This window comes from Mesorhizobium sp. CAU 1732 (assembly GCF_039888675.1).
GTDB lineage: Bacteria > Pseudomonadota > Alphaproteobacteria > Rhizobiales > Rhizobiaceae > Aerobium.
Genome location: NZ_JBDQQR010000001.1, coordinates 279685 through 335086, shown reverse-complemented (window position 1 = coordinate 335086; position 55402 = coordinate 279685). Strand labels below are relative to the sequence as shown.

58 protein-coding genes (2 of these 58 running past the window's edge) are annotated in these 55402 nt (G+C 63.0%); 34 read left to right on the top strand and 24 right to left on the bottom strand.

Features of this window, described 5'->3' with window-relative positions; all coding sequences use genetic code 11:
- A protein-coding gene (locus AAFN55_RS01770; protein WP_347797173.1) for a DNA alkylation repair protein crosses the window boundary here: on the bottom strand, positions 1-402 show its beginning. It extends 717 nt beyond the left edge of the window; the window shows 402 of its 1119 coding nt (coding positions 1-402); it begins with the start codon at positions 400-402; the stop codon falls past the left edge of the window.
- A 213-nt stretch (positions 403-615) separates the two neighbouring features.
- On the opposite strand from AAFN55_RS01770, the gene AAFN55_RS01765 reads away from it, so the two are divergent.
- Positions 616-1017, top strand: a complete 402-nt coding sequence (locus AAFN55_RS01765) for a DoxX family protein (protein WP_347797172.1) — start codon at positions 616-618, stop codon at positions 1015-1017.
- Between the two features lie 12 nt (positions 1018-1029).
- Here the strand turns inward: AAFN55_RS01765 and AAFN55_RS01760 are convergent, their stop codons facing one another.
- The 3 genes from AAFN55_RS01760 to AAFN55_RS01750 all read right to left on the bottom strand — a co-directional run bounded on the left by AAFN55_RS01760 (position 1030) and on the right by AAFN55_RS01750 (position 3074).
- Positions 1030-1986: a glutaminase gene (locus AAFN55_RS01760; RefSeq protein ID WP_347797171.1), complete on the bottom strand. Its 957-nt coding sequence runs from the start codon at positions 1984-1986 to the stop codon at positions 1030-1032.
- 66 nt (positions 1987-2052) lie between these two features.
- On the bottom strand, positions 2053-2853 hold the full coding sequence (locus AAFN55_RS01755; protein WP_347797170.1) for a class II glutamine amidotransferase: 801 nt from the start codon (positions 2851-2853) through the stop codon (positions 2053-2055).
- Positions 2854-2858: 5 nt separating this feature from the next.
- Positions 2859-3074: a DUF6356 family protein gene (locus AAFN55_RS01750; RefSeq protein WP_347797169.1), complete on the bottom strand. Its 216-nt coding sequence runs from the start codon at positions 3072-3074 to the stop codon at positions 2859-2861.
- 106 nt (positions 3075-3180) lie between these two features.
- Here AAFN55_RS01750 and AAFN55_RS01745 point away from each other — a divergent pair, with 106 nt between their 5' ends.
- The 11 genes from AAFN55_RS01745 (at position 3181) to AAFN55_RS01695 (ending at position 11646) form a co-directional block, all read left to right on the top strand.
- Positions 3181-3651 (top strand): Lrp/AsnC family transcriptional regulator, encoded by a 471-nt coding sequence (locus AAFN55_RS01745; RefSeq protein ID WP_347797168.1) that lies wholly within the window; start codon positions 3181-3183, stop codon positions 3649-3651.
- Between the two features lie 46 nt (positions 3652-3697).
- A complete protein-coding gene (locus AAFN55_RS01740) occupies positions 3698-3919 on the top strand; it encodes a DUF433 domain-containing protein (protein WP_347797167.1) in 222 nt (73 codons plus the stop codon).
- Positions 3916-4254 (top strand): DUF5615 family PIN-like protein, encoded by a 339-nt coding sequence (locus AAFN55_RS01735; RefSeq protein ID WP_347797166.1) that lies wholly within the window; start codon positions 3916-3918, stop codon positions 4252-4254. Before AAFN55_RS01740 ends, AAFN55_RS01735 begins: the two co-directional genes overlap by 4 nt.
- Before the next feature lie 81 nt (positions 4255-4335).
- Positions 4336-4809, top strand: a complete 474-nt coding sequence (gene dut, locus AAFN55_RS01730) for a dUTP diphosphatase (RefSeq protein ID WP_347797165.1) — start codon at positions 4336-4338, stop codon at positions 4807-4809.
- 2 nt (positions 4810-4811) lie between these two features.
- Entirely contained in the window at positions 4812-5459 is a 648-nt protein-coding gene (locus AAFN55_RS01725) for an HAD family phosphatase (protein ID WP_347797164.1), read from the top strand.
- Between the two features lie 99 nt (positions 5460-5558).
- Positions 5559-6119 carry a type 1 glutamine amidotransferase domain-containing protein gene (locus AAFN55_RS01720; protein ID WP_347797163.1) on the top strand — a complete coding sequence of 187 codons (561 nt, stop codon included), beginning with the start codon at positions 5559-5561 and terminating at the stop codon, positions 6117-6119.
- A gap of 145 nt (positions 6120-6264) precedes the next feature.
- On the top strand, positions 6265-7263 hold the full coding sequence (locus AAFN55_RS01715) for a proline racemase family protein (protein WP_347797162.1): 999 nt from the start codon (positions 6265-6267) through the stop codon (positions 7261-7263).
- Between the two features lie 85 nt (positions 7264-7348).
- Positions 7349-7966, top strand: coding sequence for a LysE family translocator (locus tag AAFN55_RS01710; protein WP_347797161.1), 618 nt, complete (start codon positions 7349-7351; stop codon positions 7964-7966).
- Positions 7967-8134: 168 nt separating this feature from the next.
- Complete coding sequence (locus tag AAFN55_RS01705) at positions 8135-9094, top strand: TAXI family TRAP transporter solute-binding subunit (RefSeq protein WP_347797160.1); 960 nt, start codon at positions 8135-8137, stop codon at positions 9092-9094.
- Positions 9095-9172: 78 nt separating this feature from the next.
- Positions 9173-11287 carry a TRAP transporter permease gene (locus tag AAFN55_RS01700; protein ID WP_347797159.1) on the top strand — a complete coding sequence of 705 codons (2115 nt, stop codon included), beginning with the start codon at positions 9173-9175 and terminating at the stop codon, positions 11285-11287.
- Entirely contained in the window at positions 11284-11646 is a 363-nt protein-coding gene (locus tag AAFN55_RS01695; RefSeq protein ID WP_347797158.1) for a DUF1850 domain-containing protein, read from the top strand. The genes AAFN55_RS01700 and AAFN55_RS01695 overlap by 4 nt, the downstream gene beginning before the upstream one ends.
- Here the strand turns inward: AAFN55_RS01695 and AAFN55_RS01690 are convergent, their stop codons facing one another.
- Positions 11647-11799, bottom strand: a complete 153-nt coding sequence (locus AAFN55_RS01690) for a hypothetical protein (protein ID WP_347797157.1) — start codon at positions 11797-11799, stop codon at positions 11647-11649.
- A gap of 373 nt (positions 11800-12172) precedes the next feature.
- Between AAFN55_RS01690 and AAFN55_RS01685 the strand changes: the two genes are divergently transcribed.
- The 4 genes from AAFN55_RS01685 to AAFN55_RS01670 all read left to right on the top strand — a co-directional run bounded on the left by AAFN55_RS01685 (position 12173) and on the right by AAFN55_RS01670 (position 15319).
- Positions 12173-12679: a ferritin-like domain-containing protein gene (locus AAFN55_RS01685; protein ID WP_347797156.1), complete on the top strand. Its 507-nt coding sequence runs from the start codon at positions 12173-12175 to the stop codon at positions 12677-12679.
- Positions 12680-12850: 171 nt separating this feature from the next.
- Complete coding sequence (locus tag AAFN55_RS01680) at positions 12851-13411, top strand: thioredoxin family protein (protein WP_347797155.1); 561 nt, start codon at positions 12851-12853, stop codon at positions 13409-13411.
- 157 nt (positions 13412-13568) lie between these two features.
- Positions 13569-14804: an MFS transporter gene (locus AAFN55_RS01675; RefSeq protein WP_347797154.1), complete on the top strand. Its 1236-nt coding sequence runs from the start codon at positions 13569-13571 to the stop codon at positions 14802-14804.
- A gap of 77 nt (positions 14805-14881) precedes the next feature.
- Positions 14882-15319 (top strand): universal stress protein, encoded by a 438-nt coding sequence (locus AAFN55_RS01670; RefSeq protein ID WP_347797153.1) that lies wholly within the window; start codon positions 14882-14884, stop codon positions 15317-15319.
- A gap of 98 nt (positions 15320-15417) precedes the next feature.
- Here the strand turns inward: AAFN55_RS01670 and AAFN55_RS01665 are convergent, their stop codons facing one another.
- The 3 genes from AAFN55_RS01665 to AAFN55_RS01655 form a co-directional block, all read right to left on the bottom strand.
- On the bottom strand, positions 15418-16671 hold the full coding sequence (locus tag AAFN55_RS01665) for a DUF5996 family protein (RefSeq protein ID WP_347797152.1): 1254 nt from the start codon (positions 16669-16671) through the stop codon (positions 15418-15420).
- 98 nt (positions 16672-16769) lie between these two features.
- A complete protein-coding gene (locus tag AAFN55_RS01660; protein ID WP_347797151.1) occupies positions 16770-17705 on the bottom strand; it encodes a pirin family protein in 936 nt (311 codons plus the stop codon).
- 157 nt (positions 17706-17862) lie between these two features.
- Entirely contained in the window at positions 17863-18756 is an 894-nt protein-coding gene (locus tag AAFN55_RS01655) for a LysR family transcriptional regulator (protein WP_347797150.1), read from the bottom strand.
- A 182-nt stretch (positions 18757-18938) separates the two neighbouring features.
- Between AAFN55_RS01655 and AAFN55_RS01650 the strand changes: the two genes are divergently transcribed.
- The 3 genes from AAFN55_RS01650 (at position 18939) to AAFN55_RS01640 (ending at position 23145) form a co-directional block, all read left to right on the top strand.
- Positions 18939-19979 (top strand): LLM class flavin-dependent oxidoreductase, encoded by a 1041-nt coding sequence (locus AAFN55_RS01650; RefSeq protein ID WP_347797149.1) that lies wholly within the window; start codon positions 18939-18941, stop codon positions 19977-19979.
- Between the two features lie 109 nt (positions 19980-20088).
- Entirely contained in the window at positions 20089-21744 is a 1656-nt protein-coding gene (locus AAFN55_RS01645; RefSeq protein WP_347797148.1) for an acetolactate synthase large subunit, read from the top strand.
- 18 nt (positions 21745-21762) lie between these two features.
- On the top strand, positions 21763-23145 hold the full coding sequence (locus AAFN55_RS01640; RefSeq protein ID WP_347797147.1) for an aldehyde dehydrogenase family protein: 1383 nt from the start codon (positions 21763-21765) through the stop codon (positions 23143-23145).
- 31 nt (positions 23146-23176) lie between these two features.
- On the opposite strand, the gene AAFN55_RS01635 is transcribed toward AAFN55_RS01640, so the two are convergent.
- The gene (locus AAFN55_RS01635; RefSeq protein WP_347797146.1) at positions 23177-23869 is read right to left on the bottom strand and encodes a thioredoxin family protein; all 693 of its coding nucleotides are present in this window, start codon (positions 23867-23869) and stop codon (positions 23177-23179) included.
- Between the two features lie 12 nt (positions 23870-23881).
- Positions 23882-24157, bottom strand: coding sequence for a hypothetical protein (locus AAFN55_RS01630; protein ID WP_347797145.1), 276 nt, complete (start codon positions 24155-24157; stop codon positions 23882-23884).
- 98 nt (positions 24158-24255) lie between these two features.
- On the opposite strand from AAFN55_RS01630, the gene AAFN55_RS01625 reads away from it, so the two are divergent.
- From AAFN55_RS01625 to AAFN55_RS01615, 3 genes are all read left to right on the top strand, one after another.
- The gene (locus tag AAFN55_RS01625) at positions 24256-25476 is read left to right on the top strand and encodes a helix-turn-helix domain-containing protein (protein ID WP_347797144.1); all 1221 of its coding nucleotides are present in this window, start codon (positions 24256-24258) and stop codon (positions 25474-25476) included.
- A 9-nt stretch (positions 25477-25485) separates the two neighbouring features.
- Complete coding sequence (locus AAFN55_RS01620) at positions 25486-26130, top strand: glutamine cyclotransferase (protein WP_347797143.1); 645 nt, start codon at positions 25486-25488, stop codon at positions 26128-26130.
- A gap of 169 nt (positions 26131-26299) precedes the next feature.
- The gene (locus AAFN55_RS01615; RefSeq protein ID WP_347797142.1) at positions 26300-28108 is read left to right on the top strand and encodes an acyclic terpene utilization AtuA family protein; all 1809 of its coding nucleotides are present in this window, start codon (positions 26300-26302) and stop codon (positions 28106-28108) included.
- Here AAFN55_RS01615 and AAFN55_RS01610 read toward each other — a convergent pair.
- Complete coding sequence (locus AAFN55_RS01610) at positions 28098-28724, bottom strand: glutathione S-transferase family protein (protein ID WP_347797141.1); 627 nt, start codon at positions 28722-28724, stop codon at positions 28098-28100. The two genes, AAFN55_RS01615 and AAFN55_RS01610, sit on opposite strands and share 11 nt — an antisense overlap.
- A 43-nt stretch (positions 28725-28767) precedes the next feature.
- Complete coding sequence (locus tag AAFN55_RS01605) at positions 28768-30045, bottom strand: acyl-CoA dehydrogenase family protein (protein WP_347797140.1); 1278 nt, start codon at positions 30043-30045, stop codon at positions 28768-28770.
- A gap of 208 nt (positions 30046-30253) precedes the next feature.
- Here AAFN55_RS01605 and AAFN55_RS01600 point away from each other — a divergent pair, with 208 nt between their 5' ends.
- Genes AAFN55_RS01600 through AAFN55_RS01570 form a run of 7 tightly spaced genes read left to right on the top strand, consistent with a single transcriptional unit; the run spans position 30254 to position 36536 of the window.
- The gene (locus AAFN55_RS01600) at positions 30254-31321 is read left to right on the top strand and encodes a phosphotransferase family protein (RefSeq protein WP_347797139.1); all 1068 of its coding nucleotides are present in this window, start codon (positions 30254-30256) and stop codon (positions 31319-31321) included.
- Positions 31322-31324: 3 nt separating this feature from the next.
- Positions 31325-32176: a 3-hydroxyacyl-CoA dehydrogenase family protein gene (locus AAFN55_RS01595; protein WP_347797138.1), complete on the top strand. Its 852-nt coding sequence runs from the start codon at positions 31325-31327 to the stop codon at positions 32174-32176.
- Positions 32173-32913 carry a GntR family transcriptional regulator gene (locus tag AAFN55_RS01590; protein WP_347797137.1) on the top strand — a complete coding sequence of 247 codons (741 nt, stop codon included), beginning with the start codon at positions 32173-32175 and terminating at the stop codon, positions 32911-32913. The genes AAFN55_RS01595 and AAFN55_RS01590 overlap by 4 nt, the downstream gene beginning before the upstream one ends.
- Positions 32906-34111, top strand: a complete 1206-nt coding sequence (locus tag AAFN55_RS01585; RefSeq protein WP_347797136.1) for an acetyl-CoA C-acyltransferase — start codon at positions 32906-32908, stop codon at positions 34109-34111. Before AAFN55_RS01590 ends, AAFN55_RS01585 begins: the two co-directional genes overlap by 8 nt.
- The gene (locus AAFN55_RS01580; RefSeq protein ID WP_347797135.1) at positions 34108-34893 is read left to right on the top strand and encodes an SDR family oxidoreductase; all 786 of its coding nucleotides are present in this window, start codon (positions 34108-34110) and stop codon (positions 34891-34893) included. The genes AAFN55_RS01585 and AAFN55_RS01580 overlap by 4 nt, the downstream gene beginning before the upstream one ends.
- Positions 34890-35684 (top strand): SDR family NAD(P)-dependent oxidoreductase, encoded by a 795-nt coding sequence (locus AAFN55_RS01575; RefSeq protein ID WP_347797134.1) that lies wholly within the window; start codon positions 34890-34892, stop codon positions 35682-35684. Before AAFN55_RS01580 ends, AAFN55_RS01575 begins: the two co-directional genes overlap by 4 nt.
- A gap of 42 nt (positions 35685-35726) precedes the next feature.
- The gene (locus AAFN55_RS01570) at positions 35727-36536 is read left to right on the top strand and encodes an AraC family transcriptional regulator (RefSeq protein ID WP_347797133.1); all 810 of its coding nucleotides are present in this window, start codon (positions 35727-35729) and stop codon (positions 36534-36536) included.
- 30 nt (positions 36537-36566) lie between these two features.
- Here the strand turns inward: AAFN55_RS01570 and AAFN55_RS01565 are convergent, their stop codons facing one another.
- From AAFN55_RS01565 to AAFN55_RS01520, 10 genes are all read right to left on the bottom strand, one after another.
- Positions 36567-37340 (bottom strand): enoyl-CoA hydratase-related protein, encoded by a 774-nt coding sequence (locus AAFN55_RS01565; protein ID WP_347797132.1) that lies wholly within the window; start codon positions 37338-37340, stop codon positions 36567-36569.
- Positions 37337-39331 carry an acetyl-CoA carboxylase biotin carboxylase subunit gene (locus AAFN55_RS01560; RefSeq protein ID WP_347797131.1) on the bottom strand — a complete coding sequence of 665 codons (1995 nt, stop codon included), beginning with the start codon at positions 39329-39331 and terminating at the stop codon, positions 37337-37339. The genes AAFN55_RS01565 and AAFN55_RS01560 overlap by 4 nt, the downstream gene beginning before the upstream one ends.
- On the bottom strand, positions 39328-40947 hold the full coding sequence (locus AAFN55_RS01555) for a carboxyl transferase domain-containing protein (protein ID WP_347797130.1): 1620 nt from the start codon (positions 40945-40947) through the stop codon (positions 39328-39330). The genes AAFN55_RS01560 and AAFN55_RS01555 overlap by 4 nt, the downstream gene beginning before the upstream one ends.
- A gap of 99 nt (positions 40948-41046) precedes the next feature.
- On the bottom strand, positions 41047-42564 hold the full coding sequence (locus AAFN55_RS01550) for a carboxyl transferase domain-containing protein (protein ID WP_347797129.1): 1518 nt from the start codon (positions 42562-42564) through the stop codon (positions 41047-41049).
- 20 nt (positions 42565-42584) lie between these two features.
- Complete coding sequence (locus tag AAFN55_RS01545; RefSeq protein WP_347797128.1) at positions 42585-42803, bottom strand: acetyl-CoA carboxylase biotin carboxyl carrier protein subunit; 219 nt, start codon at positions 42801-42803, stop codon at positions 42585-42587.
- 37 nt (positions 42804-42840) lie between these two features.
- The gene (locus AAFN55_RS01540) at positions 42841-44451 is read right to left on the bottom strand and encodes an AMP-binding protein (RefSeq protein WP_347797127.1); all 1611 of its coding nucleotides are present in this window, start codon (positions 44449-44451) and stop codon (positions 42841-42843) included.
- A gap of 25 nt (positions 44452-44476) precedes the next feature.
- Complete coding sequence (locus AAFN55_RS01535) at positions 44477-45214, bottom strand: ABC transporter ATP-binding protein (RefSeq protein ID WP_347797126.1); 738 nt, start codon at positions 45212-45214, stop codon at positions 44477-44479.
- Complete coding sequence (locus AAFN55_RS01530; RefSeq protein WP_347797125.1) at positions 45211-46998, bottom strand: branched-chain amino acid ABC transporter ATP-binding protein/permease; 1788 nt, start codon at positions 46996-46998, stop codon at positions 45211-45213. Before AAFN55_RS01530 ends, AAFN55_RS01535 begins: the two co-directional genes overlap by 4 nt.
- Positions 46998-47891 (bottom strand): branched-chain amino acid ABC transporter permease, encoded by an 894-nt coding sequence (locus AAFN55_RS01525; protein ID WP_347797124.1) that lies wholly within the window; start codon positions 47889-47891, stop codon positions 46998-47000. The genes AAFN55_RS01530 and AAFN55_RS01525 overlap by 1 nt, the downstream gene beginning before the upstream one ends.
- A gap of 113 nt (positions 47892-48004) precedes the next feature.
- Positions 48005-49237, bottom strand: coding sequence for an ABC transporter substrate-binding protein (locus AAFN55_RS01520; protein ID WP_347797123.1), 1233 nt, complete (start codon positions 49235-49237; stop codon positions 48005-48007).
- A gap of 199 nt (positions 49238-49436) precedes the next feature.
- Between AAFN55_RS01520 and AAFN55_RS01515 the strand changes: the two genes are divergently transcribed.
- From AAFN55_RS01515 to AAFN55_RS01505, 3 genes are read left to right on the top strand one after another with little or no spacing between them, the layout of a single operon-like run.
- Complete coding sequence (locus tag AAFN55_RS01515) at positions 49437-50036, top strand: biotin transporter BioY (RefSeq protein WP_347797122.1); 600 nt, start codon at positions 49437-49439, stop codon at positions 50034-50036.
- Positions 50037-50061: 25 nt separating this feature from the next.
- Positions 50062-51681 (top strand): AMP-binding protein, encoded by a 1620-nt coding sequence (locus AAFN55_RS01510; protein ID WP_347797121.1) that lies wholly within the window; start codon positions 50062-50064, stop codon positions 51679-51681.
- Positions 51678-53252 (top strand): carboxyl transferase domain-containing protein, encoded by a 1575-nt coding sequence (locus AAFN55_RS01505; protein WP_347797120.1) that lies wholly within the window; start codon positions 51678-51680, stop codon positions 53250-53252. The genes AAFN55_RS01510 and AAFN55_RS01505 overlap by 4 nt, the downstream gene beginning before the upstream one ends.
- Here the strand turns inward: AAFN55_RS01505 and AAFN55_RS01500 are convergent.
- Positions 53249-53533 carry a hypothetical protein gene (locus AAFN55_RS01500; protein ID WP_347797119.1) on the bottom strand — a complete coding sequence of 95 codons (285 nt, stop codon included), beginning with the start codon at positions 53531-53533 and terminating at the stop codon, positions 53249-53251. The two genes, AAFN55_RS01505 and AAFN55_RS01500, sit on opposite strands and share 4 nt — an antisense overlap.
- Between AAFN55_RS01500 and AAFN55_RS01495 the strand changes: the two genes are divergently transcribed.
- Positions 53532-54488, top strand: a complete 957-nt coding sequence (locus AAFN55_RS01495; protein ID WP_347797118.1) for a sugar-binding transcriptional regulator — start codon at positions 53532-53534, stop codon at positions 54486-54488. The genes AAFN55_RS01500 and AAFN55_RS01495 overlap by 2 nt on opposite strands.
- Before the next feature lie 9 nt (positions 54489-54497).
- Here AAFN55_RS01495 and AAFN55_RS01490 read toward each other — a convergent pair whose 3' ends face one another.
- Entirely contained in the window at positions 54498-54797 is a 300-nt protein-coding gene (locus tag AAFN55_RS01490) for a hypothetical protein (protein WP_347797117.1), read from the bottom strand.
- Here AAFN55_RS01490 and AAFN55_RS01485 point away from each other — a divergent pair.
- Positions 54796-55402: the 5' portion of a LysR substrate-binding domain-containing protein gene (locus tag AAFN55_RS01485; protein WP_347797116.1), read on the top strand. It continues 284 nt past the right edge of the window; only the first 607 of its 891 coding nucleotides appear in the window; its start codon is at positions 54796-54798; the stop codon falls past the right edge of the window. The two genes, AAFN55_RS01490 and AAFN55_RS01485, sit on opposite strands and share 2 nt — an antisense overlap.

Here is a 55402-nt window from a genome sequence, read left to right as displayed (position 1 = left end):
ATCGTCCCTGAGGAAATGCCTTATAGCGAACTCCGCCGAACCGAACCGGGTGAAGAAATGCAGCGCTTCCATCGAGCGCTCGAACGCGTCGCGGCCGCGAATGGCGACGAATTCGCACAGCGTGATCGACGCGAAGCCATGCCGGATGCGCGGCGCAAGATCGCGCAGGACGGCGAGCGCCTCGGCGTAGTCTGCGGGCAACGTCTGAGCGAATGCCTCGGCCGTCCGGCGCATGCGCTGCATGATGCCGAGATCGTCCAGCCCATCCGTGGCAAGGGACAGGAAGCGCTCCCGATCGAATCGGGGCCAGATTGCGGCCGTCTCGTCGGCAAAATGCTGCAGACGGGCACGGTCGAAGATTTCTTTCAGCGCCGGCGATGCATCCGTCGAACTTGCAGCCAATTGAAGTCTCCTCGCGGCGCGGCTCACCTACTAGGGTCATCCTAGCGGATGCAAGCGACACGCAATGTCAGGATACAATCGCTTTTCACAGATCAATGCCGCCAATCGTTGGATCACGTACGGGAAAATTGTGCAGCGACGGTGTCGGAATCCTGCTCATCCGCGCGTCATGGCAACAGCACGCCCTTTTCACGTTCGCAACTGGAGCACGTCATGTCCGAAACCACCCTTTCAAACTCGCGCAGATCGACGATTGTCGGCTGGACCCTGTCAGGTCTGGTGATCGCCTTCCTCATCTTCGACGGCGTCATCAAGCTGCCGCCGCTCCAGCCGGTGATCGACACGATGCCGGTGCTCGGCTGGCCCGTCGAACTGGCCCGCATGCTCGGGATCATCACCCTTGTGTGTACGGCTTTATACGCCTGGCCGCGCACCTCCGTGCTGGGCGCGATCCTGCTCACCGCCTATCTCGGCGGCGCGGTTGCCACGCATGTCCGCATCGGCAGCCCGCTCCTGACCCACACGCTGTTCGGCGTCTACATGGCGCTTTTCGTGTGGGGCGGCTTGTGGTTCCGCGATCCGCGCATCCGGGCTCTGATCCCGCTGTCGCGTTAGATCACCTATGCGCTAACCGAAGATCGACCAGCCCATTCGCTCCGTGAGCTGTTCGAGCGCCAGCGTGCCGAGGAGCGAATTGCCGTTTTCGTCGAGCGTCGGGGACCAGACCGCGACCGACGCGATGTCGGGCGCGATGGCCAGGATGCCGCCGCCGACGCCGCTCTTGGCGGGCAGGCCGACGCGGAACGCGAAGTCGCCTGACCCGTCATACTGGCCGCAGGTCATCATCAGCGAGTTGATCCGCCGCGCAAGGCGCGCATGGTGCCGCGAATCCTCGGTCTTGCCGTCTGCGCCGTCGCGCATCAGGTAGCGTCCGGCAAGCGCAAGCTGGCGGCAATCGAGCTCGATGGCGCATTGCGCCACATAGAGCTTCATCACGGCTTCGACGTCGTGATGCAGGTTCTCGAAATGCTTCGAGAGGTTCGCCAGTGCCCGGTTCGAGTAACCGGATGTCTTGCCGTCCTCCTTCACGATCTCGCTGACTTCGCCGAAATCCTTTTCGCCGATCTCGCCGATCAGGAACTCGCGCACGGTTTTGGGAACACCATGCTCCTTGCCGATATCGAGCAGCATGTCGCAGACGACCAGTGCGCCGGGATTGATGAAGGGGTTTCGCGGTATGCCCTTGTGGCGTTCCAGATCGACGATCGAATTGAACGGATCGCCGGACGGCTCACGTCCGACACGTTTCCAGACCTCGTCGTCGAAGGCACGCAGCGCAAGCGTGAGCGCGAAGACCTTCGAGATGCTCTGGATGGGAAACGGCGTGTCGGCATCTGCGCCCGTCACCAGATCGCCATCGACTGTCACGACCGCGATGCCGAAATGCTCGGTCTCGATGTCCGCCATGCCCTTGATGTGGTCGGCAGCTTTGCCGAACTTCTCGATTACACCCATTCGCCCGACGATCTCGTCGACCACATCCTTCAGTTGAGCGAGGTCGACCCGCTTCTCGCGCTTTGCCATGCATGTCTCCGGTTTGAGTTGGCCAGAACGCGACAGGCGCGGAATCGATCCGGTCGGAGGGTAACGTCAGCCCGCGAGCGCGAGAGGCCGGACACGCGGCTCGAACGCCGAGATCGCCAGCGTGTCGCGGGTCATGGTGACGAAGCTGCCAGGCGGAATGGCTTCCCAGTTCGGCTCGTCCTGGTCCAGCGGCTCCGATACGAGGCAGCGCCCGACACCATTGCGAAACGACCCGGCATAGAGGGTCGGCGCCGTTCCGGCCGATGCATAGCGGACGGAATAGAGACGCTCGCCATCGGAGAAGGCCGCGGTGAGCTTGAGTTTCGGCTCGATGCCGGCCTTGCCGGCGACGTCGTGGATGATCGCGACCGCCCGCTCTGTCGCGCCCTGAGGGTCTGTATCGAGGCCCTGGTCGATCATGAGCATGAAGATCAATTCGGAGTCGGTCGTGCCGTGCAACTGCTCGTAGAGCGCGTCAGGCAGGCGATGTTCCAGCTTTCGCCGGATCGCATCGAAATCGCCGATCTGGCCGTTGTGCATGAACGACCATCGCCCGGACGCGAAAGGATGGCAATTGTCGCGGCTGGTCGCGCCGCCCGTCGAGGCGCGGACATGCGCCAGGAAGAGGGGCGAGCGTATCTGGCGGCAGAGGCTTTTCAGATTGCAGTCGGACCAGGCCGGCAGCACGTCGCGGTATCGGCCGGGCTCCGGGCGCTCGCCGTACCAGGCAACGCCGAAACCGTCGCCATTGGTCGCCGTCTTCGCCTGCAGCGCATGGTGGCTCTGGGCGATCAGGGAATGGCAGGGCGCGGTAACGATGTCTTCCATGAAGACCGGTTCGCCGAGATAGGCCGCCCATCGGCACATCGTGTCTATTTCCCCCGATTGTGCGTCCGCTCATAAAGCTCGCGGATGATCCGCGATGCCGTAGTTTCGAACAGAAACGGCAAGAAAGCGTGAACGATCGCGGCGCCTGCGGCCATCAGGAGACGCGAGGAAAACCACGCGGCAAACGCCATGTGTCCGAAATAGCTTTCGCCGACCGTTTCGGGATGCTGGGTGAAGAGCCTGGCAATGCGCGTGGTCATGAATGTCCCCTTTGATTGTATCTTTGGCCACACAATAGACCTGCGTTCATTCAAAGCGTCCCGAAATGTCCTTGAGAGTTTATCCTTATTGGGACATTGTCCTATGATGACTGAAATTATCGATACAATCGACCGGAGACTCCTGGCCGAACTGCAACGCGATGCCACGCTGACGGTGGATCAGCTCTCCGAGCGCCTCAACCTGTCGCGCAACGCATGCTGGCGGCGCGTCAAGATTCTCGAGGAGAAGAAGATCATCACCGGCCGGGTGGCGCTGGTCGATGCGGACAGGCTGGGTCTCGGGCTCTCGGTGTTCATCCTGGTGCGGACATCGCATCACAATCCGGACTGGCTGAAGCGATTTCGCGATGCGGTCTCATCCTTCCCGGAAATCACCGGCGTCTACCGCATGTCCGGCGACCTCGACTACGTGCTGCGCGCCCGCGTCGCCGACGTAAAGGCCTATGACCGGCTCTACCAGCGCCTGATCGCAAAGGTTCCGCTCGACGACGTCTCCGCTTCGTTCGTCATGGAGGAAATCAAAGAGACCACCGTCGTCCCCGTGGAAGTGCGTTGATCCTGATCCGCTTGACCCGACAATCGCTTTCACACATCATTCCACGATGGATTTGTTGGATCGCATTCGCATCGACCCTGCGCGCAGGTCTGGAAAGCCGTGCATCCGCGACACACGGATAGCGGTCTATGACGTGCTGGACTACCTTGCCTCCGGCATGAGCGAGACCGAGATACTGAACGATTTCCCGGAACTCCAACCCGATGATCTGCGTGCGAGCCTTGTCTTCGCAGCAGAGAGGGAACGGCGTTTGCTCGGCGCGGCGTGACCTCCAAGCTCCTTCTCGATCAAAATCTGTCGCGGCGCCTCCTGGCATCTCTTGCGCGTGAGTTTGACGGATCGGCGCATGTTTCCGAACTCGGACTGGCTTCAGCCGAGGACCGCATCATCTGGGACTACGCACGACAAAACCAGTTCACCATTGTATCGAAAGACTCGGATTTCCATCACCTCAGCTTCCTGTATGGCGCACCTCCGAAAACCGTGTGGTTGCGGCTGGGCGATTGCACCACTGCACACATCATTGATTGCATTGAGCGAAATCGAATTCTCACGCTGAATTTCATATCGGACCACGAGTCCGCACTGCTTGTCGTAGAGTGACCGCGTTCGAACTGAAATGGCGTTGATAGACACATCGTTCGAATTGACCTCATGCAACCTTGCCGCCATAGCATCAGGGTCATGACAGCTAGCTCCACTTCATCACCGACACTGGGTATCGTGCGCATGCCGCACGCGGACGGCATCGACCTGCCAGCCTACGAAACGGCAGGCGCGGCCGGCATGGACCTTCGCGCGGCCGTCCCGGCCGATCGCCCGCTCATACTCCTGCCGGGCAAGCGTGCGCTGGTGCCGACGGGACTCATCTTCGAGATCCCAGACGGCTTCGAGGGGCAGATCAGGCCGCGCTCCGGTCTCGCCTTCAAACACGGCATCACCTGCCTGAACACGCCCGGCACGATCGACAGCGACTATCGCGGCGAGGTGAAGGTGCTGCTGGTCAATCTCGGCGACGAGGAATTCGCGATCGAACGCGGCATGCGGATCGCGCAGCTCGTGCTCGCGCAGGTCAGCCATCTCCAGATTGAAGAGCGTTCACTCGCGGGCGAGACGGTTCGCGGCGCAGGCGGCTTCGGCTCCACCGGGACGGCCTGAGCATGCGGCCGGGCCTCGTCATCTTCGATTGCGACGGCATTCTCGTCGATACCGAGGAAACCGCCAACAGGGTGCTTTGCGCCTGGCTGACCGAAGGCGGCTATCCGGTTTCATACGAAGAGTGCCGCCGGGTGTTCTCCGGCACCAGCATGGTCAGCGTCCAGCAGCGGATCGAAGCGAACGGCCACCGGCTCGGTTTCGATCTCGCGGATCGCTGGTATGCGTCGATCGACACGATCTTCTCGACGGTGACGGCAGTTCCGCACATCGAGACGGTCGTCGAAGCCTTGCGGGAGGCCGGCATTCCATGGTGCGTGGCCTCGTCGGCCCGGGTCGACAAGATGCATCTCACGCTCGGCGCGACAGGGCTGATGTCCCATTTCGGCCACGCGCTCTACAGCGCCACGATGGTCGAGCGCGGCAAGCCCTTCCCTGATCTCTTTCTTCATGCCGCGAAGGAAATGGGCTTCGATCCAGCGGACTGCGTCGTCATCGAGGATAGCGTTCCCGGCACCGAGGCGGGCATCGCCGCAGGCATGCGCGTCTTCTCCTACGCAGGCGACCCGTTTTCGGACCGCGCGGCGCTCTCGGCGGCCGGCGGCACCGTCTTCGACGACATGCGCGACCTGCCCGACCTCATCCTGTCCTGACCGTCAAATTCCCCTGCGTCGCGATTTCGTTGTGAACGAAATCGGCAGGCGCGCGTTTCTCACGACAACTTCCAGGCAACATAAGGAAGGAGAACGCAAATGCCGAAGATCGACAAATCCAGGATCATGATCCTTGCGACGAACGGTTTCGAGCAGTCGGAACTCGAGGTTCCATTGAAGAAGCTGGCCGAGGCCGGCGCGACCGTGGACGTTGTTTCCCTCAAGGACGGCGAAATCACCGGCTGGGAAAAGAAGGATTGGGGTTCGGCCGTGAAGGTCGACCGAACGCTCGCGGACGTACGCGTCGAAGACTACGATGCGCTCGTGCTTCCCGGCGGACAGATGAACCCCGACCTGCTTCGTGTCGAGAAGGACGCGGTGACGTTCGTGCGCTCCTTCAACGACACTGGAAAGCCGCTGGCGGCGATCTGCCATGCGCCCTGGCTACTGATAGAGGCGGACCTTGTGCGCGGCCTCAAGGCAACGTCCTACGGGTCGATCAAGACGGACATGATCAACGCCGGCGCGAAGTGGGAAGACTCCCAAACGGTGCGTGACGGCAACATCATCACCGCCCGCAAGCCGGACGATCTGGACGCGTTCGTGGCCGAGATCATCAAGGCCGTGGAAGGCGAAGCCGCACAAAAGCACGCCGCCTGAGCGGCAGCGAGGTTCGGCTGTTGAGTTGCGGATCAGTCTCGCAGCCGGGCAAGGCGGCGCTGGCGCCCGAAAGGGCTGCCGCGCCGCTTTTGCTTGACATAACCTCCGTAAGGGGCCCATCGCTCGTCGTCAAAACGAGGCTGCGATGGACACGCTGACCGTCATCGACATGCACACCGGCGGCGAGCCGCTTCGCATCGTGACCGCCGGTTATCCGCCGCTTGGCCGTGGCACGATCATGCAAAAGCGCGCCTATGTTCGAGACACGCTCGACCACCTGCGGAAGGTGTTGATGTTCGAGCCGCGCGGCCATGCCGACATGTACGGCGCGCTGCTGGTCGAGCCTGATCTGCCGAGCGCCGACCTGGCCGTCCTGTTCATGCACAATGAGGGCTATTCGACAATGTGCGGCCACGCCATCATCGCGCTTGGGCGCTACGCGGTCGATCACGGTCTCGTCGAGGCCAGCGAACCGACGACACGCGTGAACATCGAATGTCCCTGCGGGATGGTTGTCGCCGATGTCGACGTCATCGATGGACGCGCGGGTGCGGTGTCGTTCGAGAGCGTTCCGGCGTTTCTGTTCGCGCGCGATCTGACGATCGACGTGCCGGGTTATGGCGCGATCGTCTACGACATCGCCTATGGCGGCGCGTTCTATGCGCTTGCCGATTGCCCCCAGTTCGGCCTCGAATTCGGACGGGATCCCGCGCGCGGCTTCGTCGATGCGGCCGTTTCGCTGACAGAGGCCGTGAAGGCCAAGGTGCCGCTGTCACATCCCGATCACAGCGACCTCGCCTTTCTCTACGGGGCCATCTTCACCGATGGCGGCAATGGCGCGGCCCGGCCGACCAGAAATATCTGCGTCTTCGCGGACGCGCAGGTGGACCGATCTCCGACAGGCTCAGGCGTGACGGCGCGCATGGCGACGATGCATGCCAAGGGAGATGTTCGTGCCGGCGAGGTGCGGCAGTTCGAAAGCATCGTCGGATCGATCTTCGAAGGCAGCATCGCCACCACGACGAAGGCGGGCGGCCACGACGCCGTCACGGTGCGCGTGTCGGGCCGCGCGCATTATAGCGGCAGGGCCGAATTTATCGTCGAGGACGACGATCCCTTGCGAACCGGTTTCCTCGTGCGCTGACGAGCTGCCCGCTGGCACAAGCGTCGGCGCTTTTTACGTCACGTCGGCCATGCTACATGTGCGCTCCCTTTCGGAGACCTTCGTCATGACACTTGCCGGCTTCGTCACCTATGCGGGTGCGCTTGCGATCGCAGCCGCCATTCCGGGCCCCGGCATTGTGGCATTGATCGCACGCGCGCTGGGTTCCGGCTTCCGCTCGGCGCTTTTCATGGCGATGGGTCTCGTGATGGGCGATCTGGTTTATCTCACGGCGGTCGTGCTTGGCCTTGCAATCCTGGCGCAGACATTTGGAACCGCCTTCATCATCATCAAGTGGGCCGGCGTCGCATATCTCGCCTACCTCGCCTGGACCTTCTGGCACACCGGCATCAAGACCGAGACGGTCGGAGCCGAGCGCTCGCGCGACGGCGCGCTTGCGAGCATCCTGTCCGGCCTGATCGTCACGCTCGGCAACCCGAAGGTGATGGTGTTTTATCTCGCCATTACACCGACGATCATCGACATCGCCTCGATCACGCCCACCGATTACGGCGTCTTGATCGCCATCACCGCGATGGTTCTGCTGGTCGTTCTGGTGCCGTATCTGGCGCTCGCCGCCAAGGCGCGCTGGTTCCTGGCGACGCCGCGGGCACTCAAGACGCTGAACCGCACGGCGGCGGGTTTCATGGCGGGAGCAGCGGCTGCGATCGCGTTTCGCCAGTAGCGCCTGAACGTTCGTTTTGCCCGGCCCAACGGCCGGCCGGCGCGCGGGTTTTGTCTGCAACCAATTAATGATTGGAATCTCCACTCCAGCGCGTACAACTACGTCCAGGCCTTGGCGCGCGGGAGGACAGTGCGTTGCCTGGCCAAGGCAACCACAGGGAGGATTTGCATGAAACACGTAACCCGGAATCTGCTGACCGCCGGCGCGGTCGCGCTGACGCTCGGGCTTGGCTCCACAGCCGCGAAAGCGCAGGAATTCATCAATGTCCTGACCGGCGGCACGTCGGGCGTCTACTATCCGCTCGGCGTCGCGCTGTCGGAAATCTACGCCGAGGGCATCGAGGGATCGCGCACGCAGGTGCAGGCGACGAAGGCCTCGGTCGAGAACCTCAATCTGCTCCAGTCGGGACGCGGCGAGATCGGCTTCTCGCTGGGCGATTCCGTGCAGGAGGCCTGGGCCGGCAATACGGAAGCCGGTTTCCCCGGCAAGCTCGACAAGCTGCGCGGCATCGCCGCCATCTATCCGAACTACATCCAGATCGTCGCCGCGAAGGAATCCGGCATCGAAACGCTCGCAGACCTCAAGGGCAAGAGCCTTTCGGTCGGCGCGCCGGCATCCGGCACCGAGTTGAACGCACGGGCGATCTTCAAGGCCGCAGGCCTCACCTATCAGGATCTCGGCAAGCTCGAATACCTTCCCTTCGCGGAATCCGTGGAGCTGATCAAGAACCGTCAGCTCAACGCGACGCTGCAATCGGCCGGCCTTGGCGTCGCGTCGATCCGCGATCTCGCGACGTCGTTGCCGATCACCGTCGTTGCGGTTCCCGCAGCCGACGTGGAGAAGATCGGGTCGCCCTACATCCCCGTGACGATCCCCGCCGGGACCTATGACGGGCAGGATGCGGATGTCGAGACGGCGGCAGTCGGCAACTTCCTCATCACCCATGAGGGCGTCTCGGAAGAAACCGCCTATCAGATGACGAAGCTGCTGTTCGAGAACCTCGACAAGATGGTCGCGTCACACTCGGCGGCGAAAGCCATCGATGCAAGCAAGGCGCTGGAGGGCATGCCCATCCCGCTGCATCCGGGTGCGGAACGCTACTATCGCGAAGCCGGGCTGCTCAAGTAGCAGCGTGATACAGCCCCTTCGGCATAGCGCCGGAGGGGTTTTTTCTTGGCGACGAGCTTCTGCATCCCGGGAGGGGACATGACCGCTACCAAGGCCGACGGGCCGATCATCGTACAGGATTCGGCAGAAGAGCCCATCGAAGGCCTGCCGCCCGGTTTCGGCGAGGGCATCCTCGGTCGCGTGGCGTTCTGGATCGCGTTTTCGTTCTCGCTCTTCCAGCTCTGGTCGGCAGCCTATGGCACCTTGCCCAGCCAGGTGGTGCGGGCGATGCATGTCGGCTTCCTGCTCCTGCTCGGCTTCGCGCTGTTCGCCAATCTCATCGCGAAGACGCCGATCGGCAAGACGTGGTTCTGGACGCTCGGCATTCTCGGTTTCCTCACCGGCATCTACAATTGGGTGTTCTACGTGCCGCTGATTCAACGCAGCGGGTTTCTGACGCCTCTCGATCTGACCGTCGGTGCACTGGTCATCGTGCTGGTCTTCGAGGGCGCGCGGCGCTTGATGGGCCTGCCGCTCACGATCATCGCAGGCGTGTTCCTGGCCTATTGCTTCTTCGGTCAGTATCTCCCCGCGCCCTTCATCCATCGCGGTTACGATTTCGAGCTCATCGTCGAGCATTTCGGCTTCGGCACCGAGGGCATCTACGGCACGCCGATCTACGTCTCCGCCGCCTACATCTTCATCTTCGTGGTCTTCGCGGCATTCCTCGAACGCGCGGGCATGCTCGCCCTGTTCAACGATTTCGCGCTCGGCCTCGTCGGCTCCTGGCGCGGCGGCCCAGCGCAGGTCTGCGTCATGTCGTCGGCGCTGATGGGGACGATATCGGGCTCCGGCGTCGCCAATGTCGTGGCCTCCGGCCAGTTCACCATTCCCCTGATGAAGCGCTTCGGCTTCCGCTCGGCCTTCGCCGGCGGCGTGGAAGCGACGTCGTCGATGGGCGGTCAGATCATGCCGCCGGTGATGGGCGCGGTCGCCTTCATCATGGCCGAAACGCTGAACGTGCCCTATGTCGACGTGGTCAAGGCCGCCCTCATCCCCGCCGCGCTCTATTTCGGCGTCTGCTTCTGGATGGTCCATCTCGAAGCCGGAAAAGCCGGCCTCGGCGGCATGGCGAAGGACACGCTTCCCGACCCCTGGAAGGCACTGCGCCAGCATTGGCCGCTGGTGCTTCCGCTCGGCACGCTGGTCTACCTGCTTTTCGCCGGTTACACGCCGATCTTCGCGGGCACGATGGGGCTGGCGCTGATCGTCGTGCTGATCCTCGGCACGCCGCTTGCCGCCCTGATCGGGCCGTTCGCGTTCCGCATGGTCTTCTGGGTCGCGCTCGGTCTCGCAGCCGCCGCGTTCATGCGCTTCGGCGTCAACATCCTCGCGGCCGTCATCGGCGGGCTGGTGCTCGCCTGCGTTCTGTTCAAGGGCGGACGCGAAACGCTCGCCATCTGCCGCGATTCGCTCGCGGAAGGCGCCAAAAACGCGCTGCCGGTGGGCATCGCCTGCGCCATCGTCGGTATCGTCATCGGCACGCTGACGCTGACCGGCATCGCATCCACCTTCATCGGCGCGATCATCCGCATCGGCGAGGACAATCTGTTCCTGTCGCTGATCCTGACCATGCTGACCTGCCTCGTACTCGGCATGGGTATCCCGACGATTCCGAACTACATCATCACCTCGTCGCTCGCCGGACCGGCGCTGCTCGAGCTCGGCGTGCCGCTGCTCGTCAGCCACATGTTCGTCTTCTATTTCGGGATCATGGCCGATCTTACCCCGCCGGTCGCGCTCGCATGCTTCGCGGCGGCGCCCATGGCGAAAACATCCGGGCTGAAGATATCCATACAGGCGACGAAGCTGGCGACGGCCGGTTTCGTCGTGCCGTTCATGGCCGTCTATACGCCGGCGCTGATGCTGCAGGATGCAGGGCCGATGGCGGAAGCCTGGGGCTATCCGGTCGAGGTGATCTATGTCGTGCTTAAGGCCTGCGCGGGCATTGCGCTGTGGGGCGTCGCCGTCGTCGGCTTCCTGTTTGCTCGGGCCTTGTGGTGGGAGCGGATCGCCTGCTTCGCCGCAGGTGTCCTGCTCGTCCTGGCACTGCCGCTCACCGACGAAGCCGGATTTGTCCTTGGTGTGATCGTGGTCGCCGCGCATTGGCGGCGGACGCGCGGCGGGGGCAGGCGTGAACCGGCCATCCCATGAGCCTGTGCGTCCTCGTCGGCGGCAAGACGATCGTGATGGCGGTCGCCGCCTTCACCTTGAGCTGGACGCATTCGATCGAGCGCACCGAGTGGCTTGAAAACTGGCAGGTCACAGGCGCGGGCCTCGAACTGGTCGAAGCGCGCGTCAAGGGATCCGGGGCAGGAATGGAGCCGCCCGATGGTGCGAGGCTGAAGGAAGGATGGTGGGTCTACCGGCCGACTATCGGAGCCCAGAGCCGCCTCGTTCTGGCGGCATCGGGTGCGACACAGGCGGGCTGGAAGCTCTGCGGCGGCGCGGAGTGCATGACGCTTGGCGAAACGGCTGCCGAGCCGATCGTGATCAGCGCCTGTAACGGCTGATCAGTGCGCGCCGGCCTGCGTGTCGAAACGACGCCTGATGCGCGCGCATGCAGGGCCGGGCCCACGCATATAGTGCCGCTCAGGCCGATAGCTTGGCAGGAAGAATTCGCGCACCACGATGGCGCCGTTTGATATGTGAGCCCAGATCGTCATGACCCTGTTACCCTGTCCCGTCGGATGTCCCTTCCGATTGAGGATCAGCCTAGCGAGCACCAGTGAATAAGCGATGAACGCGTTGTTAATCTCTGGCTGATTAGCGCGCCGACAGTGACCGAATTGCGAATGATTCGCCGCGCGCAAGCCGTCCCTTTCAACAATCAGTGCCGGCTGTTGCAAGAGCGCCACACGTAGCGGTTGGAAGCGCGGGCGGCGATCTCGAAACGCGCCCGACGAAACTCACCGCACCTTCCATCGGGACTGGGAACACTGGCGCTGTTTGCAAGTTCGGGGGACGAGCCGGCTTGCTCCCGGCCCGACGCGCCGAGGCGCGCCGCTCGATAACAACAAGTCACGAAAGGCTGAAACAATGGGCTTTTTCTCGAAGGACATCAAAACGATGGACGACCTCTTCGTCCACACGCTGCGCGACATCTATTACGCCGAGAAGCAGATTCTCAAAAATCTCCCGAAGATGATCGACAAGGCGACGAACCGCGAGCTCAAGCAGGGTTTCGAGAAGCACCTGACCGAGACCGAAGGCCATGTCACCCGTCTCGAGCAGGTGTTCGAGATGCATGGCGTTGAAGCCAAGGGGGTCAATTGCCCGGCCATCGACGGCATCCTCAAGGAAGCCGACGAGATCGCCGGCGAGGTCGATGACGAGCGCGTTCTGGATGCGGCGCTGATTGCGGCCGGTCAGGCCGTCGAGCACTACGAGATCACGCGATACGGCACCCTCGTCGCCTGGGCGAAGGAACTGGGCCGCAGCGATTGCGCCGCGGTGCTCCAGAAGAACCTCGACGAGGAAAAGGCGACGGACAAGAAACTGACCGACCTCGCCGCCAGCCGCGTCAACCTTCAGGCTGCCGAATAGGCGCCGCACCAGTAGTACGCCGAAGCCACCCCTCAAGCTTTGGCCGTCCCGGCCCGCCGTCAATCTCATGCGGCGGGCCGTTGATTTTCCGTCCTCGGACCCGCCAAGGCGGGGTTCGCACGGCAAGGCGATTGCGTCTATGCTCAGGCCGACGAATCCAGGGAGGATCACATGGGCACAGTCCCGCCGGTTTGCGATTTCGACTGGAAGGGCATCGATGCGATCCTGCCCGGCATCGATGGCAACGAACATCAGCTCTCCGAGCATGTCGGGCCCGGCGGGCTCGTCGTCGCCTTCATCTGCAATCATTGCCCCTATGTGAAAGCCGTCATCGGACGCATCGTGCGCGACGCGAACGACCTTCGGGCCCATGGAGTCGGCTTCGTCGCCATCAACTCCAATGATGCGGAGGCCTACCCGCAGGATTCCTTCGACAACATGAAGGTGTTTTCGCGCGAACACCGCATGTCGTTCCCGTATCTCTACGATTCCGACCAGTCGATCGCCCGGGCCTATGGCGCCGCGTGCACGCCCGACTTCTTCGGCTTCAATGCTCGGATGAAGCTGCAATATCGCGGCAGGCTCGATGCATCGCGCAAGGAAACCGGCGCCGACGACCTTCGCCGCGACCTTTACGAGGCGATGGTCGCGATTGCGCGTAGCGGGACCGGCCCGCAAGACCAAATCGCCTCGATCGGCTGCTCGATCAAGTGGAAAGACGGCGTCGCCTGAGCGGCGCGCCTGCGGCAAGTGGAAAGACGGCGTCGCCTGACCAACCGACCACTGGATTGGTCGATAGGCAGGCTGTGGCGCTGACGCGGCCGGCGCGCACATCCCAAGGTCCTCCCGCTACAAAGGCGGATTCAACCGCCATGCCACGGGAAACGCCATGAACGCCTCGCCAGTCCCAGCCTCGCGCGCCGATATCGACGGCCGCTATGCCTGGTCGAGGCTGCTCGCCTCGATGCTCCTGAGCACGGTGGGCAGCGTCGGCATGTGGTCGGTAATCGTCGTATTGCCCGAAGTCCAGGCGGAGTTCGGCGTCGACCGGGCGGCGGCCTCGATGCCCTACACGATGACGATGATCGGCTTTGCGTTCGGCAACGTCATGATCGGACGCTTCGTCGACCGTGCAGGCATTTTCCCGCCGATGCTGCTGGCCGCCGCCTTCCTGTTCTTCGGCTACATGCTGGCGGCATTGTCGCCATCGATCTGGGTGTTCGCGATCGTCCAGGCCATCATCGGCTTCGGCGCCGCGGCGACGTTCGGCCCGCTGATCGCGGACATCTCGCACTGGTTCGACCGGCGTCGCGGCGTGGCTGTGGCCGCCGCAGCCAGCGGCAATTATTTCGCCGGCGCGATCTGGCCGCTGCTCATGCAGATGACGCCGTCGGGTGAAGGATGGCGCTACACCTATGTGGCGATCGGCATCGTATGCATCGTCGCCATGACGCCATTGGCCTTTTATCTGCGCCGCCGAGCCCCTCATATTGCCGCCGAGGCGGCCGGTGCCGCGCCTGCGGTGACGCGCTCGAAATCCATCGACCTCTCGCCGCGCGCGCTTCAGATCCTGCTGTCGATCGCCGGCATCGGATGCTGTGTCGCCATGTCGATGCCTCAGGTCCACATCGTCGCCTATTGCGTCGATCTCGGTTTCGGCGTTGCGCGCGGTGCTGAAATGCTGTCGCTGATGCTCGTCGGCGGCATCATCAGCCGTCTCGCGTCCGGGTTCCTCGCCGACCATATCGGCGGCGTGAAGACGCTGCTCATCGGCTCGGTGCTGCAGTGCCTCGCGCTGTTCGCCTACATTCCCTTCGACGGCCTCGCCTCGCTCTATCTCGTTTCGCTGGTCTTCGGCCTCTCGCAGGGCGGCATCGTGCCCAGCTATGCGATCATCGTGCGCGAGTACCTGCCGGCCAAGGAAGCGGGCCAGCGCGTCGGCCTCGTCATCATGGCGACGATCGCCGGCATGGCGCTGGGCGGCTGGCTCTCCGGCTGGATCTACGATCTCACCGGCTCCTATTCCGCTGCCTTCCTGAACGGGATCGGTTGGAACGTCCTCAACATAGCCATCATGGTGCTGATCCTGTGGCGCACGCGCTCGGTACGACCTGTCGCCGCCTAAGCACGCACACCCTATCGCATGCCGCGCGAAATCCTCTACATTCAGCGGATTGAGCGTAGGCAGCAGGGATTCGCCGCATGTATAGGACCATCCTCGTTTCGGTCGATCTCGGCGACGCGGACGGAGAGGCGCTGACGATCGCCACGGCCGTGTCGTATGCGCAGGCATTCGACGCGCAGTTGCACATCATGACCGTGGTGCCGGATTACGGGCTCTCGATCGTCGGCGGCTTCTTTCCCAAGGGCCACGAAAAGGAAGCCATCGAGCATGCTCAAGCCGCGCTGGAGCAGTTCACGGCGCAACACGTGCCGGAAACCGTCAGGCACCATCACATCGTGGGCCATGGCTCGATCTACCGCCAGATCCTGCATCATTCCAGCGTGACGGGGGCCGACCTCATCATCCTGGCGGCCGGCCGGGACGATCCCGACGACTATCTGATCGGCCCGAACGCGGCGCGCGTGGTCCGCCATGCGAAAGCCTCCGTCCTGGTGGTGCGGCGACCGATCTCCTGACGCAGGCGCGCTGAGCACACCGGGATTTGAAATCGGGGGCGGCCGGTCGCCGTAGCGCGCGCTGGCGCGCTAAACGCCGGCGCCCATAGTTGTCAGACCTATGACCGACGCAGCACGTCCTGCCATTCCGGATGGCGAGCGATCTGCGCTTTTGCGAACGGGCAAAGCGGAATGATCGAGACTCCGTCGCGGCGGGCATCTTCGACCGCCTGTCGCACCAGCCGCTCTCCGACCTTGCGGCCACGCAAGGCGTCTGGAACTTCGGTGTGATCGATGATGATCAGCCCGTCGCCAGCGCGGCTGTATGTCATCTCGGCTTCGATACCGCCAATGAGCAGCCGATAGCGCCCTTTCGATGCGCCGTCTTCCCGCTCGACCGTCCCTTCGGTCGTCTCGGAGGTGTCCTTCGTCAGCACCGCATCCGGCGGGCGCACCTGGCGCGGCCGCCCCGGCCCGCATTCCAGAAGATCGCGGTCCCATCCTCCGAGATTGGCGGCCGCCTCATAGGTCGAGACGAGGAAAGCCATCAAAGCTCCGTCGGGATCGGCTGCCGACCGTACGGCATCGTAGGGGAGGACGAACTCCGACAGGCCGTCGCTCCAGAATGCCGCTTCAGGCCGCACCGATGCGGAGCCGAAGCCGTTCGGGGCGGGGTAAGCGTATGCGTAGAAAGCGGGATAGTCGATACCGCCGCCCCCCGGCCAGAAGCCCGCCGACGACACCTCGCGATCATAGGCTTCGCGTGCCACGTCATCCGGCAAGGCCGGAATCCCGGCAGGATGAAGCGGCGCGCGCCGGCCGGAAAAGCGGGTGACGGCCAGATCGAGAGCGCCCCAGAACAGGTGAACGGGGCTGGATTTGCCGAGAAAGGACGTCCGGAACGTCTTGAATACCTTATCGACGGACACCAGCGCCTGATGAAACCGCTGAACGGCGTCGCGGTCGTAGGGCCGATCGCGATCATCCTCGGCGAACGGAACTGGATATGGCACCTCGTTCGGCTGACCGTTGAAAGTCGGCGTGCCGCCAAGTTCGGTGATCAAGCTGACGAAATCAGCATGGAAGCGGGCGACCGTGGTCGGCCCCAGTTCGAAGGACGCCTGCCGGCCTTCGCCGCAGGTGCCGACAACCTTGTGCTCTCGCAAATCGAACAGGATTTCGATACCGGGACCGTCCGGTATCGGCGAGGATGCCAGGCCGGTCGGCGTGACATAAAATGTCGCGTTCCACGAATGGTTGAGCCAAGGCGTATGCGCCAGCCGGTACTTTCCAGCGATCTGAAGATAGAGATGCAGGGCGGAACACGTCTCACGCCAACCGAGATAGTCGAGGTGCGGCCAGTTGTTGTTCATTGCGTGTCTCCATCCAAACTTTGCACGACAAAGCCTGCCGTTCGTTTCGCCCCGCGCTCGCTTGAGCCGCGTCCCCGGCAATCAGCCAGTCGGCACGTTCAGTCCGGAAGCGGGATGTGCTCGTCCCGATCATCTGCCGGGAGATCGAAGCGTCCCTTGCCCCAATTCTCCGCGCGCCATTCGGCCTTGGCGAGCTCGATGCGCTCCTGGGATGAGGCGACGAAGTTCCACCAGATATAGCGCGGCCCATTGAGCGTTGCGCCGCCGAGGATCATCAGCCGCGCGCCCTGGCTGCCTGCCGCAACCGTGATCCTGTCGCCGGGACGGAAGACCATCATCTGACCGGGCTCAAAGTCCTGGCCGGCAACCGAGATCGATCCCTCGACGATGTAGATGCCCCGGTCCTCGTGATCGTCCGGCATCGGCAGCCGGCTTCCTGGTTCAAGCTTTACATCGGCATAGAACGTCTCGGAAAGCATCTGCGCGGGCGCGACCTTGCCGTAGGCACTGCCGAGGATCAGCCGAACCGATACGCCATGATCCTCGATCATCGGCAGCGTCTCCTTGCCGTGATGCTCGAAGCTGGGTGCCATATCCTCATGGGTATCGGGCAGCGCCAGCCATGTCTGGATTCCGAACAGGCTGTTCGGACCGCTTCGGGCAGCCACGGAGGTACGCTCCGAATGGGTGACACCGCGTCCGGCGACCATCCAGTTCAGCGCGCCGGGGCGAATGATCTGATCGGCGCCCGTGCTGTCGCGGTGATGGAAGTCGCCGCGATAGAGGTAGGTGACAGTGCCGAGGCCGATATGCGGGTGCGGGCGGACATCGATGCCCTGGCCGGTCAGCAATTCGGCCGGTCCCGCCTGGTCGAAGAAAATGAACGGCCCGACCATCTGCCGCTTCGGCGCCGGCAAGGCGCGGCGGACCTCGAAGCCGCCGAGGTCACGAGAACGCGGAACGATGAGGGTTTCGATCGCGTCGATGCCGACGTCATCGGGACAGCCCGGTTCGATTGCGGGGTTCCAACTCATGCAGCTTATCCTCTCCTGTCAGCCCGTTTTCCGAGCTTACCTAGATCGCCGTGCATCCTGACGGACGCATAAGTGGCGATCTATCTCTTTGTTTGAGCATCGGAGCTAGGCCTGCAATCCGCGCAACTGTGTCGCGCAAAGTGGAACTACCGCCCCGTTAGCGATCGATCCCCTCGAGGCGCGAGTCTTCAGCGAGGCACTCGATCATGAGCTCGGTGAGAACCCGCACCTTCCGTGAAGGATGCTGACCTGGCGGGCGGATGACATACACGCCTGCGGAAGGTGGCGGGTAACGGGTCATGATCGGAACGAGCGCGCCGGAAGCAACATAGTCGTTGGTGACGCAATCGGGGAGCCGGGCAATTCCAAGCCCCGCAGCGGCGGCAGTTGCAAGGGCTGCGGCGTTGTCGGCCTTGAAGCGTCCTTGCGGGTTCACGCTGATGACATAGTCGCCATCCATGAACAGCCATGGCTCGGTGCCTTGCATGAGAGCCTGATGGGCGGTGATTTCCTCGGGAGCCTCCGGGGAACCGTGCGCTTGTACATAGTCGGGACTTGCGACCAGCTTTCCGTGGGTCGCACCGACGCGTCTGGCGATGAGATTGGAGTCCTGGAGAAAGCCGACCCGGATCGCACAATCGAAGCCCTCCGCAATGAGATCGACGAAGCGGTCACTGTAGGAGGAATGGATCTGGAGCTTGGGGTGGCGCCGCGCCATGATCGCCAGTACGGGCGCGAAGTGCGTTGGACCGAAAGTAAGCGGCATCGCGACGCGTAAGCGGCCGCTAAGGTCGCCCGTCGGCTGGATGGCATCCCTGGCCGAATCGATCTCTGCGCTGACCCTGGCCGCGTGATCCCTAAACGTGACGCCTGCTTCGGTAAGAGCGGCACCACGAGTGGTTCGTGCAAGGAGTTGGACGCCAAGTTCGGCTTCAAGGCGGAAAAGCCGCCGGCTGACGATCGATTTGGAGACCCCGAGCCGGCGCGCGGCCGCCGAAACGCCGCCGGCATCGGCAACTTCCACGAATGTCTGAAGGTCTTCGATGTCCATTCCGGCGTTCCTGGTTTCGCGACACAGCTGGGCGCCCAAAAGCCCTACCGTATCCCGAACAGGAATGACACTCTCCGCGCTCCCGAGACGACGCGGCCGGCGGCGGATGTCTTCCTGCAAATCCCTGAGCGGGAGTGCCAGTACAGGCCGTCGTCACAAAAGAGACCCTGCAAGGACCACCTATGGAAATCGGTATCGACAGCTTTGCCGCCATTTTGCCCGATCCAGCGACGGGGAAGCTGCCTTCGGCCACGGACCGAATGGCCGATCTGCTGGAGGAAGTCGAGGTTGCCGACCGCGTCGGACTAGACGTCTTCGGTATCGGTGAGCACCACCGCGCCGAATTCCTCGATTCCGCGCCTGCGATCATTCTGGCCGCGGCAGCGGCGCGCACCAGCCGGATCCGATTGACGAGCGCGGTCACGGTGCTGAGTGCTGCAGACCCGGTGCGGGTCTTCCAGGAGTTCGCAACCCTCGACCTGATCGCCAGGGGGCGCGCCGAGATCGTCGTCGGCCGGGGCTCGTTCGGCGAGGCTTTTCCGCTGTTCGGCCTCGATACAAGGGCCTATGACGACCTTTTCGCTGAAAAGCTCGATCTGTTCCTCAAGCTTGGCGAGACGACCAACATCACCTGGTACGGGCGTTATCGTGCGGCGCTCCACGGAGAGGGTGTCTTTCCGCGCCCCCATCAGTCGCGATTGCCGTTGTGGGTAGGCGTCGGCGGCACACCGCAATCCTTCGCGCGCGCCGGCGAGCTGGGCCTTCCGCTGATGGTCGCCATCATCGGCGGTACGTTCGAGCGTTTTCGTCCGCTCGTCGATCTCTATCGCGAAGCCGGCAGGAAAGCCGGGCACGGCCCGGAGAAACTGACGGTCGGCGTTCACGCGATGGGTTTCGTCGGCGAGACGGATGCGGCGGCCAACGATGCCTTCTTTCCCGGCTGGGCGCATCTGACAGGGACGATCGGGCGCGAACGCGGCTGGCCTGCGCCGACGCGTCAGCAGTTCGAAGCCATGGCCAGCCCCGAGGGCGCGTTCCTGATCGGCGCCCCGGCAACGGTCGCCGCCAAGATGCTGCGTGCCAGCGAGGCACTTGGCGGCGTCTCGCGCATCACCTTCCAGATGAGCACCGCCTCTCTCGAGACGGCCGCGATGAAGCGTTCCATCGAACTTTTGGGCACTGAGGTCGCGCCAATCGTGCGGGCGGCATCGTCGATGCACTGAGTGCCTCGTCAGCAGGGCTATCCCGAGGGGTCGATTTGCGACAACGGCACTTCTCCGTGCATGATCGCCATGAACGTCTCTCATGCTTACCACCAAGGAGGGTGAAACTATGCCAAAGGGGTCCGATCTGTTCGTCGCCGCGCTGGAAAACGAAGGCGTGGACCGCATCTTCGGCGTTCCGGGCGAGGAAAACCTCGATGTGCTGGAGTCGCTGCGAACCTCGAGCATCAAACTGATCCTGACGCGTCATGAGCAGGCCGCCGCCTTCATGGCCGCGACGCATGGGCGGCTTACAGGCAGGCCCGGTGTCTGCCTCGCAACGCTCGGCCCCGGCGCGCTGAATTTCTCGACCGGTGCGGCCTATGCCCATCTCGGTGCCATGCCGATGATCCTCATCACCGGCCAGAAGCCCGTGATGAGCGCCAAGCAGGCCCGCTTCCAGATCGTCGATATCGTCGCCTCGATGAAGCCGCTCACCAAAATGACGCGGCAGATCGTCAGCGCGGCCGCCATCCCCGCGACGGTGCGGGATGCCTTCAGGGTTGCGATGGAAGAGCGGCCGGGGCCCGTGCATCTCGAACTGCCGGAGGACGTGGCGGCCGAGGAGGTCGCGAACGCTTCCGTCATTGCCCGCCACGCCCTTGAACGCCCGGTTGCCCAAGCCACCGCGCTCGATATCGCTGCGGAACATATACGTGCCGCCAAACGTCCGCTCGTGATGATCGGCGCGGCGGGCAGCCGGCCTTCGCTGGTTGAACCGCTGTCGACTTTCATATCGCGCACCCGCTTGCCCTTCTTCAACACGCAGATGGGCAAGGGGGCGGTCACCGGGGGCTCCAATCTCTATATGGGAACAGCCGCGCTCTCTGAGGGCGACTATGTCCACGAGGCTGTCGAGCGCGCCGACCTGATCGTCGCCATCGGCCACGACACGGTCGAGAAGCCGCCATTCCTCATGAAAAGTGCGGGCGGGCCAAAGGTCATCCATGTCGCCTACCAATCCGCGACGATCGAACAGGTCTATCACCCGGATATCGAAGTGATCGGCGACATAGCGGCTTCTGTCGAAGCGCTTGGCGAACGTCTTGAAGGCCGCCTGTCTCCCGACGAAGGCATGCTCGAACTGCGCCAGAAAATTCTCGCCCGCATCAACGATCGTGCAGAGGAAGACCGTTTCCCGGTCACGCCTCAGCGCCTTGTCCACGATGTCCGCAAGGTGGTGCCCGAAGACGGTATCGTCTGCCTCGACAACGGCATGTACAAGATCTGGTTCGCGCGCAACTATCGCACCCATGTCGCCAACACGCTGCTGCTCGACAATGCGCTCGCCACGATGGGCGCCGGTCTGCCCTCGGCGATGATGGCGGCGATGCTTCATCCCAACCGCAGGGTCATGGCGGTGTGCGGCGATGGCGGCTTCATGATGAACTCGCAGGAAATGGAAACGGCGGTGAGGCTCGGGCTGAACCTCGTCGTGCTCATCCTGAACGATCGCGCCTACGGCATGATCCGCTGGAAGCAGGCGGTGGACGGCTTCCCGGACTTTGGCATGAGTTTTGGCAATCCCGATTTCGTGCGGTATGCCGAGGCGTATGGCGCAAAGGGGTCGCGGGTGACCGCCGTCGAGGATCTCGTGCCGACGCTCGAAGCCGCCTTCGCCGGTGGCGGGGTCCATCTGGTCGATGTGCCGATCGACTATTCTGAAAATACCCGCGTGCTCGTCGATGAACTGCGCAACCGCACGCCGGATGTGGAGTGTGCTTGAAATGCAGGAAGATCGACAATGCTAGAGGTCGTGCAGGCGTTCGATCGCGCCCCCATCGCGGAGATCGAGACGGACGATGCAGCCGCGCTGGAGCGCAAGCTGCAAGCCGCCGAGCATGCCTTCAAGGATCGCGAGGGCTGGCTGAAACCTCACCAGCGCATTGCCATCCTGCGCAAGCTGGCCGCGCTGATGGAACGCGAGCGTGATCATCTCGCCATGCAGATCGCGCGCGAGGGCGGCAAGCCGCTGCCTGACGCGATCATCGAGACCAACCGCGCCATCGACGGCGTCCACAACGCCGCCGACGAACTGCGTCATTTCGCCGGTCGGGAAATCCCGATGGGACTGTCGGCGGCGGCGGAGAACCGCTGGGCCTTTACCACGAAGGAGCCGATCGGCATCGTCGCGGCAATCTCCGCCTTCAACCACCCGCTGAACCTGATCGTCCATCAGGTCGCGCCGGCCATCGCGGTCGGATGCCCGGTCATCGTCAAGCCGGCGGTCACGACACCGCTGTCCTGCCTCGATTTCGTGGCGCTGGTCCACGAGGCGGGCCTGCCTGAGCCATGGTGCCAGAGCTTCGTCACGGAAAACAACCAGTTGGCCGAAAAACTGGCGACCGACAGGCGCATCGCCTTCCTGAGCTTCATCGGCTCGGCCAGGGTCGGCTGGTCGCTGCATGCGAAGCTTGCCCCGGGCACGCGCTCGGCGCTGGAGCATGGTGGCGCGGCGCCAGCCATCGTCGATCACAGTGCCGACCTCGCCAAGGTCATCGAGCCGATCGTCAAGGGTGGCTACTACCATGCGGGGCAGGTCTGTGTGTCGACACAGCGCATCTTCGTTCACGAGGGTATAGCAGACGATTTCACGCAGAAGCTCATTGCCCGCGTCGAGACACTGCGTACCGCCGATCCCACCCTGAAGGACACGGAGGTCGGGCCGCTAATCCTTCCGCGCGAGGCCGACCGGGTCGCGGATTGGATCGAGGAAGCGGTCAAGGGAGGGGCTGCGCTGGCAACCGGCGGGGAGCGCCTCTCCGAAACGACCCTGCAGCCGGCGGTTCTGCTCGACCCCGCTGCCGATGCGAAAATATCGACGCTGGAGATTTTCGGACCGGTGGTCGCCGTCTATCGCTACGGCAATCTCGACGACGCCATTCGCCAGGCCAACGCCCTGCCCACGGCCTTCCAGGCCAGCGTCTTCGCACAGGATATCGATGTCGCGATGCGGGCGGCCAATCGTCTCGATGCCTCGGCTGTGATGATCAACGATCCGACAGCATTCCGAACAGACTGGATGCCGTTCGCCGGCCGTAAGGAATCCGGATATGGCACGGGCGGCATCCCCTACACGATGCGCGACATGGCGCAGGAGAAGATGATCCTCTTGCGCAGAAGCTGAGCGAGCGGTCTCCAGGCCCCCGCTCCGGGATCTACGCGTAGCGATCGTGGTGGCGCACCCAGTCCATGCCCTCCGCCTCGTTGCGACCTTTCGGGGTCAGATCGAGCATGGCGTAGGTTCCCATCATCACCTCCACGCCGCGGCCGAACGTGGAATAGGTGTGAAAGACATCGCCAGCCTCATCCTTGAAGAAGGCGCTGACGCCCGGCCATTCCTCGCCGGTCTCCCGCCATTCGCCGAAATTGTAGTCGATGTGCCCGCTGGCGACTTCCTCGGGCGTGAAACTGACCCGGAAATCGTAGTTGAACGAGCTGCCGTTCGAGGACACCCACCGGAACTGCCAGCCCATGCGACCGCGGAAGCGCTCGATCTCGACAAGCGGGGCTCGCGAGACGGCGACCATGGTGACGTCGTGATTGGCCAGATGCATGTTCATGCCGTCGGTATGGTCGGCCATGTAGGAGCAACTCGGACAGCCTTGCTTCCATCCCGGCCCGAACATGAAATGCTGCACCAGAAGCTGCGATCGACCGTCGAAGAGATCCGCCAGCGTGCGCGGGCCATCCGGCGTATCGAACGTGTATTCCGTGTCGATCCGCACCCATGGCAGTGCGAGCCGCTGCCGGGTGACCTTGTCACGAAGACGGGTCAGTTCCTTCTCCGCCTTCAGGAGGTCCCGGCGGGTGGTCAGCCAGTCATCGCGTGAAACAACAGCGTGTTGCATTGTCAGTCTCCTTCAGTTTGGGTGATGGGATGTTGCGAACCGTCGGGAGAGGAGCTTCAGCCACGGTGACAGGTGAAAGACGCTCATCAGCAGGTACATCAGGACCATGTCGTTGATCGGCACCAAAGGCGAAGCGACGGAGCACATGGTCATGCCCGGCGCGCTGACGGCAGAAACCCCGGCCATCAGGGCGAAAATGGGGGTTGCAGCAAACCCAAGCCGGCCGGTCACATCGACCGCCGGCGTGAGCGACGCATTGCCCGTTCCTGTTGCTGCAAATCTCGTCACGTCCGATCCTCCGCTGAATACGGTTCCAACGATTGTGATAGGAAGACCCTATCCCCGGTGGAGGGCCGGGTGGGAGTTACAAGTGTGACGGGATTGCAATGGACGTGGTGATTGCCGCCGCAGCGCGCGCACTTTCCGCCGGAGACCCGCTGGCGGCGCTGAAAAGGGTCGCTTTGCGCGATGACGCCCCGGCGCTGGCCATGCGCGGCATCGCGATGGCGCAGCTTGGCGACCTCGTGCGCGCCCGGGAGCTGCTGCGCAGCGCGGCACACGCATTCAGCCCCAAAGAAGCGATGGCGCGTGCGCGCTGCGTCGTCGCCGAAGCCGAGATAGCGCTTGTTTCGCGTGATCTGGGCCGATCCTCGCAGATGCTCACGGCAGCGCGGACGACGCTCACGGCATGCGGTGATCACACGAACGCCGCACACGCCGGCTATCTCGAAGCCCGGTTCCTTCTCCTGATAGGTCGTCTCGATGAAGCAGAAGCGATGCTCGATGAAGTGGATGTCGGCATCCTGCCGCGCCCTTCGCAGGTCGGGTACGCGTTGGTCATGGCGGGTATCGCCATGCGGCGCATCAGGACAGGTCCGGCCAGAGCCGCTCTGGAGCGAGCCAGGCAGGGAGCGGAGATGGCGCGTATTCCAGCGCTCATGGCCGAGGCGGATCAGGCCATGAGAGCGTTCGAAGCACCGGCCGCGCGGTTCATCACGCGGGGCGCGGAGCGATCGTTCCGTCTCGACGAGGTTGAAACGCTGTTGGCCTCGGATACGCTCATTGTGGATGCCTGCCGAAACGCCGTGCGCGCGGGAACGACCATCATTCCACTCGCGACGCGCCCTGTGCTGCTCGCCCTCATCCGCGCCCTTGCTGAGGCATGGCCGGCCGATGTGCCGCGCGAGACGCTTCTGAAACGCGCTTTCCGCGCACAGCATGCCGACGAAACGCACCGCGCGAGACTGCGTGTCGAAATCGCCCGGCTGCGCGAAGTGGTCGAGCCGCTGGCGGCGCTGACCGCAACCAGTCAGGGCTTTGTTCTGCAGCCTTACGCCGCGCGTGAGGTCGCCGTGCTGGCGCCGCCGGTCGAAGGCGACCACGCGGACGTGTTCGCCTTGCTCGGCGACGGTCAAGCCTGGTCGAGTTCCGCATTGGCGCTGGCGCTCGGCGTGAGCACGCGTACGGTACAGCGGGCACTCGAAGAGCTTGCGCTGGACCGCAAGGTGGAGTCTTTCGGGCGCGGGTGGGCCTGCCGCTGGATCGCGTCGAGCGTGCCGGGATTCCCGACAAGCTTGTTACTCCCCGTCGCGGACATGTCCGTCTAGGATAAGAACATGAAACATTCCGCCGCCGAGATCATCCGTGAATATGGGCCCTTTCCCGATGTCGATGACGTGCACGGGGTTACCTTCGACGGCCAACAGGTTTGGTTCGCAACCGGCGACAGGCTGAATGCGCTTGATCCCGAAAGCGGAGACGTCGTGAGATCGCTCGACATCGCCGCCGATGCAGGAACCGCATCCGACGGCAAGCACCTGTTCCAGATCGCCGGTGCCATGATCCGCAAGATTGATCTCAAGACAGGCGAGGTGATCGCCACGATACCAGCGCCCGGGAATGGCGGGGACTCAGGGCTGGCCTGGGCGGAGGGCTCGCTCTGGGTCGGCCAGCACCGCGGCCGGAAGATCCATCAGGTAGATCCCGAGACGGGAGACGTCCTGCGCACGATCGAATCCGATCGATTCGTCACGGGTGTCACCTGGGTTGACGGCGAGCTTTGGCACGGCACATGGGACGACAAGGAGAGCACTATCCGCCGCATCGACCCCGAGACGGGGGACGTGCTTGAGCAACTGGACATGCCTTCAGGAACCGGCGTTTCGGGGCTCGAATCCGACGGCCGCGATCGCTTTTTCTGCGGAGGCGGCAACAGCGGAAAACTGAGGGTCGTGCGTCGGCCCGGGCCAGGTCCTGCGTAAACGCGACTACCCCTACTTTCGCATAGCGCTACCGACGACTAGCGCATCGCCATTTTCTGGAACCGCTTGCCAGCGCGCCGTGACCCGGCCAGCATCTCAGCGACTTTTCACAAGGCCCCAGTGCCTTTGTTTGGTAGCCTTAGGCGAGCAGGCGGAAGCGAGGTGCACCTTGAGCGATAAGATAGTCAGGATCGGCGGAGCGTCTGGATACTGGGGCGACACGTCCATCGGTCCTGCGCAACTGATCGGGGTGGCCGGTCTCGACTACATGGTGTTCGACTATCTGGCCGAAATCACGATGTCGATCCTCGCCAAGGCCAAGGCGAAGGACCCCAATGCCGGTTACGCCACAGACTTCATTACACAGGCGATGCGCCCGCTGATCGGTCAGATCAGTGAAAAGAAAATCCGCGTTGTCGCCAATGCCGGCGGTTTGAACCTTGCCGCCTGCCGCCGCGCTCTGGAGCAGTTGATGGCCGAAGCAGGCGTATCGCTCCGCATCGGCACGGTGGAGGGCGATGATCTTTCTCCCCAACTTGAACGTGTGCGTAAAACGGCCCGCGAAATGGATAGCGGCGCGGCGATGCCCGACAGGATGCTGAGCGTGAACGCCTATCTCGGCGCATTCCCGATCGCGGCGGCGCTGGATGCCGGCGCCGACATCGTCGTGACGGGTCGCTGCGTCGACAGCGCACTGATTGCTGGGCCGCTGATCCACGAGTTCGGATGGAAAAGTGACGATCTCGACCGCCTGGCCGCCGCAGGTCTGGCTGGTCATCTGCTTGAATGCGGGGCGCAGGCAACGGGCGGAAACTTCACCGATTGGGACCAGACCGCCGATGGCTGGGACAACACCGGCTTTCCGGTTGCCGAGGTTTCCGCCGACGGCAGCTTCGTCGTGACCAAGCCGAATGGCACGGGCGGCAAGGTTACGCCGCTGACGATCGGCGAGCAGATGCTGTATGAAATCGGTGATCCAGGCACATACATTCTGCCCGACGTGGTGTGCGATTTCCGGCAGGTGACGATGACCGACCTCGGCCAGGATCGTGTGCGCATCGCCGGAGCGCGGGGCGCCCCTCCCACCGCGCAGTACAAGGTCAGCGCTACCTACCTGGACGGCTATGCATGCGTCGGCAATTTCGTCGTCGCGGGCGAGCACGCGGCAGCCAAGGCGCGCCTTCAGGGACAGGCGGTCCTGACCAAGGTGCGCCGCCTTTTCGAACGGCAGGGCCTGGCCGATTTCACACGAACGTCCATGCAGATCATCGGATCGGAATCGCTTTATGGCGATGCGGCGAACCCGGTTCTGGAACTGAGCCGCGAGGTCGTGCTGCGCCTTGGCATCCACCATCCGAGCAGGGAGGGCGCCGACCTCTTTTCCAAGGAGTTCATAGGAGCTGGCTTGTCCATGGCGCCGGGCCTCACCCTGCTTTCACCGGGAAGGCCGAAGGCATCTCCTGTCGTTCGCCTCTACTCCTGCTTCATCGACAAGAGCGATGTCGAGATTTCGGTCAAGGTGGATGGAAATCCCGTTTCGTTCACCACCCCTGCGGTTCGCAGTCATGGTGACATCATTGCAAGCCCGGAGGACGGGCACGAGGCAACCACGTCGTTGGATGGCAATGCAGTCGACGTGCCGTTGCGCCGGCTTGCCGTCGCGCGAAGCGGCGACAAGGGCGACAAGGCGAATATCGGCGTCATTGCGCGGAGCGCGAAATACCTGCCTGCAATTCGCGCAAGCCTTACCGTGCAAAAAGTCCAGGAGCATTTCGCGCATGTTGCCGAGGGGCGCATCGAACGGTTCGATCTCCCGGGGATCGGCGGGATCAATTTCCTGCTGCATCAGGCGCTCGGCGGCGGCGGCGCGGCTTCGCTAAACCTCGATCCGCAGGCCAAGACCTACGCGCAAGTGCTTCTGGACATCCCCATTCGGCTGAGCGAGAGCGACGCGCGTGCATGGAACGTCATTGGCTAGGTGACATCGTCTGCGCGGTGATGGCGGCGGTGAAGCCTTCGCGTTGCCGGAGCCGTTCCCAATAGTCGCGTATTGACGGTTTGAAGCGGCTCGACAGACCGATATCGTCCGCCAGCATCAATGCATAGCCGACCGAAATATCGGCCATGGTGAAGCGTCGGCACAGATAGTCGCGCTCGGACAGAACAGCGTCCACGACGCGCAGCCGCGCGTTGAACCAGCGCTCATAGTCCTCCGCCACCTGCGGATTGCGTCGCTCTTCCGGCTCAAGTCTGCGATAGCGCAGAACGATCGTCTGCGGGAAGGTCAGGGTCGCCTCGCCAAAACTGAGCCAGTTGAGATAGTTGCCGTAATCGGCTTCTTCCGGGCCGACCGCCAGGTCCGTCGGCCCGTATTGCATCGCGAGGTAGTGGCAGATAGCGGATGACTCCGTCATGCGCGTCTGCCCATCGATCATCAGTGGGATCGTGCCGAGCGGATTGATGTCGAGATAGTCCGGCCGATGAACGCGGGGCGGGAAGGGAAGCATCTTCAGGTCGAATTTTACGCCCAGTTCGCACAGCGCCCAGAGCGGGCGAAACGAGCGCGCATTTTCACAGTGGTAAAGTTCGATCATGATATTTCCGCTTCCATAGCCGCCGGCTGAACGCATATTGGTCTCAGCGCGCAGGAGAAATGCCCAGCGCGCGATTGCTCACCGCGGGTTGCCAGTCGCCGACGCCACGGCTCGAACGATCGTGCTTCTTCAGTTCGAAACGCGCCAACTGGTCGCGATGAACTTCGTCCGGCCCATCCGCCAGACGCAGCAGGCGCGCGGTGGCATAGGCTGCCGCAAGGCCAAAATCATTGCTTGTCCCGCCGCCGCCAAAAGCCTGAATGGCCCAGTCGATGACCTGACAGGCCATATTGGGTACGGCGATCTTGATCATGGCGATCTCGCCGCGTGCTTCCTTGTTACCGACCGTATCCATCATATGGGCGGCTTTCAACGTCAGCAGACGCGACTGTTCGATCATGATGCGCGCCTCGGCAATGCGCTCACGCGTGACCGACTGTTCTGAGACCGGCTTGCCGAAGGCGACGCGCTCCTTGACGCGCAGGCACATCTTTTCGAGCGTCCGCTCCGCCAGGCCGATGAGACGCATGCAGTGATGTATGCGGCCTGGCCCGAGACGGCCTTGTGCGATCTCGAATCCCCGGCCTTCGCCAAGCAGGATGTTGGCTTTCGGCACCCTGACGTTTCGGAACACGACTTCGGAGGCACGATCCGGCACGCCGTAGAAACCAAAGATCGGCAGTGAGCGCACGACCTCGACACCCGGCGTGTCTTTCGGCACCAGTACCATCGACTGCTGGCGGTGGCGGTCAGGATTGTCCGGATCGGTTTTGCCCATGAAGATGATGATCTTGCAGCGGGGATCGGTGGCGTTGGTGGTGTACCATTTATGCCCGTTGATGACATAGTCGTCATTGTCGGATCGGATCAGGCTCTCGATATTGGTGGCATCGCTGGATGCGACCGCAGGTTCCGTCATGGCGAAGGACGACCTGATCTCGCCGGCAAGCAAAGGCTTCAGCCACGCGTCCTGCTGCTCTTTCGTGCCGTATCGGGCGAGAACTTCCATATTGCCGGTGTCCGGCGCGGAGCAGTTGAAGACCTCCGGCGCCAAATGCGAGCGGCCCATGATTTCGCAAAGCGGCGCATATTCCAGATTTGTGAGCCCGACGCCGTGTTCGCTTTGCGGCAGGAACAGGTTCCAGAGCCCGGCTTCCCGCGCCTTGGGCTTCAGTTCGTCCAGTATCGGCTGCACTGCCCACGGCCCAAGGTCCTCGGATTCGCGATAGTAACGCGCCTCGTTCGGATAGATGTGCTCCTCCATGAATGCGGTCAGGCGTTCTTCCAGATCCAGTACGCGCCGCGACTTTTCCAAGATCATCCAGTCTCTCCCTGCGCTGTCGGCGCACTCTCTCCGCTCTTCCGGTGCGGCTTGTCGTCGAGGCCGACCGTTGACGCAAACTAGTCCAGCCGGAATGGACTGGCAATATCGTCTGACGATTTGGGTTGACTTTATCGTCCGAGGCTATTGTAGTCACAGTGGGAGAAGGGCCGCTGGACCATCGTCCGGCGACGACAGGGAGCTGATCATGACTGGTCGCGCCATCGAAGACACGACCGAGCGCGAGGCTTTGCGGAGCTGGGTACCGGATGCCGACAGGCTGACGACGTGGCTCGGCGATGCAGTCGCGGGATTCAACGGGCCTATACGGCTTGAGCGCATCTCCGGCGGGCAATCAAATCCGACATTCAGGCTTTTTGCCCCTTCGGGAGATCTCGTGCTGCGCAGCAAGCCGGTGGGGCCGACGCTTCCGAGCGCCCACGCGGTCGATCGCGAGTTCCGCGTTCTTCAGGCACTGGGTGGAACTGGCGTGCCCATACCGCGCGCCGTTGCATTTTGCGACGATCTCTCGGTCATCGGCACAATGTTCTATGTCATGGAACTGGTGCCGGGTCGCGTGTTCTGGGACCCGCGTCTTCCAGATCTTTCGCGTGAAGAGCGGGGAAACATCTTCGATTCCATGAACGAGACGATAGCGCGGATTCACGCGCTGAGCCCTGCCGAAATCGGCCTTGGCGACTATGGCCGTCCCGGGGCCTATGTGGAGCGGCAGGTTTCGCGCTGGACCAAGCAGTATACCGCCTCGGAGACCGACCCAAATCCGGCGATGGACTGGCTGATCGACTGGTTGCCGCAGAACATGCCGGCGGATGGCGAGACGCGACTCGTCCACGGCGATTATCGGCTCGACAACCTGCTGATCCACCCGACCGAGCCCCGCGTGGTAGCCGTACTGGACTGGGAGCTTTCCACGCTTGGCGATCCTATTGCAGATTTTGCTTATCATGCGATGAGCTGGCGTCTTGCACCGCAACTCTTTCGAGGTCTTGCCGGCATTGATTTCGCCGAAAGCGGAATTCCCGACGAGCGACACTATCTGGACGCCTATCTGAAGCGGACCGGCCTGGAACGCCCCGCGAACTGGGAGTTCTATCTCGTCCTCAGCATGTTCCGCATCGCCTCCATCCTTCAGGGCATAGCCCGGCGGTCTATCGACGGCACTGCGTCCAATGCCGACGCCGCCGAAATTGGCCGGAAGGCGCGTCCGATTTCCGAACGCGCGCGCGATCTGGCGCAAAACATCAGGAGCAGTTGAATCGTGACCACGAAGAGCAGGGTCGGAGTTGTCGGGGCCGGTTTGATGGGCGCGGAGATCGCATTCGTCCACGCATTGGCGGGGCACGGCGTCATCCTGTCCGACCGAACCGCCGAGGTGCTGGATGCAGCCGTCGACAGGCTCTCCACCATCTACGACAAGGGTGCTGCAAAAGGCGCTTACGAGCAAAGCCGGAAGGCCGAGGTGCTGGGCGCGATCCGTACCACCACCGACCTTTCGGAATTCGGCGACAGGGATATCGTGATCGAGGCCGTTTTCGAGCGTGAGGACGTCAAGGCCGAGGTTCTGGCCACTCTCGACGCGGCCTGCGCGCCCTCCTGCATCATCGCCACAAACACCTCCACGATCCCCATCACCGTGCTCGCTTCGCACGTCACGGAAGCGCGGCGCGGGCGCTTCGTTGGCATGCACTACTTCTCGCCCGTCTCCCGCATGAAGCTGGTCGAGGTCATTCCCGCGCTCGATACGTCGGAAGCCACCGTCGAGTTCGCGATGACGCTTTGCGCCGCTGTCGGCAAACAGCCGATCCGCATCAAGGATGTAACCGGCTTCGCCGTGAACCGCCTGCTGCATGTGATGATGATCGAGGCGGTACGGCTGGTCGAGGAAGGTGTTGCAACGCCGGAGGATATCGACCTCGCCTGCAAGCTTGGCCTCGGTCATCCGATGGGACCGTTCGAGCTGATGGATGCGACGACGTCCAGCCTTTGCCTGCAAGCCCAGCAGATCATGTTCGACGCTTATGGCGAACGCTTCCGGCCGCGTCCTCTTCTCAAGCAGCGCATACAGGCCGGTTATGTCGGCGGGCGCGGACGGAAAGGCTGGCGCAGGTGATCGACAAGCCCGGACAGGACGAGGCCGGCGCCGGCGCCACGGGACAGGCGCGCTTGAGCTCGTCCGACCAAATCGTTCGCGATATCGTGCGCGGCCTTTATGAGGGGCGCTATGTTGCAGGCCAGCGTCTCGTCGAGCCCGACCTGATGCGACGATACGCGGTGAGCCGCAGCACCGTGCGGGAAGCCATCAAGCGCCTCGCGGCCGAGGGCGTTGTCGCCCTTCACGCGTTTCGCGGTGCGCAGATCAGGCATCTGACACGCCGTGACGCCCAGAGCGTTCTCGTCGTGCTGGAGGTAATGATCGGGTTGGCGGCGAGGCTGGCGGCCGAAACCATCGACGCGCCCGGAGTACGCGCCCATTTCACGGCTGCGTATGAGGCACTGGCGGCCTTTTCCGAAGAGCGCGACTCCTATGATCTCGTGCGTGCGCGCAACCGCTTCTACCGCGTGATGGCGCAGATTGGCGGCAATGACGAGTTGAGGCGCTTGCTGCCAAGCTTCCAGGTTCATCTGATACGCACCCATCTGCGCACTGCCCGTGCGGACCGCTTTTCCGATTATCAGCTCATGGCCGAGGCGATCCTGGCTGGTGATGGCACTGCCGCGGAAATCGCCGGACGCAGGCACATAAGGCGCAGCATCGAAGCCATGCGAGAGGCCCCGGACGCGATCTTCGCGCCGGAGCGAACCGATCCTTCATCCAGTTACAGTCACGAGGATTCCGACCATGCGTGAAGCCGTTATCGTCTCGACCGCCCGCACTCCCATCGGCAAGGCGTATCGCGGCGCCTTCAACAACACGCAGCCCCAGGCGCTTGGCGGGCACGCATTGCGCCATGCTGCAGAGCGGGCAGGCGTTGCGCCACAGGACATCGACGACGTCATCATGGGAACCGCCATGCAACAGGGCTCGACGGGCGGAAACATCGCCCGGCAGGCCGCGCTCAGCGCCGGCTTTCCCACCAGCGTGGCGGGCATGAGTCTCGACCGCCAATGTGCATCGGGCCTTATGGCGATCGCCACCGGAGCCAAACAAATCGTTGCGGATGGAATGACGGTGGTTGCAGCCGGCGGCGTGGAATCGATTTCGCTGGTGCAGAACGAGCACGCGAACACATACCGCGCTGCCGATCCCGACCTCGTTGCGCGCGTACCGACGATCTATATGAGCATGCTGGAAACCGCCGAAATGGTGTCTCGGCGCTATGGTATCAGCCGCGAGCGTCAGGACGCCTACGGGCTTCGATCCCAGCAACGCAACGGAGCTGCTTCCGCCGCCGGTCGTTTCGATGAAGAGATCGTCCCGCTTACCACCGTGATGAACGTTGTCGACAAGATCACGCAGGCAGTATCGGACCGCGAGGTGACGCTCAGCCGGGACGAAGGCGCGCGACCACAGACGTCGGCCGAAGATCTCGCCGCCCTGAAACCCGCCTTCAAGGGCGGGATGGAGCTTGGCGCGGGCGAATACGTCACGGCCGGAAATGCCAGCCAGCTTTCGGATGGTGCTTCGGCGGTGATCCTGATGGAGGCCCGCGAGGCCGAGCGTCGTGGTCTTTCCCCGCTCGGCGCCTATCGCGGCATGGCGGTCGCCGGTTGCGAACCCGATGAAATGGGGATCGGTCCCGTCTTCGCCGTACCAAAGCTCCTCAAGCAGCACGGGCTGACCGTGGACGACATCGACCTTTGGGAACTCAACGAGGCTTTCGCCTGCCAGGTGCTGTACAGTCAGGACCGGCTGGGCATCCCGGACGAGCGGCTCAATGTCGACGGCGGCGCGATCGCGATCGGCCATCCCTACGGCATGTCAGGCGCGCGCATGACGGGGCACCTCCTGCTCGAAGGCAAGCGTCGTGGGGCACGTTACGGGGTGGTCACCATGTGCGTTGGCGGCGGCATGGGTGCGGCGGGTCTGTTCGAGATATTCTCGTGAGCGGGCTTTTCGACCTCTCAGGCAAGGTTGCCGTGATCACCGGATCATCGCGGGGTATCGGCCGGGCAATCGCGGAGCGCATGGCGGAGGCCGGCGCACGCGTGACGATCTCGTCGCGCAAGGCGGAGGCATGCGACGCGGTGGCGTCGGCCATCAATGAGCGCCATGGGGAAGAGCGGGCGCTGGCGATACCGGCAAACATTTCCGACCGCGCAGGTCTCCAGCACCTCGTGACGACCGTTTGCGAACGTTGGGGGTCGATCGACACCCTTGTTTGCAACGCCGCCACCAATCTCTACTACGGTCCTCTCGGCGGCATATCGGACGACCAGTTCCGCAAGGTGCTCGACAACAATATCATTGCCAATCACTGGTTGATCTCCATGGTCGCACCGCAGATGCGGGAACGTCGTTCGGGCGCGATCATCATCGTCTCGTCGATCGGCGGAATCACCGGTTCCGCCGTTCTCGGCGCCTACAACATCTCCAAAGCCGCGGACATGCAGATGGCCCGGAACCTTGCGGTCGAATTCGGCCCCGACAATGTCCGCGTGAACTGCATTGCGCCCGGTCTCATCAAGACCGATTTCTCAAAGGCGCTCTGGGACAACCCGGCAACGGCCGAAGGCTACGCCACGCGGACGCCGCTGCGCCGCATGGGCGAGCCGGACGAGGTTGCCGGTGCCGCACTTTTCCTGTCGTCGCAGGCCGGTGCCTATGTGACCGGCCAGACCCTCATTGTCGATGGCGGCGTTACTATCTCGGGGGTGAGCGGCGGATGAATGTAAAGGGCAAGATCGTCGTCGTTACCGGAGGAGCCAGCGGAATAGGCAGGGCGCTGTGCGAGGCTTTTGCCAAGGCCGGCGCGGCAGGAGTCGTCGTCTCGGATATCGATGCACCGGGTGCTGCGTCCGTCGCATCGTCGATTGGCGGTCATGCACTCACATGCGACGTGTCGGACGGGGCTCAGATCGCAAGCCTCATCGAGACAGTCGAGCGCGATATCGGGCCGATCGACCTCTTCTGCTCGAATGCAGGCATCGCCACCGGCTTCGACAATCGTTTCGAGAATGCGGCAGAAGCGTCCGATGCCGTCTGGGCCAAGGCATGGACGGTCAATGTGATGGCCCATGTTCACGCCGCGCGCATACTCGTTCCGTTGATGAGGCGCCGCGGCGCCGGTGGCTTCCTGAACACGGTCTCGGCGGCCGGACTTCTCACGCAGGTTGGAAGTGCCGTCTATTCCACGACGAAACACGCCGCGATCGGGTTTGCGGAGAACCTTGCCATCACCCATCGCGACCACGGCCTGAAGGTTTCGGTTCTTTGCCCGCAAGGCGTCGATACCCCGATGCTGAAGGGCTTGCCGGAAGGCCCGCAGGCGACCGACGGCGTGATGACTGCCGAAGATGTCGCCGCGTTCACGCTGGCGGAGCTCGAGGCTGGCAGTTTTCTTATCCTGCCGCATCCCGATGTGAGGCAGTATATGAAGAACAAGGCGGAAAACTACGAACGCTGGATCGGCGGCATGGCCAAGCTCCAGCGAAGGATGGACCCAGCGCACAAGACCTGACGAAACCATATCCACGGCAAGAAATTCTGGGAGGAGAATGACATGCACAAGTTCGGAAACGGCAATCCCAATGTCATGATGATTGGTCACAATCGCATGTTCTACAATGGGCTTCTCGGCAACTCTTATAGGCCGCGTGAACTGGGATCGTTCACCATCTACGTGGCGCCGGTCGGCACGTTCAAGCTTTCCTATGACGGCAAGACGTGGCACGAGCGGACGATTGCGGCAGTGCCGGCCTATACCTCGCACATGCTCTCCGCGGAGGCGGATCTTATTACCACCGTGTGCATCGAGCCCGAGACTGTGTCCGAGCGACAACTGCGTGAGCTTGAACGTCAGGTCAACACGACACGGGGTGGCGAACTGATCGTGAAATCGGTGCGCGAGGCCAAAAGCTGGCTGCAATCGACGCGCGACAACAACGCTTTCACGACGGAAGATTTCGATGCGCTGTTTCTGAACGGACCTCTCGAAGGCCGCAAGCTGGACGATCGCATCGCCCGCACGCTGAGCCAGTTCAGGACCAAGGACAACGACGTCAACCTGTCTGCCGAGTCCTGTGCTCTTTCCAACGACCTGTCGATGTCACGCTTCCTGCATCTGTTCAAGGAGCAGACGGGGTTGCGCTTCCGGTCCTATCGCATGTGGAAACGAGCGCGGAAATTCCTCGACCACGCCAATCGGCATTGCAATCTGACCTATCTGGCGCTCGATCTGGGCTATCCCGACTCGACGCATTTCAGTCACTCGATCCGCCGGATCTACGGTCTCAAGCCGCGATCACTGCTTGAAGGGTCGCGATCCATGGAGATTTTCACCGGGCAGGGCTATCAGGGCCCGGACCGCTGACGCGATGTCCTTCAGCCGGGTGCCGGGCGATCACCTGCCGGTCCAGCGTGGGGGGCGTTTTTCGGCGAAGGCGGCCAGGCCTTCCTTCGCATCCTCCGTCTGGGCAAGAAGCATGATCTGGGATTCAGTGTAGGCGAGCCCCTGCTCCAGCGTCATGTCCGTGAGTGCGCGCAACGCGTATTTTCCGCGGCGTATGGCGGTTGGCGAACGTTGTGCGACCAGATTTGCAAGCCGCATGACTTCCTCGTCGAGTGCGTCCGCTTTTGCCGTTCGGTTCAACAGACCGAACGCAAGAGCGTCGTCCGCGCTGAAAGTTTCTCCGGTGAGGCACCACTCGGCCACGATACGGCGCGGCGCCACGCGCTGTAAAAGCGTCAGGACCTGCATCGGGAAGACGCCGATCTTCACTTCCGGCAGCCCGAAGGTAGCCGTCTCCGTCGCCACGGCGAAATCCGTCATGCACAGGAGGCCCATGCCGCCTGCGAGGCACGCCCCGTTCACACGCGCAATGCTGACCTTGGTGGAGGCGAGTGCCATGCGGAGCATATCGGCGTACAGAAGATTCGGCCGGGAGAAATCGAAGGCAAAGCCTTGCCCCGGCTGGAGATCGCCTCCGGCACAAAACGCCTTTTCGCCAGCGCCGGTCAGAACGATGGCGCGGACCTCGTCATCGGCCTCTCCGGCACGCCAGGCATCCATGATGGCGGCGATGACGTCATCGTTCAAAGCATTGCGTTTTTCCGGCCTGTTGATCGTGATCCACAGAGCCGCATCGCGCTTTTGCGAAAGAACGAAATCGCTCATTGTCTCGCCTCCCCACCTGGCGAAATGCGCATCAGTGCCTGTCCGGTGCTGACCTGATCGCCCTTGGCGACGAGAATCTCGCTCACGGTGCCCGCTACGCGCAGGCTCTGCGCATGTTCCATCTTCATCGCCTCGAGCGTGACCAGCGATTGCCCGGCATCGACGGCGTTGCCCTCCGCCACATGCACCAGCATGACCTGTCCAGTCATCGAGGCACGCAGGAGGCCATCGCCAGCGCCGGCTTCAGCACTTGCTTCTGCCACGTAGGTCTTATCTTCGGCGGTCATGTCGCGCCCGCGCCAATTGAATTTCAGCACGCCGTCCTGCCAGGCAAACAACGCATGATCGCCCACATCGCCGAGCCGGAAGCGAACCTTCACACCATCGAGCGCATCGATGCGGATCGTCGTGGCATGCCCTCCGGATGTGACGACGAATCCGTCCCTCGGGTCGAAGGTGATTTCGGCTGCGACGTCCTCACCATCGAGGGTAAAGCGCATCGGCGCCGCAAATGTGTGAGACAGCGCATGTATTGCGGCAGGACGCCCGTCGCGGGTCAACCACAAGAGCGCGGCCACCAGCGCGATACCGTCCGGGCTCGTTTCCTTTTGCGAAAGAAGCTCACCGCCATGAACGGGAACGAAATCGGTGGTTGCCGCGCCCTGTGCGAAAACCTCATGGGCAAGCGCCCGGGCCAAGAAGGCGCGGTTCGTCTTGATGCCGAGAATGACGGCCTCGTTCAGACCCGCGATCAGCTTGCGCCGCGCCTCGTCGCGCGTTGCCCCATGGCTGACGATCTTGGCGACCATCGAGTCATAATAAGGCGAAACCGTCGCACCCGTTTCGAGGGCATCCTCCACGCGCAAGGCCGAGGGCATGTGCCAGAGCGAAATGCGGCCCGACTGGGGAATGAAATTGCGCTCGGGATCTTCGGCGCAGAGCCGCACCTCAATGGCATGGCCGCTGAACGAGACGTCGGCCTGCGTGATGCCGATCGGCAGTCCAGCCGCAATCCGCAACTGCAACGCCACCAGATCGAGCCCGGTGATTGCCTCGGTTACAGGATGTTCGACCTGCAGACGGGTGTTCATCTCCATGAAGTAGAATTCGCCGCTCTCGTCGACGAGAAACTCCAGCGTGCCTGCGCCCTCGTAGCCGATGGCCCGCACAGCCGCGATGGCGGCCGCGCCCATCCTTTGGCGCAGATCGGGTGTCACGAAAGGCGAAGGCGCTTCCTCGATGACCTTTTGATGCCGGCGTTGCACGGAGCAGTCCCGCTCCCCAAGGTGGATCGCATTGCCGTAGCGGTCGCCGAAGACCTGGATTTCGACATGGCGCGGCCGCGTGATGGCTTTTTCCAGAAGCACGCGCGCGTCACCGAACGCACCCTTGGCTTCGGATTTCGCCGAACGCAGCGCGAGCACGAACTCGTCCGCCTGCGTTACCAGACGCATGCCCCGGCCACCGCCACCCGCCACCGCCTTGATCATCACCGGGAAGCCGATTTTCTCCGCCTCCGCCGCAAGCCGTTCTTCGCTCTGGTCGTCACCCTGATAGCCGGGAACGCACGGCACGCCGGCTGCCTGCATGGCGTCTTTCGCGGCCGACTTGTCGCCCATGCGGCGGATAGCATCGGCGGACGGTCCGATGAAGACCAGTCCTGCTTCGGCGCAGGCGTCCGCGAAGGCAGCATTCTCGGACAGAAACCCGTAGCCGGGGTGTACGGCCTCGGCACCCGACGCTTTCGCCGCCGCCACGATTTTTTCGATGTCGAGATAGGATTTGCGCGGCGCAGCCTCGCCGATCAGCACGGATGCGTCGGCTTGGCGCACATGGCGCGCATCGGCGTCGGCCGTCGAATAGACCGCGATGGTGCGGTAGCCCTGCGCTTTGGCGGTTCGCATGATACGCAATGCGATTTCGCCACGGTTGGCGACGAGGATGCTGGTGAAAGGCGTTGCCGCTGCACTGCCTGGCATTGCTGCGGTCATGGGCGTGCCACCGAAAACTGGAGGGGCCGCACCGCACGGCGGTCGCCACGCAGGCAAATATCGAGCACTTCGGCAAGAATTTCGCGGGTGTCGCGCGGGTCGATCACACCATCGTCCAGAAGCCGCGCGCTGGTATAGAAGGCGCTCATCTGACCTGAAAACAGATCGGTGATACGCTTGCGTTGCTCCGCAAGATCGCTCTCGCTGACGGAAGCGCCACGCCGTTCGGCAGCGGCACGCGCTACGATCTCCATCGTTCCCGCGGCTTGATCCGCACCCATCACGGCAGTGCGCGCGTTCGGCCAGGAGAAGCAGAAGCGGGGATGAAAGCCGCGCCCGCACATGCCGTAGTTGCCGGCACCATAGGAGGCGCCGCAATAGATGGTGATCTGCGGGACGGTTGCATTGGTCACCGCCTGGATCATCTTCGATCCATGTTTGATCATCCCGGCTTCTTCGTAGGCGCGACCGACCATGAAACCCGTCGTGTTGTTCAGGTAGAGAAGCGGCGTTCCCGACTGACAGCAGAGCTGGATGAAATGGGTTGCCTTGTTCGCGCCGGCCGGGTCGAGCGGTCCATTGTTCGTGATGATGCCGATGGCCTGGCCCTTGATATGGGCATGGCCGCACAGCGTGGCACTACCGTAATTGGCTCCGATCTCGAGGAAATCCGACCCGTCGACCAGCCGTGCAATGACCTCACGCATGTCGAGGGGACGGCGATGATCAGAAGGCACGACGCCGACGAGCTCCTCGGGCGACGATAGCGGCTCGTTCCACTCAAGCGGCACGGCATCATCGACGCGCTCCCAGCCGAGATCGGCGACGATCTTGCGTGCGATACCGATCGCATCGCGATCGTCTTCCGCCAGATAGTCGCCGACGCCCGAAACGGATGTGTGCATCTCGGCGCCGCCAAGCTGCTCTTCGGTCGCCACTTCGCCCGTAGCGGCCTTGAGAAGCGGAGGCCCGGCCAGGAAGGCCCGGGTTCGACCTCGAACCATGACGATATAGTCCGAAAGGCCCGTCTGATAGGCACCGCCCGCCGTCGAAGAGCCGTGCGTCACCGTCACGACCGGCAGCCCTGCCGCGGAGAGCCGCGCCAGATTGCGGAACATCGAACCGCCGCGCACGAAATCCTCGACGCGGTAGGCCATCAGGTTCGCGCCGGCACTTTCGACAAGCTGGATATAGGGCAGACGGTTTTCGAGCGCTATTTCCTGCACGCGCAATTGCTTGTCGAGCCCATAAGGTTGCAACGCGCCGGCAGCGATTCCACTGTCGCTGGCGTTCACCATGCACCGTACGCCGGAAACGACGCCGATGCCCGCTATGATGCCGCCGCCGGGAGCCGTCTCATCCTCGTTCGGTGTGTCGCAGCACCAGCCCGCAAGTGTCGAAAGCTCGATGAACGGCGCGCCCGGATCAAGCAGCAGCGCAACGCGCTCACGCGGCAGCAACTGCTTTCTGGCCTCGAAACGCTCCTTGGAGCGCGCCGAACGATCGCGGGTGCGCTGTTCGATCTCGCGCATGCGGCCGACAAGCGCCAGCATGTCGGAGCCATTCTTGCGAAATGTCTCGCTGCTCTTGGAAAGGGTGGACTGGATCAACGGCATCCCGGCTTCAAACTCCTGACAGTCCCAAACGTGCTCAAAGAACAGTAGAAATCGCCCGCCCCAGGTTCTTGCGCCCACTGGCTGTATGTCGTGCCGATCTCAGAAAGGCTCGATATAGGCGCGCCTCGGGGGAAGGCTCGAGCTTTCAGGAAACGTTTCGAGCGTGTTTTTCAGAACATCGCGCGTCGTGGCCGGGTCGATCACGTCATCGTAAAGGAAGCGCGCTGCGGTTTCGAGAGACGAACCCGCATGCTGCATCTGGGCAAGCAGTTCCGCGCGGCGCGCGGCGCGTTCGTCCTCGTTCTCCATGGCTTCGAGTTCCCGCCCGTAGGCGATCTGAACCGCACCTTCGAGGCCCATGCCGCCATACTCCGCTCCCGGCCAGGCGAGCAGAACGGCGGGGCTCAGAGCCTGCGATCCCATGATATAGAAGCCAAGCCCATAGGCTTTGCGCAACACCACGGTCATGATCGGCACACGCGCATTCGCAAGGGCGGTGAGCAACCGCGCACTGCGTCTCACGATGCCGGTCTTTTCCGAATCCGGCCCCACCATCAGGCCGGGCGTGTCGCAAAGCAGCAAGACCGGAATCCCGAACGCATCGCATATCTGCGTGAAACGCGCCGCCTTGTCGGCCGCCTGCGCATCGATCGATCCGGCAAGATGCATCGGCTGGTTGGCGACGACGCCAACACTGCGACCGTCGATCCTGGCGAAAGCCGTGACGATGGACCTGGCGAAGTCGCGACGCAGTTCCAGAATCGAGCCAACGTCGCAGATACCCTCCATGGCGCGCCGCACATCGTAGGCGCGCCGGCGGTTTTCCGGCACGACCTCCCGAAGCACCTCGACATTCGGCTCGATCACCTCGGTCGAACGCGCCCCGAAATAGCCGAGATAGCGCTTGGCGGCTGCTATCGCTTCGGCCTCATCCTCGACGACGATGTCGACCACGCCCGCCGCGACATGAGCATCCAGCGGACCGATTTCTTCCGGCTTCAGCTTCACACCCATTGCGGCCTCGACAAGCGGCGGCCCGCCAAGCCCGATCGCGCCGTCGCGAATGCCGATCAGGCAATCGCACATGCCCGCGAGGTTGGCGTGACCGGCAAAGGCGCGTGACGGTACGATGCCGACCGTCGGCACCTGACCGGAAAGCTGCGCGAACAGCACGAACGTCTCGGGTGCCAATCGTCGTCCCGGTGCTCCGTCCTGAGGGCGAGCGCCACCACCGTCGAGCCAACAGATCACGGGCAGGCCAAGCTTTTTGGCGTGCGTGAACATGCGCGAGATCTTGATGTGGTTCATGTAGCTCTGGGAGCCGCCATAGACCGTGTAGTCGTACAGGACGAGATTCACCGACCGGCCGTCGACGCGTGCGGTACCCATCACCAGACCGTCAGCCGGTCCGTCCATGTCCGCGAAGACGGGCCGCACGAGCCCGCCATATTCTACGAAACTGCCGTCATCTGCGATGGCATCGAGCGCCTGTCGCACGGTCCAGCGTCCCCGGCCTGCCTGTCTTGCTGCCGCACCGGGACGAGCCGCATCCTGAAGATTCGCACGCGCATCGAGAATGGCGGCGAGTTCCGCCCGTATCTGCTTCTTTTCGGTCAACGCACTGCCACTCCGCGAGGTCACGTCTCGATGGTGAAGAGAAGCTGGCTCTCCGTCACGGTCTCACCGGTGCTGACCGCGATGGACCCGATACGGCCGGAAGCCGTTGCGACAACCGGAATTTCCATCTTCATGCTGGAGAGGATGATGACTTCATCGCCCTCCGCCACGGTGTCGCCTTCGTGCTTTTCGATGGCATCCACGACGCCGGCGATTTCGGATTTGATCGAGATGGCCATGCCAGTTTCTCCTTGGATTTCAGTCGCTTCGCGGCCGTCAGGCACCAAGCTTCTGGCGTTTGAGGCGGATGCCATGAGCCTCACGGTCCCATGTTTGTTCGGTCACACCCTGGTCGCGCAACAGGTTCTTCTGCACCTTCTGGGTCGGGGTGCGCGGCAAGTCATCCACAATGCGCACATAACGCGGCACCATGAAGTGGGGCAGCCTGGGCGTCAAAAATTCGATGAACTCCACCGGATCGAAGGCATGGTCGTCGCCCACCACGACGATGGCCATGACCTCTTCTTCGCCGATGCCGTCGCGGACACCGACAACGGCCGCCTCGCGCACGCCGGGATGGGCGGAAACCTCTGCTTCCACCTCAAAGGATGAGATGTTCTCGCCACGCCGCCGAATGGCGTCCTTCATTCGGTCGACAAAGAAGAAATTGCCGTGTTGATCCTGACGAAAGGCATCTCCCGTATGGAACCAGCCGTTACGCCACGCTCTGGCGGTGGCGGCATCATCCTTGTGGTAGCCGTCCGAAACGGCCCATGGCCGGTCCGCGCGCACGACAAGTTCGCCAACCTCGCCCGGTGCGACCTCGCAATCGTTGGCATCCACGATGCGGGCAAAGTTTCCCTCGCGAAGCCTGCCGCATGTGCCGAGCGGCTCCGGATAGACCTTGGAGACGATCGGCGCGCTGATCTCGGTCATGTTGAAGAGTGTGTAGATCTCGCAACCGAAACGCTCGCCAAACGCCCGGGCATCCTCGACCAGCGGGATCATGAGCGCCACGCGCAGCGACGTATCCGCCGAGCCGCCGCGGCCATTGCTGATCAGCGGCGTCATCGAGCCGAGCAGTGTCGCCGCCGTTGCCCCTGTCTCGCGGATGACCTCCCAGAAGGTGGACGCTGAAAAGGCATCGACGACCGCGATGGAACCGCCGCGGATGAGCGCCACATAGGTCGAAACAGTGCCGCCGACATGAAAGAGCGGAAGGTTGACCAGATAGCGATCGTCAGAGCTCATGAAGGAATAGGGCTCGGCCGAGACCGAGTAGAGATGCACATAGGATGACCGCACGCCCTTGGACGGGCCGGTGGTGCCCGACGTGTACATGATGCATTGCAGGTCCCAGGGCATGATCGGGCGCGATGGCGCTTCAAGGGCGGCGGGATCGCCGTCAAGTGCACTTTCGTCGCGCAGGCGTAGGCCGGAGAGGCCGTCGATTGCGCCCTTGAGGCACACGATCGTCTCCAACCTTGCGGTGTCGACGCCGGCCAGCCGTCCGACGAGGTCCCCATGGGCGACCATGACACGCGCATCCGAATTGTCGATGATGTGCTCGAGGATCTTGCCGCGATAGGCCAGATTGATAGGCACGCAAACCGCGCCCAGATAGTTGATCGCGAACCACACGCGGATGGCATCCGGCCCGTTCGGCAACCAACTGACGACATGGTCTCCCTGCCCTACGCCGAGCGCCTGAAGACCGGCCGCCGTTTTCCTGACTTCGGCAAGTGTCTGCGCGTAGGTCCAGGACGAACCATCGGCAAAGCGGGCGAACGTTTTTTCCGGTCGATCACGATCCCAGCGCTCCAGGAGGTTGCGGAGCACGCAGTCGTTCGCGGTCGGCACGCGCGTATCGAAAAAATCCGTGCTCATCGGGTCGCTGTCCTGCTCTAAGCTCTCACGCAATCGATACATCGCCCATATAGGCCTGCCGGATCGCCTTGGAGTTCTTCAGGTCCTCCGGAGGGCCTTCGGCAATCATCCGGCCACCCTGGATCAGATAGGCGCGATCGACAAACTCCAGCGAACGCTCCACCACCTGTTCCACAAGCAGGATTGACACGCCCTGTGCCCGAATCTGCCCCATCTTGTCGAAGACTTCCTCGATGAGGATGGGCGCCAGTCCCGTCGACGGCTCGTCAAGCATGACGACGGCGGGCTTTCGAATGAGAGCCTGCGAAATGGCGAGCATCTGCTGCTGTCCGCCCGACAGCGAGCCCGCAGGATCGCCGGCCTTGTCCTTGAGGATGGGAAACAGCGCGTATTGCTCCTCGAACCGTTGGCCGGTTTCCACGCGCGACAGCGCCATGCGCGACAGGCCAAGCTCGAGATTGTCGGCAACGCTCAGCTTGCGAAAGATGCGGCGGCCTTCCGCAACGTGCGACAAGCCCTTTTTTACGATCGCTTCCGGGTTGAGCCCGGCGATGGACTCTCCCATCAGCAGGATATCTCCCGCGCTGGACCGGATCAGGGCGGAAATCGCACGCAACAGGGTGGACTTGCCCGCGCCGTTGGCTCCCAGAAGCGCCACAGCCTCGCCACGACCGACTTTCAGGCTGACATCGTGGATGACCGGCACGGCGTTGTACCCGGCGGACAGGTTCTTGACTTCGAGAATCGTTTCCGGCCGGGTCATTTGGCGCCACCCATATAGGCGGCAATGACAGCCGCGTTCTGGAACACTTCGCGCGGCGTGCCGGATGCCAGAACGCTTCCGCGATCGAGCACGGTAACATGGTCAGCGACATTGGCCACGAGGTCGATGTGATGCTCAACCATGACGAGCGTGATGCCGAGACGCCGCACTTCCTTGAGTAGATCGCCGAGGCGGTCGAGTTCGCCAAGCGACAGTCCGGCGGCTGGCTCATCGAGAAGGATGATGTTTGGATGCGCCATCAGCGCGCGTGCAATCTCGGCCAGGCGCTGCTGGCCATGAGTGAGTTCGGCGGCTGGCAGATCGTCCAGATGATCGAGGCCAACCAGCCTCAAGAGCCGATGGGCCTCCGCGACGATCTCCTGCTTTTCGCGGCGAGCACGCGGCAGCGACAAAGCAATCTCGAAGGTCGTCGCCTTCTCTCGCGTGTAAGCGCCGAAACAGGTGTTTTCGAGCAGCGTCAACTCGCCGAGAAGTTTCGGCGTCTGGAAGGTGCGCTGAATGCCGAAGCTTGCAATCGTGGCCGGAGACCGACCCACCAACGGTTTGTCGTCAAGGCGGATCGTGCCGCCCGATGCCGGATAGAAGCCCGACACGATGTTGAGCAGGGTGGTCTTTCCCGACCCGTTGGGGCCGACGATCACATGGATGCTGCCCTTGCTGGCGTGCAGACTCACGTCGTTGAGCGCCTTCAATCCACCGAAGTTCTTCGAAAGCCCGTCTACGGTGAGCGCCGCACCTTCTACGGCCTTGGCTTCCTGCGTTGCTTCCGACCCGCGGGATGCGACGGTCTTTCTTGTGCGTCCACGTCGGGTGAACGCATGCAGACCACCGGCCAGGCCGGCAGGAAGGAACACCGAGAAGGCAAGCAGGCCCGCTCCGAACACGATCATGCGATACTCCCGCAGGACGGTCAGAAGCTCGGGCAGGACGTAGAATGCCAGAACGCCGAACAGTGGGCCCGCCAGCCGCCCAGGGCCGCCCAGAATGACGATGAAGAGGAACAGGATCGAGAAGTCGAAGGAGAACTCTTCGGGCGTGACCACGATCTTGGCGGCCGCGTAGAACGCACCCGCCAGACCCGCACAGGCGCCCGAAAAGGCGAAGGCAAAGAGGCGCATCCGGGCGGACGACACACCATTCGCCTCTGCGCCGACATTGCCGTCCCTGAGCGCGTGGAGGGCCCAGCCGATGCGCGAGTCGATGAGATTTGCGATGATCCACCAGAGCAGTGCCGCAACGACGATGAGAATAGCGAAGAAGCCGCCTTGTCCGGTGATGGGGCCAATCTCCGGCGAGGGCACGCCTATGACGCCGGAATATCCGCCGGTAAAGTCGCGCAGGTCGACGAGCATTCCCGGCACCATCATGGTGAAAGCGATGGTGACGAGCACGAAATACCACGAGGACAAGCGCAGCGCGGGCAATCCCATCAGAACGCTGAAGAACATGCCCGTGACGGTGGCAAGAACGGCGGCGGGCCAGAAATTCCAGCCATAGTTCACGGTGGCGATGGCGGCGGCATAGGCGCCGACGCAGACCAGAGCGCCATGCGCGATGGAGATGATGCCGGTGTAGCCGGTCAGGACGTTCAGCCCCATCGAGGCGATCAGGTAGATGACAGCGAATGTGAACAGCGTGGTGTAGTAGCTGTTGGCGAAGCCAAGCGCGATCGGCACACCCGCCGCGATGATGCATAATATGACGGTCGGGCTGATCTGAAAACGGCCATGCAGGATGGCCTGCGGCAGGCTTTGCGCGCTCATCAGACAGTCCTTCCCGGCGCGCTGCCGAACAAGCCGAACGGCCGGATCAGCAGGACGAGCAGGAGTACCGCCAGAAGCAGCAATTGCCGGTAGCCGGTGGTCAGCATGATCGAGCTCAGGCTCTCGATGCAGCCGATGAAGATGCCGCCGAGCAGCGTGCCCCAATTGCTGCCGACGCCGCCAAGCGCCATCGCCATGAACCCCTTCACTAGAAGCAGCAGGCCAAGCGAGGTGCTGGCCAGAACGAGCGGTGCGGCCAGAATGCCGGCGAACGCGCAATAGGCCGCACCCGCCATGAAGGACAGCATGGTGAGATGGAACGGATTGATGCCGTTCAGGCGCGCTCCGTCGCGATCCTCGGACACGGCCGAAATCGCCTTACCGACGAGCGTCTTGCGATAGATGTGTTCGACGATGAAAATGCTCAGCACGACGACGGCGACGACGGCAAGCTGATGCGTGTTGAAGGATATCGGACCGAGAAACCTGGTGTCGAGGCTCAAGCCCGGAATGGGCGGCACAAAGCGCGGGTCGGCGTGAAAGACCTGGTCGGCGATGTTGATGATGATGATCGAAAAGGCGAGCGTGCTGATCAGCCAGCCATGATGATGCGAGCCGGCCTTGAAGTGCGGGGCAACTGCGACGCGTTCCTCGAATGCGCCGAGAAGGCCCATTGCAAGCATGATCACAGCAGACCCGACGACCCAGCCCACGGAAAACTGCGTCATCAGAACCCAACCGAGCATGGCGCCCAGCATCACGAACTCGCCCTGCGCGAGATTGAACACGTTGGTCGGCTTGTAGGCGATGTTGAGCCCGACGCCGACCATCGCATAGATCGAACCGATGGCGATGCCGTTTACAAGCAGGGCGAGAAAGTCATCCAGAAGCATGTCGGATTTTCCTGTGCCGCCTGAAGCATCGGATCGAAACCTGGATTTCGTATCCGACGCCCAAAGCAAAGTGTTGGATCGTCCCGTGTGCGCCCGAAGCGCGCGAGAGCGATCTAGCCGCGTGGCCTGAACAGGCCCTGGGACGAGAGAAGCAGAGGACTTTCCGGCGCGAAGACCTGCGCCATCGCCGCAGCTTCCGGACCATAACAAGTGTGGTTTTCCGCCGTGAAATTGATCTTGCCATAGATGCCGTCAAAGCCGCTCAATGTGTCGAGATAGGCCTTCACCCGATCAGTATCGACGGATTTCGTCTCCTCGATTGCGTGTTTCAGCACATGCAGGAAGTCGTAGTACGGACTTGTGGCTGCCGGTGGCAGAGAACCGGGTGCAAGTCCCAAGCCAAGCACCTTGTCGACATAGGCCTTGACGCGAGCATCCGGCTCCTCGCCCTCCACGAAGGTCAGCGCCTGATAGGACGCAGCGTAGGCGTCAGGATAGCGGGCTTCAGCGGGCACCGCCTGATCGGCGGAGGCAAAGACGAGGCCCGTATGGCCGACCACCGTTGGCTTCCAGTTCAAGCGCTGCAGGCCGACGAAAAGCTGCGTCACATCGATATTGTTGGACACGAAGCAGCATAGCGCCTCGGCGCCCGCGCTGCGCAGGGCGCGCAGAAATGGCGTGAGGTCCGTAGAACGCAATGGCGAAATCTGCTCTCCCACGAGCTCAAGGCCCTTTGCCGGCAGTTCGGTCTTGCATGCCGCCAGTACCGACGTTCCGGCCGCCGAATCCTCGACCAGAACGCCGATCTTCTTGAATGGAGTCTTGGCCAGATACTCGGCATATTTCACCGCCTGCGTACTGACGTGATAGCCGCACTGGTAGTGATAGGGATATCGTGTGCCGTCACCGCCCTCGCTTGCCGTGATGTAGCCGCACTGGATGATCTTCGCAGGCGTTGAAACCGCCAGCGAGGCAAGTGTCTGCGAACTTCCGACGGGCCCGACGACAAACTTGACGCCCTGATTGATCAGTTCGCGCATCACGATCGGCTCGTTCGCTGGCGCGCCCGCATCGTCCACTTCAACCTTCACCAGCTTGCGGCCCAGAACACCACCGGCCGAGTTAATCTCCTCAAGCGCGATATCGCCCGCCGCGTAGAGCGCCGCGAAGCTGGAGGCGAGCGGACCGGTGAGCGGACGCACCCAGCCGATCTTGAGGTCTTCCTCCGCGAACGCCCGTCCGACGATTCCGGGCATCGCAAGCATTGCGGCAGTGCCGACACCGGCTTTCAAAAGGCTGCGTCGCTCGATGGAAGCGCCGAAAATTTTTCCGAATCCATTGTTCATGTCGTGTTCCTCCGATGCGACAAAGCCGATGCGTTTTCCGCACATGTTTGGCGGAACTGTATGAGGCGCAAACTTGGTTGGGACTTGCGCAAATTCGCTATCGGAGTGCCTGTTGCCTACAGCCAATCTGCACAAGTCGCGTGCTTTGTGAGGACGGTATTCTGCGGAAAACCGGATCGTTGTCTCAGGAGGAGCACTCATGACCGTCTTCACCGCATCGCGCCATCCCGTGTTGGTCGAAGCATTCGAGCATGCCGCCCTCCGCGGCACAGCCGGCAAGATCGCGCTGGTTGCCGCGGGGTCTCTGGCGCTCACGCTTTCGGCCAAGTTGGCGATACCGTTCTATCCGGTTCCCATGAGCTTCCAGACCCTTGTCGTCCTGGTTCTGGGGGTCGCGTTCGGGCCGCGTCTGGCTGTTGCCGCCGTACTATTCTACCTGATGCAGGGAGCTGCCGGTTTGCCGGTCTTCGCAGGGTCACCCGAGCGCGGCGTCGGACTTGCCTACATGACGGGACCGACGGGCGGATTTCTGGTCGGCTTTGTATTCGCCGCCGCCACGACGGGCTGGCTTGCGCGCCGCGGATGGTCGCGTTCGGTTCCCGGGATGGCCCTTGCCATGGCGGCGGGAACGGTCGCCCTCTATGTTCCCGGCATTCTATGGCTCGGCTTTCTGATCGGCTGGGACAAGCCCGTTCTGGAGTATGGCCTCTGGCCGTTCCTCTATGGCGATGCGCTCAAGCTCGCCATCGCTGCCATCGCCGCGCCCGCCGCGTGGCGGGTGGTCGATCGCATGCGCTGACGGAATCCCGAGACGGGGTGAAGAGATGGCTTTTCAGAACCCGCTTCCCGTTCCTGTCCTCCCACCGCTTGCCGAGCGCACCGTACCGGCCGTGATGGCCCGCGCTCTCGCGGCCAGTCCCGACAAGATGGCGGTGCGCGACGAGACCCGTGCGCTGTCCTATGCGGCGCTCAACGACGAAGCGCTCGGACTTGCCGGTGGAATGGCGCGCATGGGTGTCGAAATTGGCGAGACGATGCTGCTCATGCTCGACAATCACGTCGACTACGCCGCCTGCTGGCTCGCGCTGTCGCTGACGGGGCGCGTCGAGGTGCCGGTGAACACAGCCTATCTCGGCTCGATTCTCGTACACGTCATCAACAATTGCGGTGCGCGGGCAATGATCGTCGAAAGCGGCTATGTGCAGCGCATCGCCGACATTGCCGACCAACTGACAGCTTTGTCTGACATCGTCGTACGCGGACCGTTGCCTCAGGTCGAATTGCCGCCGCATATACGCCTTCACGCCTACGGCGATCTCCCTGCCGCGCCCGTGTCGGTTGAGAAGGTCGAACCGTGGGACCTTATCGGGATCATGTACACGTCGGGTACGACGGGGCTTTCCAAAGGGGTGCGCGTGACCCACGCCCACGCCTATGGTTACTCGACGCCGGAGGTCTATGGCGCCGTGTCGGCGGACGACACCACGCTCGTCGTGCTTCCGATGTTTCATATCGGGGGCCAGTGGAAGGGGGTCTACAACGCCCTGATCGCCGGGGCATCCGCGGTCATCCTCCCGCGCTTCCGGGCAACCCGGTTCTGGGACGACGTCCGGTTCTACGGGTGCACCTACACGCTGGTGCTTGGCGTGATGGGCGAGTTCCTCTACGGCCAGCCGCTCGATCCGCAGGATCGGAACCATGGGCTGAAGCGCATCGCGATGGTTCCGGTCATCAGCGATCTGGAAGGGTTTCGCGCGCGGTTCGGCATGGAGGCGATCAATTCCGCCTATGGCTCGACCGAGGCTTCCGTCGCGTTGCTCTCCCCGCACAATGGCGCGGAACCGGGCAAGATCGGCTGGTGCCGCCCCGATTTCGAGGCGCGCCTGGTGGACGAGAACGACATCGACGTGCCGCTCGGCAAAGCGGGCGAATTGCTGCTGCGCGCCCGTGAGCCATGGGTGATGATGAATGGCTATCACGCCATGCCGGAAGCGACGGTGGAAGCGTGGCGGAACCTCTGGTTCCACACCGGCGACACGATGAAGCAAGATGAGCGCGGCATGTTCAGCTTCGTCGACAGGTCGAACGACGCGATACGCCGGCGCGGCGAAAACATTTCCAGTTTCGAGGTTGAACGTGAAGTTGCCAGCCATCCGGCCGTCTCCGAATGTGCGGTCATTGGGGTGTCCAGCGCCGCCACCGAACACGACATCAAAGCCTGCATCGTTCTGAAAGCCGATCTCCAGGCGACCCCCGAGGAACTGATCGAGTTCTTGCGGCCGCGGCTGCCCTATTTCATGCTGCCGCGCTACATCGAGTTTCTGGATGCGCTGCCGCGCACACCGACGGAGAAGATCCGCAAGCAGGAATTGCGCAGCGCTGGTGTCACCGAAACAACCTGGGATGCCGACACGGCAGGCATCTCGCTGAAAGCAGGTTCATGAACAAGAATTCCGACGTGATCTCCAGTCTCGAGGCAGTTCAGGCCCGGCGCTATGCCGGTCGTGACGAGGCCCGGCCGGACGCGATCGCGCGCCAGCACGCACTGGGCAAGCTTTCGGCACGGGAACGCATCGCGCTGCTTCTGGACGACGGCCGGTTCGAGGAGAGCGGCGCGCTGGTGGAACCGGGCCGGGACACGTTCGACACGGAAGACCTCCAGGCCCCAGGCGATGGCGTCATCACCGGATTTGGCCAGATAGAGGGGCGGCCCGCCGCCATCTGCGCGTTCGATTTCACCATTGTCGGGGGCTCCAACGGCGCACGCGCCGAATACAAGGTGTTGCGGCTCACGGCACAGTGTCTTCAGCATGGCTATCCGCTCGTCATGCTTCTCGACGGCGGCGGACACCGCATTCAGGAGGGATTGGACAGCCGCCATTTCGCGCGCGGAACGCCGATGTTCCAGACCTTCGCCGATCTTTCCGGCTGGGTGCCGGTCGTCGCCGCGGTCATGGGACCGGGCTTTGCGGGGCCCTCCAATTTCGCCGCACTCGCCGATTTCGTTGTGATGGTCGAAAAGACATCGACCATGGGCATAGCCGGCCCGGCGCTGGTCAAGGCGGCAACCGGCGAGGATGCCACCAAGGATGAACTGGGGGGCGCGGCGGTCCAGGTCGATCAGGCCGGCATTGCCGACATGGTGGCAGCCGACGATGCGGCCGCCCTGGGGCTGATCCGTCATTACCTGTCCTATCTGCCATCCAATGCGAGCAAGGCCCCCCCCATCGTCAACACGGGCGATCCAGCCGACAGGCGCGAGGACGCCCTTCTTGCCATCGTACCGGAGAACAGTCGTCGCGCCTTCGATATGCGCAAGATCATCACGATGATCGCGGATACGGGAAGCGTCTTCGAAATCAAGCCGACCTATGCGAAGAACATCCTGACCGGTTTTTGCCGCATGGACGGTCGCGTCGTCGGCTACATCGCCAACCAGCCGATGCATATTGGCGGCACGCTGACTGCGGCCGCTTGCGAAAAGGGCGCGCATTTCATTTCGCTCTGCGACGCATTCGGCATCGCGCTTCTGTACCTGATCGACGTACCCGGCTTCATGGTCGGCAGCATGGCGGAGCGGACCGGACTTGCGCGACGCAGCGGGCGGCTGATCTTCGAGCTCGGCCAGGCGACGGTTCCCAGAATTTCAGTGGTAATCCGCAAGGGCTATGGCCTCGCCTATGTGGCGATGGCCGGCGGACGCAGTTTCGACGCCGATCTCTGCGTCGCTTGGCCAACAGCCGAGATCTGCGCCATGTCGGTGGAAGGTGCCGTCGATGTCGCCTATCGCAAGGCAATCGAGCACGCCTCCGATCCGGCGGCGCACAGAACCGCGCTGATTGATCGCTTCCGCAGCCAGTTGGGTTCTCTGAGGGCCGTCGAGGCATACGGCATCGACGACGTGATCGATCCGCGCGATACGCGCAGTGCGATTATCACAGCTCTTAGCCGAACCGGGGACCGCAAGATGGCGCTTGCACGATCACCGCGCAAACATCCCATCTCACCCTGCTAGGCCATGCCGGAAACTGCTAGGCTTTCGTTGACGATTCCATGGCGATCCGCGAGTGCGCGCAGACCCTGCATGAAGGCGTCGGGTGCGGGCAGGAACCCTCCGTGAACAGGCTCGACGAGGATGGCGGCGACTCGGTCGGGCGCAATTTCGGTCGATTTCCATTGAGCAAAAGACGCCTTGTCATAACATTTGCTCGTTTCCGGTAGTTGACGCCAGGTCATCGCGCGTCCAGATTTGCCCGCGCCGTCGAGATGGCGATGGCGCGGGAAGGAAGAACGCATGAATACGGTTCGCGATGCGAACGCTGCGAGACTTGACGATGCGGCGCGTGCTGGCTGGCTGTACTATGTAGCCGGCAACACGCAGGATCAGATCGCAATCAAGCTCGGCGTGTCCCGGCAATCGGCGCAGCGGTTGGTGTCGCTCGCCGTGGCCGAGGGCCTGGTGAAGGTTCGCATCGACCATCCGATCGCCACCTGTCTCGATCTTGCGGAACGGCTGCGCCAGCGCTTCGCCTTCGATTTCATCGAAGTCGTGCCGAGCGACCCGTCTTCGGTATCGACGACGCTGGGGGTCGCCGAGGCCGCGGCGGCGGAGATCGAGAAACGTCTCTCCGCGCCGGAGCCGATCATCATGGCGATGGGCACCGGACGGACGCTGAAAGCGGCGATCGAGCGGCTGCCCGCAATGGAATGCCCGCAGCACAAGGTCGTCTCGCTCACCGGCAACATCGCACCCGATGGTTCGGCCGCATTCTACAACGTCGTCTTCACCATGGCGGACAAGGTCAAATCCCGCAGCTTCCCGATGCCGTTGCCGGTCATCGCCTCGTCGCGGGCGGAACGCGAACTGCTGCATGGACAGGAATTGATGCAGGCCACGCTTGCGCTTGCGGCGCAGGCCGACATCACCTTCATCGGCATCGGCGAGTTGGGCGTAAACGCTCCGCTTTACGAAGACGGCTTCATCACCCTGGCGGAACTGAAGGCGCTGCAGAAGGCCGGCGCGGTTGCCGAAATCGTCGGCTGGGCGTTCGATCGCGACGGGCGCCTGATCGAGGGCATCACCAACGACCGCGTCGCGTCCGCCGGCATTCCTTCTCGGGAGAAGTCGCTGGTCATCGCGCTGGCCATGGGCGAGCGAAAGCTGCCCGGCATCTTCGCGGCAGCCAATCGCCGCCTGATCAACGGGCTCATCACGGATGAGCGGACCGCCGCCGGTCTGCTCGATCTATAAAGCCGCACATCAGCGCCGCCGCCTGATCGTTGCCGTGTCGAACACCCCGATGTCCCGCTTGAGATAGTCCGGGAGACGGCTCACGCTTTCCCGTCTGCGCTTCAGGCTTCCCGCGAGGCTCACGATCCTGCACAACCACACGGACCAGCGGGTGCGCGGGTCCGCGTGCTTATGGGTGCACTCCCGCGTGCTGACCATTGCCATCGATTTCACCTTGATCTTCTTATGTCCAAGGCGTTCTATTTCTGCCTGATCGCCGGTGATTGCCAACAAAACGGCGATGGGTACGCATAAGGAGAATTTATCCATGGCGGATCAGCGCCTGCCGCCTCTGACGGCCATCCGTGCGTTCGAAGCTGCTGCACGACACGGCAGTTTCACCAAGGCCGCCGAGGAGCTCGGCATGACACAGGCAGCCGTGAGCTACCAGATCAAGCAGCTCGAGGAGCGCGTCAGGACGCCGCTCTTCCTGCGTCGGCCCCGTCAGGTGGAATTGACCGAAGCGGGACTGCGCCTCGCGCCGTCGGTGACGCAGGCCTTCGACATTCTGGGGGCCGCCTTCACGACGATGCGGCGCGCGTCAGGCGAGCATCTGGCAATCTCGACCGTTCCCACCTTCGCGTCTAACTGGCTCGCGCAGCGGCTTGGGGCGTTCCAGATGGCACATCCGCGCCTGTCGGTGCGGCTCGACACGTCGTCTCATTTCATCGATTTCGCGCGCGAGGAGATGGACGTAGCGATCCGCGTGGGCAGGGGGCAGTGGCCCGGGCTCGTGTCGCACATGGTCGAGCCGGTCCGGTTCACGCCGATGCTGACGCCCGACCTCGCGGCCAGCATCGGCGGGGTGCGTGAACCCGCGGATCTGCTGCGTCTGCCGATCATAGGTCCCGGCGATCCATGGTGGCCCCAATGGC

Bases quoted from the DNA above. Each gene is read 5' to 3' on its own strand.
- AAFN55_RS01765 (WP_347797172.1), top strand. From the start codon at position 616: ATGTCCGAAACCACCCTTTCAAACTCGCGCAGATCGACGATTGTCGGC.
- AAFN55_RS01760 (WP_347797171.1), bottom strand. From the start codon at position 1,986: ATGGCAAAGCGCGAGAAGCGGGTCGACCTCGCTCAACTGAAGGATGTG.
- AAFN55_RS01755 (WP_347797170.1), bottom strand. From the start codon at position 2,853: ATGTGCCGATGGGCGGCCTATCTCGGCGAACCGGTCTTCATGGAAGAC.
- AAFN55_RS01750 (WP_347797169.1), bottom strand. From the start codon at position 3,074: ATGACCACGCGCATTGCCAGGCTCTTCACCCAGCATCCCGAAACGGTC.
- AAFN55_RS01745 (WP_347797168.1), top strand. From the start codon at position 3,181: ATGACTGAAATTATCGATACAATCGACCGGAGACTCCTGGCCGAACTG.
- AAFN55_RS01740 (WP_347797167.1), top strand. From the start codon at position 3,698: ATGGATTTGTTGGATCGCATTCGCATCGACCCTGCGCGCAGGTCTGGA.
- dut (WP_347797165.1), top strand. From the start codon at position 4,336: ATGACAGCTAGCTCCACTTCATCACCGACACTGGGTATCGTGCGCATG.
- AAFN55_RS01725 (WP_347797164.1), top strand. From the start codon at position 4,812: ATGCGGCCGGGCCTCGTCATCTTCGATTGCGACGGCATTCTCGTCGAT.
- AAFN55_RS01720 (WP_347797163.1), top strand. From the start codon at position 5,559: ATGCCGAAGATCGACAAATCCAGGATCATGATCCTTGCGACGAACGGT.
- AAFN55_RS01715 (WP_347797162.1), top strand. From the start codon at position 6,265: ATGGACACGCTGACCGTCATCGACATGCACACCGGCGGCGAGCCGCTT.
- AAFN55_RS01710 (WP_347797161.1), top strand. From the start codon at position 7,349: ATGACACTTGCCGGCTTCGTCACCTATGCGGGTGCGCTTGCGATCGCA.
- AAFN55_RS01705 (WP_347797160.1), top strand. From the start codon at position 8,135: ATGAAACACGTAACCCGGAATCTGCTGACCGCCGGCGCGGTCGCGCTG.
- AAFN55_RS01700 (WP_347797159.1), top strand. From the start codon at position 9,173: ATGACCGCTACCAAGGCCGACGGGCCGATCATCGTACAGGATTCGGCA.
- AAFN55_RS01695 (WP_347797158.1), top strand. From the start codon at position 11,284: ATGAGCCTGTGCGTCCTCGTCGGCGGCAAGACGATCGTGATGGCGGTC.
- AAFN55_RS01690 (WP_347797157.1), bottom strand. From the start codon at position 11,799: ATGACGATCTGGGCTCACATATCAAACGGCGCCATCGTGGTGCGCGAA.
- AAFN55_RS01685 (WP_347797156.1), top strand. From the start codon at position 12,173: ATGGGCTTTTTCTCGAAGGACATCAAAACGATGGACGACCTCTTCGTC.
- AAFN55_RS01680 (WP_347797155.1), top strand. From the start codon at position 12,851: ATGGGCACAGTCCCGCCGGTTTGCGATTTCGACTGGAAGGGCATCGAT.
- AAFN55_RS01675 (WP_347797154.1), top strand. From the start codon at position 13,569: ATGAACGCCTCGCCAGTCCCAGCCTCGCGCGCCGATATCGACGGCCGC.
- AAFN55_RS01670 (WP_347797153.1), top strand. From the start codon at position 14,882: ATGTATAGGACCATCCTCGTTTCGGTCGATCTCGGCGACGCGGACGGA.
- AAFN55_RS01665 (WP_347797152.1), bottom strand. From the start codon at position 16,671: ATGAACAACAACTGGCCGCACCTCGACTATCTCGGTTGGCGTGAGACG.
- AAFN55_RS01660 (WP_347797151.1), bottom strand. From the start codon at position 17,705: ATGAGTTGGAACCCCGCAATCGAACCGGGCTGTCCCGATGACGTCGGC.
- AAFN55_RS01655 (WP_347797150.1), bottom strand. From the start codon at position 18,756: ATGGACATCGAAGACCTTCAGACATTCGTGGAAGTTGCCGATGCCGGC.
- AAFN55_RS01650 (WP_347797149.1), top strand. From the start codon at position 18,939: ATGGAAATCGGTATCGACAGCTTTGCCGCCATTTTGCCCGATCCAGCG.
- AAFN55_RS01645 (WP_347797148.1), top strand. From the start codon at position 20,089: ATGCCAAAGGGGTCCGATCTGTTCGTCGCCGCGCTGGAAAACGAAGGC.
- AAFN55_RS01640 (WP_347797147.1), top strand. From the start codon at position 21,763: ATGCTAGAGGTCGTGCAGGCGTTCGATCGCGCCCCCATCGCGGAGATC.
- AAFN55_RS01635 (WP_347797146.1), bottom strand. From the start codon at position 23,869: ATGCAACACGCTGTTGTTTCACGCGATGACTGGCTGACCACCCGCCGG.
- AAFN55_RS01625 (WP_347797144.1), top strand. From the start codon at position 24,256: ATGGACGTGGTGATTGCCGCCGCAGCGCGCGCACTTTCCGCCGGAGAC.
- AAFN55_RS01620 (WP_347797143.1), top strand. From the start codon at position 25,486: ATGAAACATTCCGCCGCCGAGATCATCCGTGAATATGGGCCCTTTCCC.
- AAFN55_RS01610 (WP_347797141.1), bottom strand. From the start codon at position 28,724: ATGATCGAACTTTACCACTGTGAAAATGCGCGCTCGTTTCGCCCGCTC.
- AAFN55_RS01605 (WP_347797140.1), bottom strand. From the start codon at position 30,045: ATGATCTTGGAAAAGTCGCGGCGCGTACTGGATCTGGAAGAACGCCTG.
- AAFN55_RS01600 (WP_347797139.1), top strand. From the start codon at position 30,254: ATGACTGGTCGCGCCATCGAAGACACGACCGAGCGCGAGGCTTTGCGG.
- AAFN55_RS01585 (WP_347797136.1), top strand. From the start codon at position 32,906: ATGCGTGAAGCCGTTATCGTCTCGACCGCCCGCACTCCCATCGGCAAG.
- AAFN55_RS01575 (WP_347797134.1), top strand. From the start codon at position 34,890: ATGAATGTAAAGGGCAAGATCGTCGTCGTTACCGGAGGAGCCAGCGGA.
- AAFN55_RS01570 (WP_347797133.1), top strand. From the start codon at position 35,727: ATGCACAAGTTCGGAAACGGCAATCCCAATGTCATGATGATTGGTCAC.
- AAFN55_RS01565 (WP_347797132.1), bottom strand. From the start codon at position 37,340: ATGAGCGATTTCGTTCTTTCGCAAAAGCGCGATGCGGCTCTGTGGATC.
- AAFN55_RS01560 (WP_347797131.1), bottom strand. From the start codon at position 39,331: ATGACCGCAGCAATGCCAGGCAGTGCAGCGGCAACGCCTTTCACCAGC.
- AAFN55_RS01555 (WP_347797130.1), bottom strand. From the start codon at position 40,947: ATGCCGTTGATCCAGTCCACCCTTTCCAAGAGCAGCGAGACATTTCGC.
- AAFN55_RS01545 (WP_347797128.1), bottom strand. From the start codon at position 42,803: ATGGCCATCTCGATCAAATCCGAAATCGCCGGCGTCGTGGATGCCATC.
- AAFN55_RS01540 (WP_347797127.1), bottom strand. From the start codon at position 44,451: ATGAGCACGGATTTTTTCGATACGCGCGTGCCGACCGCGAACGACTGC.
- AAFN55_RS01535 (WP_347797126.1), bottom strand. From the start codon at position 45,214: ATGACCCGGCCGGAAACGATTCTCGAAGTCAAGAACCTGTCCGCCGGG.
- AAFN55_RS01530 (WP_347797125.1), bottom strand. From the start codon at position 46,998: ATGAGCGCGCAAAGCCTGCCGCAGGCCATCCTGCATGGCCGTTTTCAG.
- AAFN55_RS01525 (WP_347797124.1), bottom strand. From the start codon at position 47,891: ATGCTTCTGGATGACTTTCTCGCCCTGCTTGTAAACGGCATCGCCATC.
- AAFN55_RS01520 (WP_347797123.1), bottom strand. From the start codon at position 49,237: ATGAACAATGGATTCGGAAAAATTTTCGGCGCTTCCATCGAGCGACGC.
- AAFN55_RS01515 (WP_347797122.1), top strand. From the start codon at position 49,437: ATGACCGTCTTCACCGCATCGCGCCATCCCGTGTTGGTCGAAGCATTC.
- AAFN55_RS01510 (WP_347797121.1), top strand. From the start codon at position 50,062: ATGGCTTTTCAGAACCCGCTTCCCGTTCCTGTCCTCCCACCGCTTGCC.
- AAFN55_RS01505 (WP_347797120.1), top strand. From the start codon at position 51,678: ATGAACAAGAATTCCGACGTGATCTCCAGTCTCGAGGCAGTTCAGGCC.
- AAFN55_RS01495 (WP_347797118.1), top strand. From the start codon at position 53,532: ATGAATACGGTTCGCGATGCGAACGCTGCGAGACTTGACGATGCGGCG.
- AAFN55_RS01500 (WP_347797119.1), bottom strand. From the start codon at position 53,533: ATGCGTTCTTCCTTCCCGCGCCATCGCCATCTCGACGGCGCGGGCAAA.
- AAFN55_RS01490 (WP_347797117.1), bottom strand. From the start codon at position 54,797: ATGGATAAATTCTCCTTATGCGTACCCATCGCCGTTTTGTTGGCAATC.